This is a genomic window from Flavobacterium azooxidireducens, from assembly GCF_023195775.1.
Classification (GTDB): Bacteria; Bacteroidota; Bacteroidia; order Flavobacteriales; family Flavobacteriaceae; genus Flavobacterium; species Flavobacterium azooxidireducens.
The window spans coordinates 3,245,001-3,302,671 of the sequence record NZ_CP096205.1 but is presented as its reverse complement, the minus strand read 5'-3'; the positions used below and the strand labels follow the sequence as shown (position 1 = coordinate 3,302,671).

Below are 57,671 nucleotides of genomic sequence, written 5' to 3'. Positions count from 1 at the left end.
GATTTTATTACAGGAATGACAGATAGTTATGCAATTAACCTATACCAAGAACTAAAGGGAATCAAATTGTAAAAAGTATGTATCAAGAACATTTTGACATAAAAAAAGAATTTTATAATCATTTTCATCATCAGATGACGAACGAAAATATTATGCCTTTTTTTTATGAAATATTTGTTTATGGTACAGCATATATTGTTGGGGGCTACTTCAGAGATTTTATTAATAAAAAAAAATCAAGAGATATTGATATAATTGTTGATTTAGAAAGCGAATTGCTAATTGAAACTATTAAGAATTACAACTTTAATTACCAAATTAATAGACATGGCGGTATTAAATTAATCCATAATAATATAGAAATAGACATATGGAATTTAGACAATAATTGGGCTTTCAAGAATAACCTAGTAAAATTGAATGAAGAAGATAAATTAAATAGTATTGCAAAAGGATGTTTTTATAATTATGATGCACTTGTTATCAACTTACATAACTTTTCATATAGTTTGAGATTCTATAACGATTTTATTGAAAGTAAAAAATTAAATATTTTACAAGAACGCTCAATATATAAAAATTTGAATCCAACAACAGAAGCAAACATTCTTAGAGCATTTTTCTTAAAAGATAATTTTGAAATTTCGTTCTCTGACAATACATTTTATTATTTGTCAAAAAAAATAGGAGCATTACAAGATAAATTTGGTGATGATTATTTTAATAGACTGGTTGAAATAAAAAGAAATTATCCAAAATATAATAGCCTAACTATCGAAAAATTAAAAATGTATATTATTGAATTAAAAACAAATGATTTGCCAAATAATCAAATGATTTTAAATCTATAAATTACCCACGCTCCACAAACGTCTCTGACTTTGCGGTTTTTCATAAATCAAACGACTGGAGAAGCTGGAAAACGACATCGATAATTTAGAAGAAATTGTCAAACCACCTATTACCGGCCGCTTTTATTTTTTACTTTAAACTTTTCAAACTTATCTCCATTTTGTTTGTAAACGCCATCATTATCTGTTCCTAACCAAAGAATACCGTTTTTGTCTTGGTAGATTGAAACTAATAAAATATCTTCTATTTCACTAATGATTTCAAACTTTGAAAGTGTTTTTCCATCATATTTCGAGACACCACCACTATAGGTTGCCATCCATAAATTTCCTTTATTATCTGATAATCCGGAATTGAAATAGTGAGGATGGTCTTTTTCAATTCCTTTTAATTTTTCATACGCTGATCCGCTTGCTTCGATTTTATATTTGCTTTTAAAATTGCTCAACCAAAAATACCCATCTTTGTCTTGAATTATTGAGCGAACTGCTGGAACTCTTCCATCTGGAAGTGTGGAAAGTTCTTTTTCATCAAACCACAAAAACGATTTTCCATCGTATCGAAAAGCACCAGCTACAAACGTTCCAAACCAAATATTTCCGTCTTTGTCTTTATTTACGCCATAAACTGAATAAGGATTATTACGATTAAAAGGGCTGATTAGCGTGTCAATTCCAAACGCTTTTTTTAAATCTTGTCGTGGTAATTTTAATTCATAAAGTGAATCACCATCATAACGATATAAATCGTTTGCATTGTAGAAACCAAACCACAAGTCATTCGGTTCGAGTTTCCATTGATTATGAGACGATCTTATTACTTTTAAAGTGGTAAATTTCCTTCCGTCAAACTTGCTTATTCCTTTGTGTGTTTCGATGTATATATTTCCGTCAATATCCTCTTGAATACCACGTATTGAATCGTTCACTAATCCGTCTACTGTTGTAAATTGTTTCAGTTCGTTTCCGTCAAAATGATAGATACCTTTTCCATCACTTCCAAACCAGTACTTTCCTTTTGAGTCTTGAAATATTCTCCAAATTTTAGTATGAAGTTCAGAAGCTGATTTACCGATTTCTAACGTTTCTGTTTTAGTCTGTTTTTGTTCAGATTTCTTTTGCCCATTGCAAGAATGGAAGTTACTTGATACAAAAATTAGTAAAACGATTGTTATTGAGTTAATTTTCATTTCTGTTTTTCTGATTTTGTTTTAAAGCTACCCAAGGCTCCCCTAAGTATTCTTTGATAGCACACTGCTCTGCGAATATCTCTGACTTCGCAGCAAATAATCTTTTCAAATTTATATAAATGTATTTTCGTTACACAACTTTCGCTGAGATTCTTCCTTCATAAGGCACGAGAGCTTTGCTCGAACTGGCGAAGCAATGACAAAACTGTGTAAAAACTGCGATTAAAAACCGACAACAGTTAACCGACAACAGATAACAGACAACAGACAACTTAACACCCATCCATCCTTACACTTAACTTCCCATCCACATTCGAAAGAATAAAAAACACTTTCTCCATCGTGCAACGCGGTTCAATCGTAAATTGAATATGTGCAGGCACTTCAAAATTTTCTTTAGAAAGCACTTTCAACGTTTGTTTGTAGTTCGTGTTTTGGCGAACAAAATTAACCAAACCTTCTCGCTTGTCATTTTCTTCTTTAGATAAAGGCAATTCACTAATTGTTCCTTTGGCTATCAATTTTTCAGGTTCGGTGAGTACAATCGTAAATTTTCCTGAAAAATCTCTTTTCGCATTAGGTGAAATAAAATACGAATCCTTTTTCAAAATCATTTGAATAGATAAGACATATTCATCGTCACTTTGTTTATCTACTCGAATGATGGAGGTGTAAAGTGCATCTTCTCGCACCACATCATCGCTAAAATGAGTTTGTCCGACATATACGCTGTCAACAGCTTTGGTGTTTTGAGCCATGTCTTGTGAGTTTACTTCCGCACAATTGTAATTGAACGAAAGAAGTACTAATCCAAATAATAACTTGTTGTTCATGATTGATGATTTTAATGATTTATAATAAAATAATAGATGTTCTATTTTTTAATTTGTTATGTATCAAATTACCACGGTCCATTTCTAGTAACATTTACAAATGCATTGTTTTCAAAACGATAAGCTCCTTTAAAACCAACAAACCAAAGTCGCTCTTGTTGGTCTTGGTAAATTTGAAAAGGAAAAGGCCTAAAATCACCTTCCTTAATTTGTATTTTATTGAATGTTTCACCTTTATAACTGTAGATATCACGCTTATTCGCAGTAAACCAAATCGTACCGGTTTTGTCTTCAAAAATGCAGCCTACTCCTTCATCCTTACCCAATAACTTTTCAGTGATACTTTTAAACGTAGTTCCATCATAGAGAAAAAGTCCGTTTACGGTGGAAATCCAATACGTTCCATCTGCTCTTTCAATAATTTGATTCACAAAATTGGAAAGCAATTGTTCTTTTGCTGAAATATTTGTTAATGTCTTTCCGTCAAAACTATACGCTCCACCGTTGGTGGCAAACCACATATTGCCTTTGCTGTCTTCGGTGATGGAATGAATCATTTTAGTAGTGCTAACTCCAAAGTTTGGATTTACTTTTCCTTCCGGAATTTCAAACGGAGTAAATACTTTGCCATCAAAAGTAAAGACACCTTGTGTAGTTCCAATCCAAAGCGTTCCTTTTGAGTCCATTAGCATGCTCCAAAGTCCGCCGGTTGTCAGGATATCTTTTTCATGATAATTGGTAAAATACGTTCCGTCATATTTAGCAATTCCACCGCCATAACCAATCCAAATCGCACCTGTTTTGTCTTCAAGGATCACATGAACAGTTACTCCTTGCCCGATACGATTTTTAAGATCAAAGTAAACAAGTCCATTTTTGTCTTTTCGACAGAGTCCGCTTTGTGTGCCGAACCAAAAGTTTCCTTTTCTATCTTGAAAAACTGTTCGAACAACACCACTGATTTGGTTTCCCTGGTAGTCTTGGTCATGTACGTCAACTCTAAATTCGGGTAAAGTTTCTGCTTTTAAACTTATACTATCAGCATGTATTTTCGTTTGTTCAGGTATAAATTTTAATGATGTAGCGTTTTTTTCAATTTGCCCGGCACAAGAAGTTATAAACAATAAACATATTGATAAAAAAAATGATTTTAAAATAAGATAATGTAATTGCTTGTTTCTCATAATTGATTTCATATTAGTATAAAGTTTATGTTAATAATGTTTCTTCATCCGAACAAACTTGATGTAAAACTACCCCAATCAATTCATTGAAATGCAAAAAAAATGTAAAAGAAGTGTCAACAGTTTTAAAAAATCACAAAATTGTATGTTATTTGCAGAACTTATGAATCAACGAAAAATTTATTTTTACGGTAGTCTTTTGATTGCCATTTTATCAGCTCTACTTCTTCTCACTTCTCAAAATAATAAGGAAGCATTTACAGCATTGACAAAAATTGCCTTGCGAGATGTGGGCAATAAATTGTTGTTAGCCAATGGTGATAGTACTTCGCTCATTTTACCGGTAAAGAAAATAGAACAGTCAAAGTACCAACTTACATTTGAAAAAGAACTAATCATTCATCCGGACAGTTTAGTCTCCATTGTAGAAAAAAGTTTCAAAAAAGCTAATCTCTCACCACTTTATCAAATTGAAGTGAAACAATGTCAAGATTCTGAAGTGTCCTATAGTTATCAAAAAAGTAATGCGTTAATTCAAGATATTATCCCGTGTAGCGGAAGGATAATACCAAAAAAATGCTATTCAATTGAAGTACAATTTTTAAACGTAAAAACCAATACAACACAATACTATTGGATAGGTTTACTTATTGTTAGCCTAATTTCATCTTTTGTTTTCTTCCCCAAAAAGAAAAAAACGAAACAACTTGATTCCACTAACGAACGTTTTATTCCGTTGGGCAAATTTCAGTTTTATCCTGAAGAAAGCAAATTACTATTGTCCTCAAATGAAATCAGTCTTTCTAAAAAAGAAGTGGAATTATTGACGCTTTTTGTAGAAAATCCAAATAAAATCATCAAACGTGAAGAACTTTCCAAAAAAGTTTGGGAAGATCACGGTGTTTTTGTGGGGAGAAGTTTGGATACGTACATTTCCAAATTACGAAAAAAATTGAATGGTGATGAAAGTATTAAGTTGACGAATGTGCATGGGATTGGGTATGTTTTGGAAGTTAAGGAAACTTAGCTTTTCTATTCAGTGAACATCTATACTGAGATTCTTCCTTCGTCAGGCACGAGAGCTATGCTCGAACTGGCGAAGCAATGACAAAATTGAGTAAAAACTAAAACTTAAAAATAGAACACGGATTTGACGGATTTGCTTTGCAAAACGCAAATTTTCACAGATTTTGATAGCTTCGCTATAATAGATAAAAAACGGATTCGTTTGGTGAAACAATTTCTTCTTTAGCACGAATCAACCTGAAACCTGAAACAAACCTACCTCGTAAACACCAACCTATCCCCCTTACTCAAATTCCCATCAAACGCATACCCTTCATAATTAAAACCTTTTAAATCATCAATCGTTTCTGCATTCGTATCGATGATGTATCGCACCATCATGCCTCTCGCCTTTTTGGCAAAAAAGCTAATCATTTTTAATTTTCCGTCTTTATAATCTTTGAATTCGGGTGTGATCACGGGGACTTTCAAAGCTTTCACATCCACCGCGTCAAAATATTCATTACTGGCTAAGTTGATAAAAAGTTCACCTTTTATCAGTTCTTTATTCAGTTCTTTAGTTATTTTTGATTTCCAAAATTCATATAAGTTCTTGCTTTTACCAATCGGAAATTTAGTTCCCATTTCCAATCGATACGGCTGCATCAAATCCAACGGTTTCAACAAACCATACAATCCGGAAAGAATACGGAGTTTGTCTTGCAAAACGTCTAATTTTTCAGTTGGTAAGGTTTTAATATCCAAACCAATATAAACATCGCCATTAAAAGCATAAATCGCTTGTCGAGAATTTTCAGCAGTAAAATTATCCAAATCACGTTCTTGGTTGCGTTGCCAATTCAAATCGGCCAATTTATCTGAAATGTCCATTAATTCCATCAATTGCTTTGGTTTTTGCTTTTTTAATTGACGGTTAATCATCGCTGCTTCTTTCAGAAAGCATAAAGTAGTGGATTGATTGGTTGGCAGCGGACTTTCGTAATCCAATGATTTGGCTGGAGATATAACGATTTTCATAATTGTTTGATTTGTTTTCTCGCAAAGACGCAAAGTCGCCAAGTAAAGTCTCGCTTTTTTGCGTCTTTGCGTCTTTGCGAGAAAATGATGCGTTCAAAAATACAAATTGATTCCCGAAAATCATATACGAAAAAATGGAAAGTATTGATTGTAGCATCAACGAAAATTATATCGTTGATTCCTGCATTTAAACGAAAAAAATAGGTGTTACCAATATCATTTTCTAACTTTGAGTGTAAATCGCTTCTAAATGAGAAACTTATCCTTCAAAATACTACTTTTTCTTTTGCCAATTTTTGCAATTGGACAGACGCATTTTGATGATGTTTCCGCAGTTTCAATGCAGAGCAACGAATTAAAAGGGAATTCCATCCTATTTAACAGTCAAAAAATTCGTGAAGCAAAAAATGCCGGAATGGCTTTTCTTTCGTTTGAAGTAAAAAAAATTGAACTCGATTATACGGAAGAACTCATTCCTACCTCCATCGAAAAAATTCAATTAAAAGAAAATCATTGTCTTATTACGTTTAGTGCTCCAAGCAATTGCGGTTATTCTTTTTTAGGCGAAATTGAAATTGTGAACGATACCCTAAACCTCATCTATCAAGGTTACGGAAATAATTGTTTCGGAAATTGCTTGTTTTCTTTTCAATATGAAATTCAAAAAGATATTTCGAATGAAAACATCCTGAACTTAAAGTATTTTATGATAAATGGTAACCTTTCTACCAAAACAGAATTAAGCAAAAAACTTGTGGATTAAATCCAAAACCAAATCAAATTGTTCTTTTTTGGTCAACGTTGAATTATCAATTTCAATCGCATCATGGGCTTTCACCAAGGGAGAATCATCACGGTGCGTATCAATATAATCTCTTTCCTGAACGTTTTGCAAAACATCTTCGTAGGAAACATTCTGACCTTTTTCTTCCAATTCATCAAAACGGCGTTTGGCTCGCGTGTGAGCACTGGCGGTCATGAATAACTTCAATTCCGCATCCGGAAAAACAACTGTTCCAATGTCACGGCCATCCATCACAATGCCTTTATTTTTACCCATGGCTTGTTGTTGCTCGACTAATTTGGCTCTCACTTCCGAAATTTCGGCAACTTTGCTAACCAAACGAGAAACTTCTATGGTGCGGATTTCATTTTCCACATTCACATCATTCAAAAACATTTCGGCAAAACCCATAGAAGCATTAAACTGAAAACGAAGTTTTATTTCCGGCAATTTTTTAATCAAACTTTCTTTGTCTAAAAAATCTTCTGCAACCAACTTATTTTGCATGGCAAAAAACGCAACAGCACGATACATCGCACCCGTATCCACATAAACATACCCTAAATGATTGGCTAATTGTTTGGCTAACGTGCTTTTTCCTGTAGATGAAAATCCGTCGATGGCAATGGTAATGTTATTCATTTTTTTCTGAGTTGCTGAGTCGTGAGTTACTGAATTGCGAAGATACGTTTTTTCAAAAATCAATGGCAATTTCAACTTCAAAAATCAATAACAATTTCAAAATTCAAGGTTTTTCAACCTTTTAAACTTTAAACCATAAACTTTTAAACTAATTTTTAAGTGGGCGTTACCCTCCGCAAGCTACGGGTCGGGCTATCCGTTCCCGCTTTTTTTGGGCTGTTTTAAAAAAAACAGCCCAAAAAAGAGCTCCACTACTATCCCTAACGCAAATGAGTGCTAGGAAGAGATTTATTTTTAAAATTGAATTTGATTCTGTAATTTAGTTTTAATTTATTAACCTAATAATTAGTAAATGCCAACAATAACTACCAAACTAATTCGATACAAAGGAGAAAAAAGAATCGCTATTTATTTCGAAAAAAATGCTGAATTAATTCAACGAGTAAAAAAATTAGAAGGAATTCGCTGGAGTTCAACACTAAAAGCTTGGCATTTACCTGACAATGAAGCAAATCGAATTCGATTTAAAATCGTTGAAAATCTGCCATCTGCTGAAGGTCTTCAACAAATTGAATTGTTTAAAAAATACCTTCTTTCCAAAAGGTATAGTGAAAACACTATTAAAACCTATTCCGAAGCATTAAAATCATTCCTAACGTTTTTTAGAGATAAAAAAGTATCAGAAATAGATAATCAAGATGTTATAACCTACAACAATGAATTCGTTTTAAAAAACAACCTTTCCTCCTCTTATCAAAACCAAATAGTAAATGCGATTAAACTCTATTTTAGTTCGATACAAGATAGAAAAATTGAAATAGAAAAAATTCACAGACCAAAATCAGAAAAAAAACTGCCCAATGTTCTGAGTAAAGAAGAAGTCAAATTAATCTTAGAAGTACATAGCAATTTAAAACATAAAACGATGCTAAGTTTAATCTATAGTTGCGGATTGCGTTGTGGCGAATTGGTAGCATTAAAGCCAATTCACATCGATTCTAAAAGAAACATCGTATTGATTAAAAATGCAAAAGGAAGAAAAGACAGAATAGTTCCTTTAAGTCCTAAAATTTTAGAGATGTTACGAGAGTATTACAAACTCTACAAACCTATTACCTATTTATTCGAAGGTCAAAATGCAGGAACTCCTTATGATGAACGGAGTTTACCGCAAGTATTAAAACAAGCTTTAAAAAAAGTTGGTATTACAAAACCAGTTACTTTGCATTGGTTGCGACATAGTTATGCTACACATCTTTTGGAAAGCGGTACTGACTTACGTTATATTCAAGAATTACTGGGACACAACAGTAGCAAAACAACGGAAATTTATACGCACGTTAGCACCAAAAGTATTCAGCAAATAAAAAGTCCATTTGACGATTTGTAAGAATATAAATAAATTGTATATTTGAATAAAATACGCTACAAAGTAGCGGGTATACAACTAGTTTTGGGTGTATAACCGCTACTTTGTAGCGGGTATAAACAAGTTGTGCGTCATTTTAGCTGAACGAAAACGAAATAGAAATTATAGATATGATATATACTGTTGAAAAAGCAAATTTAATCACTAAACAACTAAATAAATTTAAAAACAACTATGCTTTTATGGTAGCTGGACAATTTGCTAACATAGAATTCTGGATTAATGAAGTAGAAACGGCAATAACGGCAATCGACGAACATAATATTCGATTTACGAAAATGTATGATGCACAAGAAAAATGGATAGATGAAAAAAACGTAAGAATTCCTGACTATTGTTATATTTGTAATGGCATATGTGAATTAAGTAACGAACATTACAAAAAGCCAGAACTTCCAAAGCAAAAATCAACGAATGATAAAAACGATTCTCGAAAAGATTTGATAAATGCTATGTATTATTTTTTAGTTCGTTGTCTAAAATTAGAATTATTGAATGAAGAACTATTTAAAGAATATTGTAATCGAATTGGAACGAGTATTGACCCAAATGATTTGAAATAAAAAAACGAACGCACAATCGAGTAGACTGCCCCACTAGAAACTAGCAGGGAGAGCCTCTCACACCACCGAGCATACGGGTCACGTACTCGGCGGTTCGCAAAGAGATGGGTTGAGTTGAATGTAGACTTCCGTTAAGGATTCGTATCCCTTTTGTTTCAAGCGTTTCAAAGTAATAGTTGTTCCTAAAATCGGACTTTGAGCAATCGCCCAACCACCTTTTCGAGTTCTGCTCCACATGTAGGCATGGTCTTGGTCAACCCCCAATCGAATCAGGTTTTTCCTTTTCCTTTCGGGTTTCTTCCAATCGTGCCAGATGCAATACCGCAGTCGGTTGCGTAGCCAACCGTCAATGTCTCGTACTTTTCCCATGATATTGGTTCCTCGAAAATAGTTTAACCATCCTCGTTGGATTTCCTTTATCTTGGTGATACGTTCTTCTAGTTTGGCTGGGGTAGTTTTGCGGGTGATGCTTTTGAGTCGTATCTTTAGGTTTATCCATGCCTTTTCGGCTACTACGAGTTGGTATTGATTCTTACTTCCTTTATTGTAAACGGGCACAAACCCAAAGCCAAGTAACGTAAAGTGAGAGGGTTTTCTAATGCCACTCTTTTCTTTGTTAATGGTTAGTTTGAGCTTGTTCTTGAGGAACTTTTCAATCACTACTCTGGTAGCTTTCGCTTGATTGTGGCTCTTGCAGTAGATACTAAAATCATCAGCGTATCGAACGAATTTATGTCCTCGTCGGGTCATTTCTTTATCCAATTGATGGAGTAAAATGTTCGACAGTAGCGGACTTAAAGGAGAGCCTTGTGGTACACCTTTTCTACGTTTTCGTAGCTTTCCATTGATTTTAATCGGTGCTCGAAGCCATTTGCGAATGAGTTGCATCATGGTTTTGCATTTCACTTTTTGAAATACCAAATTCAATACTAAACAATGGTCAACTTCATCAAAGAAGTTTTTCAGGTCAATATCCACAATGTGGTTCAATCCTGAATGAATGTAGTCCCGTGCTTGTCCAACGGCTTGTCGGGCATTTTTGTTGGGTCTAAATCCAAAACTGTTAGGTTTGAATTCGGGTTCAAATAAAGGTGCGATGCTTTGTGATACCGCTTGTTGCAGTACTCGTTCGCTTGTTGTGGGAACGCCCAGTAAACGGGTTTTTCCGTTTCCCTTTGGAATTTCGATTCCTAGAATGGGTTGAATTTGATAGCTTCCTTGTTTGATTTCCGTTATTAGCTGGTCTTTCTTTTCTGCGAATACCTTGCGGAGTTCTTTTGTGGAAATACCATCAACACCTGCACTACCTTTGTTGGCAATGACGTGTTCCAACGCTTTTTGGAGATTGTAAGGATGTACTACTTTTTCAATCATTTTAGTTTAATCTGTCCCGAATAATTCGGGATTAACCTGTTTTCGTTGAATAAGGCTACTATGTGTTCCTTTAATCATTGAAAACCTCTCTACGTTCAGTCCTTCCTTGTTTGTGAGTCCTATGCGGTGTCTATTCGCACCTCGTTGCTTTCAAGTACTATGACCTCTGCTGACTTCTCTTTGTGACTAACTCGTAATCTAAGAGACCTCCCCTGGTAACCGCTTTTTCCTTCCTCCAATGCCTGCGTCATCTACAAATTAAAGTTTTGGTAACCTTTGGACGTTGCGTTGCTGTGGACGCTTATCCGCTTTAACTTGCCTCTTATGACGTTTCTGTTTGTCAGTACCGGATTTTGTAGTCCTGCTTCCTTCAGTGCATACCTCACGATAAACCACCTTGCAGCTTACTATACCTTCGAAACGTTACTCTCGCGGTTAAGGGACTCACACCCTCTGGAAAAATAACACCCCGAGAATTAGTTTTTGTAATCCAAATTTGTATTTTTGAACTATTTGAAAAGCTTTCGGGGTGTGTCCTGCGGATGCTGGGCACACACAACGGTTTGCTTCAATGGCTACTTCCGGATTTTCCGTAGGAAAATCCGCTGCTGAATGGAATGTTTTGTTATATTTGTAATGGCTTGGTGTTGGCTCAACGCCACTGAGAGCAAGCCGCGAAACGTTATAGCCAATTGTAGAACGAGACCGCAAAACAAACAGACAAATTGAACTGGATAGACAAAATAAAAGAGTTGACAACTAAGCAGGACAAATCACCCGAACTGAAAAAAGGAGAGATAAAACAAATTCTCATTCAGGCGGCAAGTGAAGTTTTGCCTGACTTTGAATTTTTAGAATATAAAAATAGTTGCTACTCATTTCAACGACTAAGACAGGTAAACAATTTGACAGTTTACGAAATACTTCACATAATTTTTACACTTAAAGACAAGAACTTTGCTTGCTCAATTGCCTCAAGATTAAACCCTGAATATGTTTTTTCTAACCAATACAACATTGGACTTATAAATCCGCATAAAGACCTGAAAGTATTGCGACATAATTCAGGTGCATTAAATATTGAAGACGCTTATTATTTTCACAACGGACAAGTTGATACGACAATAAAAACTGTGAAGGAAATTTTTGGCGACTTTAAAAACTGCGGACTTCCATTTCTTGACAAACAAGCTGAAAGACTAAAATCTAATTCAATAGTCAAACGTGGCTTTAACTTCATAGAAGATTTAAAAACTGACAAGCAACGTCTGAAAACGGAAATCACAGATGAACTAAATAAAGGTGGACTTTTGCTTTCGAGTCTCAAACACCCAATATATGTTGACCTTAAAGAAAATTTGCAATCAGTTAGCGGACAAACTAAGGAAGACAGACAAAGTATACCGAAAACAGCCCACGAATTATTAGAAATATATTGGACGAGATGAAAATAACAACTGGCTATAATCGAGTAGACTGCCCTGCCAGAAACTGACAGGGAGAGCCTCTCACACCACCGTACGTACGGGTCTCGTATACGGCGGTTCACAAAGAGATGGGTTAAGCTGAATGTAGAGTTCTGTTAAGGATTGGTATCCTTTCATTTTCAAGCGTTTTAGCGTGATGGTTGTTCCCAAAACAGGACTTTGAGCAATTGCCCAACCGCCTTTTCTCGTCCTGCTCCATGCGTAGGCTTGGTCTTGGTCAACACCTAGTCGTAGGAGGTTTTTCCTCTTCCTTTCGGGTTTCTTCCAGTGGTGCCAGATGCAATATCGCAGTCGATTTCTTAGCCATCCATCTAAATCCCGTAGTTTGCCCATGATACTTGTGCCTTGAAAATAGTTTAACCATCCTCTTTGCACTTCTTTTATCTTTGCAATACGTTCTTCAAATGTGGCTGGTGTGGTTTTTCGGGTAATACTTTTTAGTGTTTCTTTGAGTTTTTTCCATCCTTTTTCTGCTACGATGAGTTGATATTTGTTATTGGTTCCCTTTTCGTATGTAGGTACAAACCCAAATCCTAAAATCGTAAAGTTAACAGGTTTTCTAATCCCGCTTTTCTCTTGATTGATGGTGAGTTTGAGTTTGTTTTTCAGGAACTTTTCAATTACAACTTTTGTAGCTTTCGCTTGATTTTCGCTCTTGCAGTAGATGCTAAAATCATCGGCATAACGAACGAATTTGTGTCCTCGTCTTGTCATTTCTTTGTCCAATTCATGGAGTAAGATGTTTGATAGTAAAGGACTCAATGGACTTCCTTGTGGAACTCCTTTTCTTCGTTTTTGTAGTTTTCCCTTGATTTTAATAGGTGCTTTGAGCCATTTCCGAATGAGTTTTAGCGTCATTTTGCATTTCACTTTCTTGTAGATCAGATTCAATAACAGACAGTGGTCAACTTCATCGAAAAAGGTTTTCAAATCGGTATCTACAATGTAGTTGAGTCCTTGATGGATATATTCCAAGGCTTGTGCAACGGCTTGTCGGGCATTTTTGTTGGGTCTAAATCCAAAACTACTGCTCTTAAATTCGGGTTCAAACAACATAGCGATGCTTTGACTTACTGCTTGTTGCAGTACTCGTTCGGTGGTGGTGGGAATACCCAATAATCGGGTTTTTCCGTTTCCTTTTGGAATTTCGATTCCTAAAATGGGTTGAGTTTGGTAGTTTCCTTGTTTAATTTCTTCAATAAGTTGTAGTTTCTTTTCTGTAAAAACATTGCGGATTTCACGTGTTGAAACACCATCGACTCCTGCACTACCTTTGTTGGTAATGACTTGCTTCAATGCTTTTTGAAGATTGTAAGGATGTACTACTTTTTCAATCATTTTAGTTTTGTTTTAACCTGTTTTCGTTAAATAGGGCTATTCGCCGTGGCGAATTCCTTTACTTATTGAAAACCTCTTTGTGTTCAGTCCTTCCTTGGTTGTGAGACCTATGCGGTATCTATTCGCACCTCGTTGCTTTCAAGTACTATGACCTCTGCTGACTTCTCTTTGTGATTAACCCGTAATCTAAGAGACCTCCCCCGGTAACCGCTTTTTCCTTCCGCCTATCGCTGGTACATCTACATAACAATAATCTGATTTGCTGGCATGTTCAGAACACTGTTTTGGGCTTTATATTGCTGTGGATACTCACCCTTATTGCAATGTCTCTTATGTACTTTCTATTCGTCAGTACAGACTTTTGCCGGTTGGCTTCCTTCAGTGTATACCTCGCGGTAAACCACCTTGCCACGTGCTAATGGTTCAGATTGTTAGTCCGCCCATAAGGGACTCTCACCCTCTGGAAAAATAACACCCCGAAAATTAGTTTTTGTAATCCAAATTTGTATTTTTGAACTATTTGAAAAGCTTTCGGGGTGTGTCCTGCGGATGCAGGGCACACACAGCCGTTTTGCAAAAGCGGGGGTTTCGTGCTTCCATGAAAGTTAAGTGCTAAATTCAAACCTTGTGCATCTAATGAAGTTTAGTGCTGAAAATCCCCGCCTACACAAAGCCGCAAACACGTTGTGTGTGATCCAAAAATAACCCGAAAACTAATAAGAGTATGACAAAAGAACTTTATTGCTTATGCTGACATTTGAATACATTTTACTTGGACTAACCTATACAACACTTTTTATTTCAATTTTTTTACAATGGGTTTGCTATAAGCGTAACATTGAGAATATAGAAACGATTGCTTTTACAGTTTCGTTGTTGCTATTAATTGTTTCCATTAGTTTATCACCATTGTTCCCTGTGGGTGAAACCTCCAACATTTCTACTTTAATAGCTATGGTGTTGGTATCGATTACTACTTTCTTAAACACTTGGAGCGAAAGAAAACATTCGTTCAAAATTGTCTATAAAAGAGCTTATTTAACTTTTGCTACCTTATTACTAATCGTCATTTTTGTTACATATTTTTTAGACCATTTGATTGTCGCTCAAAATGCAGTAGTTGCTTTTTTAATTGGTTCTGTTTTGGGGGCATTAGGTTTGGCTCAATCTACTAAACCTATAAAAAGGTACTTACATCTTGAAAAGGTCAATAAAATATTCGGTTTGATATTTTTAATATTAGTACCAACTTACCTGATTTTCCACTATGGTTTTGAAAAAGAATACCAACAATTCCCGATTGGATTCTTGTTATATATCGCCTTTACACTATTGGCATTACATAAAATTTATGACGACTTACAACGCTTATCGCTTGTAAACAAAAAGGTTGAACCACAAAAACAACATTTTAAAAACTATTGTTTAACGGGAAGAGAAGAAGAAATCGCAAGACTATTGGTGCAAGGAATTACCTATCAAAACATTTCAGAACAATTATTTATATCGCTTCCTACCGTAAAAACCCACGCAAGCAACATTTACAAAAAGTGTAATGTAAAGACACGCCACGAACTTGTGTTTGTTTTAACTGCTTGATTATCAACACTCATACTTTGGTATGATATTTTGGTTTACAGCCAAAATCCACCTATTGCCCGATTGTGAGCATTACGCACCACCCGTAATTTTGCTTCAAAAAATAAAAAAATGAAGTACAAATTATTAGTCATCACATTCGTAGGAATTTATGCCATTCGGGCAAACGCTCAAAATTTGGCACTAAACTTAACAAGTACAGAAAGTCTGTTTTTTAACAAAGACTATTCTTCAGTAGTCAATTATACACAAAGGGATTCGGTCAAAAGTAAAAGCACTAAGTTCTTTATCGCTTACGATTTTGGGGAAGCTGCTTTTAACCAATTCAAATCGCTAGGTGGCGAGGTTGGCGTTCGCTTTATAAACAACCATCTTTTAAGACTTACTCACACCAATCTTCATTTGACGGAAAAGCATCTTTCATCAAGTTTTGCAAAGGCTGTTGACGGTAAAAACGTAAAAGGAAAGCAATTTGGCTTTGAACTATTCTATGACTTTCAAGTTTTTGTAAAAGGACTTTACATAGCTCCTTCTGTAGGGTATTATGAAAATGAGTACACACACACAATCCTTAATGAAAAACTTGAAAAATCTTCATTTACAGCAGGAACTGCAATCAGTTTTACTGAAAAGGATTTGTTCAATGTACAAGGCTTGTATTACAGAGTTTCAGTTCCTTTCAGGTTAAATTTTGACCCCATCAAGGAAACAAAACTGGGAGACACCACCATCAAAAACAATCTTTTTGATAACAACATTTGGCTTTTCGTAGGTTTTCAATTTTAATGAAATGAAAAAGAAAATAGCAATCATCGTATTAGGTTGCTTGTATGCTTTGAACATGCAGGCACAAGACACTACGGCACGAAAATATAGACTGGATTTTGCAAAAATGTATTTTGATGGTGGCGGAACTTATCTACCCTCTTTTACTGGACAACAGTTATTAAATGGACAATTAAGTGCATTTGAACATTCAGCAACACTTAACCCTTATCTAACTTGGGGTGCCTTTCACTTTTGGGGACATACCGAATTTTATGTAACCTTTCCTTTAAACCAATTGATGTTGCAAAAAAATGACCAAGCGAGTCATCAACTATTACACTCGGTGGCAACTGGTGCAAGACTATATCCTTGGGCAATGAAAGAAGGTAAAATACGCCCTTATATTGGTGCTAATTGGGGTGCCTTACAATTTAAACAAGAATTGAAACCTGATGAAAATCAACCTACACTTTCCAAAGATATAATGCTCAACTATGACGCTGGTGTAATGTACAATTACAAAAAAATTGCAGTTAGACTCGGCATCAATTATTTTTCAGACAACAAATGGAATTACCCTGTAAGTAAAATTCAAATGGCAGAAATTGAAACTCCACGAATGTCTTTTCAGATGGGTTTGCTTTACACATTTGATGTATCAAAAGATAACACTAAAGAAAATATTGATAAATGGAACAGTTACCCAAGGGTTTCAAAACTTTCGTACGATGCTAAAAAGTTTGGCGATTTCTTTGTTGGTATTGGTCCATCTATTTCGTTTTCACTTTCAAAATCAGATTATAATGCAGCCCATTTTCCGTACTTACAACAAAAACTTACTTCCAAAAGCTATTTTGACATTGCAGTAGGTTATCATTTTAATAAAGCAAACCTGTTTACAACAATGTCGTACCGAAACCCAAGCTATAAAACAGAAGGGCTTGGTTCTAGTCAATCCATTAAAAAAACTTCTTTAGCCATCGAAGTGAATAAATTTTTGACAGACTACTCTGGTTTTGCACCATACATAGGTATCAATGTAGCTTATGACAAGTTAGACTATGAACAAAATGTTGACGGTGTTAAAAAAATACAGACATTTACCGACCCCATAGAACCAGGTATTACTTTTGGCTGGGATATTGTGCCAGGAAAGACAAATGAAGCTCTTATACTAAGAACAAATTTGAGGTGGAATCCGTTTTCAAAGTTTGAATTGGAGGGAAAAAAATTTAATTTTAGCCAATTAGAATACAATTTAATTCAAGTGATTTTTTATCCTGAAAGATTTAGATGGCGAAAGAAATAGAAGAGTGGACTACATATCACGGATAACCTTTGCACAACCACTTCAAAAAACAAAATTTTCATAATAATCATAAAACAACAACCTCGTTTAATCCATTTTAAGCAAGCACAAAGGATATAAGTAATTGCTTGTTCTCGCCTACTTCTCAAAATCCTCACGAATTTTCAGTTTGGAGAATACTTGCAAAGTTAATTGCTTAACCACGCAACTACTCCTAGCCGAGATCGTTAAGAAATCATTTATCTCTACTTCCAAACCTTCTTCAAAACCCCTTTTATCAACCCATTAATATCTTCCGAAATCTTCAATTTAAAATTCAAAAGCCAATAAAACAAGGCAATTAAAACCGATTTCAATACAATATTCAGAATTGGGTGAAAGGAAAAATTCCAAAAATAAAAGACAACAAAAGTTACGGCGATAATTCCCAATGACACAATTGTTTTTTGGGTAAACGGAAACAAATCCATTTTAAAAACCACAAATAAAAATTTGGCTAAACTGTATAATCCAATGGAAATTAAAGTGGCAATGGCTGCTCCTTCAATTCCAAAATTCGGAATAAAATACATATTCAAACTTACAGTCAGAACCACCAAACACAATCCTAAAAACAAGACCGTTCGATAGTATTTTGAATTAAAAATGATAGAATTGTTATTTCCCAACATCAAATCAAAGAATTTAGAAAAGGAAATCAAAAACACCACCGCTACTCCACCGCTGTATTTTTCGGGTAATAATGCATAGACTTGGTGAATGTTTGTCAAAATTCCCAGCATAATAAATCCACCAATCACTTGCAAAGTGATAGCTGTTTTCTTGTATAAATCATTCAGTTCATCGTGCTTTTTTCTCGCCATCAAATCGGTCGTAATTGGATGCGTAATTTGGTGCATCGCCCGCATCGGAACAGAAATCGTCAACGCAATAAAAATCGCCACCGAATAATAAGCCGCTTCATTAATCGGAATGTATTGCCCAATCATAAACTTATCAATATCCAACAAAAGCACTGCAATACTGGAGGAGAAAATTATAAAAGACGAATAAACAATGACTTCTTTCTTTTCCTTTGGAAATTTCAAATGAAATTGTGGTTTTCTTACATTGAATGCAACCAATGCCATTAGAAACATCATCGTAAAATAAATAAAGACTAAGCTGTACACAAATTGCACATTGGATATCCAATCAAAATAAACCGCAAACAGAAAAATGCTGATGAAGATTCGAAGTAAAACTTCCTTCACAAAATTACCAAAAACGGATTTCAAATGGACTTTCACCCACGCATAAAAAATCTCAAAATAACCCATAAACAATCCAATGACCGGAATCATCCAAACGTAATCATGAATAATTGGATTTTTTTGTGAAAGCAACGTCGCAGTTTCTCCATAAAACAGAAACAAAATCAAGAAAATTGGAATGACTATCACGAAAGGCAAAACCAAAACTAAATTCAGAAATCGAGATTTTTCCTCTTCTGATTCATGCTCTGAATAAAATTTCACTAATGTATTTTGAATTCCAAACGCCATTAATGGCATCATAATATTGGCTGAAGAAAGTAAAAAAGCCGTTAATCCATAATAATCTTCTCCCAAAAAATGCGTGTACATAAACAATGCATTCGTAGCACCAATAGCAAAACCAATAAAGGTAATGATGGTGTTTTTGATGGATTGATTAACGACGATGCCCATTTTGGATTGTTGGATGGTTAGATTTTTGGATTATTCGATTGTTAGATTATTGGATTTTAGATTTTTTTGATTCTTTCATTCTAAACACGTCTTCACTAATTTTTCAGTTAAATTTTTTCTGCTGTAATATTGTAAGCCAATCGGATAAACCTTTAAATTATTTAGTTTATACAATTGATAATGAGCTAAAATTGTTTCTTTTACTTTTGATTTTTCGTCATACGTAAAAAACTGTCCGGTATTGGTTTCTTTCAAAATCTCCTCAAAATCGGATGCTTTTGGTCCAATCGCAATAATCGGACGATTGGAAACCATATATTCAAACAATTTTCCGGGAATAATGCAACGGGTTTCTTCTGAATCAATTTCAATTAACAACAACACTTGCGAGGTTCGTTGATGAACAACCGCTTCATCGTGAGAAACATATCCTAAATTAGTAACAAATTTAGTCAACTTAAATTCATCAATCGTTTCCAAAACATCCTGACTCACTTTTCCAATCAATTTCAATTGAAAATCAGTTGCAAATTCTTTGTTTTCTTTCACTAATTCTTTTAATGCTTTCCATAAAATTCTCGGGTTTCTGTCTGATAAAAACGAACCGATGTGAGCGATGGAAAATTTCTCATCTAATTCGGTTTTAGTCACTTTTTCTACATCATAACCATTAGTAATTACTTCAATTGGTTTTGAAGTTAGTTTTGCAAACTCATTTTTCGTAGTCTGACTGGTTACGATAATTTTATCGGCTGAATTGAGAACATTTTTTTCCAATTCTTTGTGTTTCTTTTCTGAATTTTCATTGAGCATCAATTCTTTGTGATAACCGATTGTTGTCCAAGGATCGCGAAAATCAGCAATCCATTTGACGTTACTTTGCTTTTTCAATTCCAAACCAATTAAATGCAAACTGTGTGGCGGTCCTGTTGTAATGATTGTTTCAATTTGATGTTTTTCGATATAATCTTTCAAAAAACTATTGAAGGTTTCACCCATAAAACGCGAGCATCGGGAATAAAAAAATTACCGCGAATCCAAAGCATTACTTTTTCAATCAACGATTGTTTCTTCTTGCTTGGAATGATTCCGGAACTGATTTTTTTAGTATTTTTTTGCGATAAAAAAGAAGCCCAGCGATACGGTTCTTTAATTTTTTGTTTGATGATGATTGCTTTGTCTGAAACTTGACCTAACAATTTTTCATCAACAATTGGATAAGTGGGATTTTCAGGAATATAAACGTGCGGTTCATACCCAAAATCCGGTAGATATTTCACGAATTTTAACCAACGTTGTACACCGGGACCACCGGCTGGCGGCCAGTAGTAGGTTATGATGAGGATTTTTTTAGTTTTTGGTTGCAAGATTTGGAAATGATTTATTAACTTCTTAAAAAAATATGACTTTATCGTGTCATTTCGACGAAGGAGAAATCACATAATATGAGTTTATCAAAAAGTTTTAATGTTTTTACGCAACTTTATGTGATTTCTCCTTCGTCGAAATGACACACATTAACTTAAATGATTTTTCTAACTATTTATTATTTCTTCAATCATTTTTTATTTGGATAAACTTTAGGTGCATTTTTTAAAGCATATGAGAGTTCCATTAATTTTAAGAAATTTTCAAGTTGTTGAGCATAAGAGAGTTTTTTTATTTCCTCAATTCTTTTTGCTTCTTTTTCTTTAGTATTTTCTTTATTTATATCGGATTCTTTCATTCTCTTTAATTATCTAAAAATCTATACTCTACTTTTTCTTTGTTTCAAAATAAATTCCACCAACCAAAAGCAACAACATTCCTATGGAACTGAATAATGCAATCGAACTTCCTTTTTTCACCACTTCCGGTTCAAATTTGAATTCAATCGTATGCTTTCCTGCCGGAATTTCTAATGCTCTTAAAACAAAATTGGCTCTAATTTGCTCCGTTTCTTTTCCATCAATCGTAATTTTCCATCCTTTTGGATAATAAATTTCAGAAAAAACGGCCAAACCTTTATTGCTGTTTTGAGAAGTATATTTTAGATAATTTGGTTTGTACTCTTCTAATGTGATGGTTGCTAAACTATCTTTTACAAACGATTTTGAACTTACAGATTTCATGAATTCTTTGTCTACAACCACATCATTTTTAGTGTCTAAACTATCCAAAGCACTGATTTCTTCATCAGCATTTTGAACTACTTTCACGTTACTCACAAACCAAGCATTGCCATTGACATTTGGATTTTGAAGAGGAATCGGCTGACCTTCTTCGGTGGTTTGAATGACATATTTCACATTCAACATATTCAACACCTGGATATTATTGTTGGCAATTTGATAATCGTATAATTGTTGAATACGTTGTGGTTTTACCGCACTATAACCGCCAATCGCTTTATGAAAATAGGATGTTCTTCCGCTAGCCATTCCTTGGCTTGGCTCAAAAACACGGAAATTTGGATCTTTATCTTCCAAAATTTGCAAATCGGCTTGAGTAGGCTGAAAAGGTTGATTTACTTGTCTTGCATTTACAAAATCATCAGCATTTACATAATTTTTATCAATCACACATAAATCTAAAACCATCAATGTTCCCACTAAAATAACCGCAAGAGTTTGTGACAATTTTTCTTTAATAAACAACCAAAAAAGAGCAAAAGCAACTAGTATTAACGCCATCGAACGAAGTAAATCGGAGGTGTACATAGCTCTTCTATCTTCCTTCAAAGCATCGATAAAAGGTTGACCAATTTCACCATACGCTTGTCTAAAATAACCATCACTTGCTGCAGAAAAATTAAACATTCCTTTACATACAAATAACAATGCTAAAACACCTAGTGCGATTGCCGATGATTTCCAAAGTGCTTTCCATTGTTCTTCTTTTTCATGTTTAAAAAATGAATACAATCCCAACACAGCTAAAACCGGAATACATAATTCTAAGATGACTTGTATGGAAGAAACCGCTCTAAATTTATTATACAACGGAAAATAATCAATAAAAAAGTCGGTTAATATCGGGAAATTTTTTCCCCAAGAAAGCATCAGTGAAAAAATAGCTCCTACTAAAAAAGCATATTTTAATTTTCTTTTTTCAGTGAACATTGCCAATACAAAAAGAAAAAACACAATGGCTCCAATATAAGCCGGAGCACCAACATAAGTTTGATCTCCCCAGTAGACACTTGCTCCATTTGCATAATCCAAGGCTTCACTTTCAGGAGCTCCTAAACCAACAAAAAACTCATACAAATTACTAGATCTGTCCAATTTTTCGTTACTAGCACCTCCAAATAATCGCGGTGCAATCAGATTAAAACTTTCGGCAATTCCGTAACTATATTCGGTGATGTATTCGTAGGTCATCCCCGATCTATTTTCTAATTTTTCGCCTTCTAAACCTATAGTCAATTCATTTTTACCTCTGGTACTAAATTCGGTATATTCGGCTGTAGCTAATAAATTGGTGGCATTAGCTCCTAATGCTAAAAGTCCCGCAATAGCAAAAACGCCAAAAGCAATTCCGATGTTTTTGAATTCTTTGGCTTTGATTAATTTATAAATATAATAAACGGAAATCACTATCAACAACAACAACAAATAATACGTCATTTGAAAGTGATTCGCTTGAATTTCAAGAGCTGCAGCAATCATGGTTAGCAATCCGCCAACAATAAATCGCTTTTGAAAAACCAATAAAACGCCTGCAATCACCATTGGCATATAGGCAATCGCATGAGCTTTGGCATTATGTCCAACACCCAATATAACAATAAGATACGTGGAAAATCCGAAAGCCAATGCTCCAAAAAAAGCTTTGAGCGGATCAACTTTTAAAACACATAAAAGAATATAAAATCCTAGGAAATATAAAAACAAATAATCCGCAGGGCGAGGAAGAAAACGTAAAAATCCATCGACAGATTTCACATAATTATGCGGGTATTTTGCTCCCAATTGATAGGTTGGCATTCCCCCAAAAGCGGAATTTGTCCAAAAAGGTTCTTCATTAAATTCAGCACGAAAATCGTTTTGTTCTTTCGCCATTCCGGTATATTGAACAATATCCGATTGCGAAATTTGTTTGCCTTGCAAAACCGGATAAAAATAAACTAGTGAAAGAATCACAAAACCAAAAAATGCTAAAAGATGCGGAAGAAATTTCTGAAAATACTTCATTCTGTTTTTTTATAAAATAAATATAAATTTAAGCGAAAGTAAACAAACTATTCCACTTCTTCATAATCGATGTACTCACCCACTTGCTTTTTAGGTTTCGGTTTTTCAAATGAAGCAGCTGAATTTTGTGATTGACTTGTATTTTGATTTGGATTATTCATTTGTTGCTTAAAATTTTGTTCGGCTTTTTGAACCATTTTTCTTAACAAGAAAGGCATTAATAAACGAGCTAAAATCTTAAAAGCATAGTAAATTCCAACAATAATTAAAATTGTTCTGATAAATCCAGGTACTGATGCTGTTTGCATAATTAATATTTTTGGTAAAAATAAGAAATACGTTAATCAAAATTAAACTAACAATCTTAAATAAATAATAAAAAGTCTTATTTTTGGTTTCTAATCAGTAATTCAACCTCATTACTACCATGAAAAAAATTCAAAATTTACTTCAATTTGCATTGGTCTTAAGCTTTTCAAGTTTACTGGCTCAGCACACAGATATGATAAATTCTAACCGACCCGGACTCTCGATGGCGGCATTTTCGGTTGGAAAAAATGTTTTTCAATTGGAAAGCGGTTTGTATGGAATTAGAGAAGATCACAACCTCTCTCGATACAATTCAAACGGATTTGGAGTTGATTTAGACGTTCGTTACGGATTCCTTTTTGAACAATTGGAAGTAATTGGAAATTTTAAATACCAATTCGACAAATACTATTCACCATTGGTTGAAACATCCAGAAGCGGATTCAGAAGTACAACTTTTGGAGCAAAATATTTGATTTATGATCCGTTTAAAAAAGGAGAAGACAAACCCAATTTATACAGTTGGAAAGCCAATCATAAATTCAAATGGAAACAATTTATCCCAGCCGTAGGGGTTTATGCCGGTATGAATTTGGGTTTTGCTAATGAAGATTATGCATATCCAAATGAACCAAGCATGAGTCCGAAAGTGATGATTATAGCTCAAAATCATTTTGGAACTCGATGGGTAATGGTGACCAATATTTTTTATGATAAATTTACAACCGATTATAAATCATTAGGTTATATTCTAACATTAACTCGTGGATTTAATCAAAAATGGTCAGGATTTATTGAAAATCAAGGAATTAAAGGCGACTATTATTCGGATAGTATTTTTAGAATTGGTTCTGCTTATTTAATTCAAGATAATTTGCAAGTAGATGCTTCCATCAGTAAAAACTTTAAAGATACTCCTGATATTTTATATGGCGGAGTTGGTGTTTCTTGGCGTTTTGATAAAAAACATCAACCTGTAAAAATGGAACGTGAAGAGGATGGCGGAAAAAGAGTGGATAAAAAGAAAAAAGATAAGAAAGAAAAGAAAAAACGTGTTGACGAAGTAGAAGGAGGAGAATAATATGATACAAATTATTGAAGCAAATTCAAAAAAACTGCTTACTGATTACGTTAAATTTCCTTTTTCGTTATACAAAAATCATCCGTATTGGGTTCCTCCTTTGATTTCGGATGAATTGGAAACATTTAATAAAGAAGAAAATCCTGCTTTTGACAATGCTGAAGCCTATTTTTATTTAGCCTATAAGGAAAATAAAATTGTGGGAAGAATAGCTGCCATTATCAATTGGGAAGAAGTAAACAATCAACAAAAAAGAAAAGTGCGTTTTGGTTGGTGGGATGTGATTGATGATATTGAAGTGACCAAAGCTTTGTTAGAGAAAGTATATGAATTAGGCAGGAAAAACAATTTAGAATATGTTGAAGGTCCAATGGGATTTTCAAACCTAGACAAAGTGGGCGTTTTAACCGAAGGTTTCGATCGTTTGGGTTCGATGATAACATGGTATAATTATCCTTATTATAAAGATCATTTGGAACAACTGGGCTATGTGAGAGAAAAGGAATATTTTGAAAGTGTATTTTCGTTTTCAAATGTAAATCCGGATACTTTTATGAAAGCCAGCGAATTGATTCAAAAGCGTTATGAATTAAAAGCACTCACTTTTACAAACACAAAAGACATTCTTCCTTATGTGGACAAAATGTTTGATTTGTTCAATTCAAGTTATGAAAAACTAGCTTCGTTTGTGGCTGTTTCCGAAAGGCAAAAGGAATATTTTAAAAAGAAATACATTCCGTTTGTTAATCCGGAATATATCCTGTTTATAGTGGATAAAAATGATAAAATGGTTGCTTTTAGTATTGTTATGCCCGGTTTTTCCGAAGCCTTACAAAAAGCAAACGGACGTTTATTTCCTTTTGGATTCTATCATCTTTTGAAAGCCAAAAAACATAGCAAAGAAGTGTTATTTTATCTAATTGGCATTGATCCTGAATACCAAAACAAAGGTGTTACAGCACTTGTTTTTAGAGAATATTATCGGGTTTTTAAAGAAAAAGGAATCACACAATGCAACAGAACTCCCGAATTAGAAGAAAATAACGCCATTCACAATTTATGGAAAAATTTCAACTCAGTAGTTGACCGAAAACGAAGAACGTACCGAATTGATTTATAAAACAAAACCACTCGTAAAAAGAGTGGTTTTGTTTTATAATCTAATTTTAATTTTTCTTTATTTTATAATGATCTTCTTCGTCAATTTTTGTTTGTCAGATTCAATATTCATCAAATACATGCCCGAAGCTAAATTTAATCTTAACTGAGTAAATCCGTTAATTTTAGTTTGATAAACCTGAACGCCTTCTAATGAAAAAATTGTCACATTTGCTTCATTATCAATTCCGCTAATATTGATTTCATTTTGGGTTGGAATTGGATACACCTTTACTTCACTAAAATTATTTTCAGCTACACTCAACGGAGCAAACCATTGATCACCAAAATTTTCTCCAAAAATATAATTGGCTAATTCCGGATAATCGATAAACGGATTTCGGTTCATTTGCCAAGTATAAATGTAATTATTTCGGTTCATTTCAAAATCATCCGAAGGATCGGTTGAATTCCAAGTTAACAACGAAGCCAAATCACCCATTTGACCATTAATATTATCAGGTGGATTTCCATTAACCAAGTTCAAGCCGTTGTAACGAACAGCCATGTAAAACAGAGAACGAGCTACATCACCTTTCCAAGTGCCTGTATTTCCAGCTGGACCATTATAATCGCTACCATAATCGCGGTTTCCTCTGGAACTATTTTCCTGACCATCTTCTGCTCTAATGTGATGTGCATCGGAATGTCCTGTTAAAATATCATCTGCATTCGTTGGTAACCAAATATCAATTCCGTCTGCAAAAGAAGAAGTTCCTCCAGAAAAACCACCTCTAGATTGAGGCCAAATGTGCTCACGATTCCAAAAACCTACAATACTTGAACCGGTTTGATAATCTATTTTTGTTTGCGGACGTTCAACATACATCAACCAAACTTGATTATTATTTGCAGGGTTTTGATCGGCATTGTTCAAAATTTCTACCACATCTCCATACGAATGAGCTCGTACAACAGAAGGATTAGCAATAATATCTTGAACAGCTTGTTTTAATGAAGCTCCCGAAAGGCCTTCCAACGAATCATAATAACCTGCCGGAGCTGTACTGTTTACATTTCCAAAAGTTGGAGTAAGTGGTGTTCCCCAATCGGCTACTTGAAAATTTATATCTAAAACACGAACCTTCACACTATTATTCAAAGTAATATAGCCTTCCGGTAATGAACCAACAACAATATTCATTTCTTCATCACCATCATTAATTCCGTCATTTGTAACTTGAATTTGTGTTGAAGCAGATGAACTTCCCATGGGAATTGTTACAGAAAGATTTCCTGTAAAATCAGCAGTTGTAAATGTTCCATTATTTAAATTTAAAGTGAAATTTAAAGTTTCTGCAACCGGAGTATCTGTTTCAAAAGAAATTGTTACACTTTCACCTTCGTTTAGTAATGATGTAGATGTTATTACTTCGATACCATTGTAAACAATTCCGCTTCCGTCGTTGTTTGTTCTTGGTGTTGGAGTTTTTACTTCGTAAGTTCCATCATTTTTTCTTTGTATCGATTGAGTTGTAATCTGACCGTTTACATTTTCATTCGTTTGCACAAAAATATTCAATGCCGTTTGAAGTGCTGTGGCTTGAGTGTTACTATTTCCGTAAATTAATGCATCAATTAAATTTGTGGTAGTAGCCGGTGTATCAATTGGAAATGTATCAATAATATCCTGATAAATTGCTATAGCATCAGGTCCGTTTTGAACTGTATTTTGAGGAAAAAGTCTTGAAGGTGCAGGATTAACTTGCGAATTTCCTAATAGAACAATTCCATTTCCATCCGTTACTAAACCTGCAAGATTTATGGTATAATAACTCAAAGTTCCTGTTCCGGTACTTCCTCCGTTAAAAAATACTAAAATATATCCGTCAAGTGAAAAATAGGGTGATTCTGATTTTAATTCTATAAATTCTTGAACGTCTAGTCCTGGAGTATCTGCATCTACTTCATTAATTACCACTTGCGAATAAAAACAAAACGGCAATAATAAGCAGACCCAAAGATGTAATCTTTTTGTCATGGGTATTTAGTTTTAGCAAATCTACTGAATTTAAGCTGAAGAGGTGTTTTTTTTAACAACTTAAACATTTTAATAACATTTTGATGCAAATAATTTAATATCTTTCAACCTAAAAAATTGCAGTTGAATTCTTTTATTAAAATTATCTTTTGCCTTTCTACTTTGCTGATTGGTAAGTGTTTATTTGCTCAAAACAGTAATTCACTTTATGTTGAATTGCTTCCTGAACAAAAGTCACTCACCGTTCAGCAGGAGATTATTTTTCAAAATACGGGAACTGACAGTCTTGGCAAAATCATTTTGAATGACTGGAACAATGCTTTTTCAGATAAAAACACTCCCTTAGCCAAACGATTTTCAGATGAATTTGTAAGGAGTTTTCATTTAGCAAAATCGTATGAAAGAGGAAGTACATCAGATATAACAATCATTGATGAAAACAAATCTTTTTTAAATTGGTGCCGACCCGAAAAACATCCGGATTTGATTGAAGTAACTTTAAATGAAAAATTGGGTCCAAATCAAAAAATTAAATTCAATCTCACTTATCGCGTTAAAATTCCGAGTAATAAATTCACAAAATACGGTTATACTAACGAAGGTGGATTTAACCTAAAGAATTGGTTTTTAACTGCTGCAAGATTTGAAAACAATGCTTTTTGTATGAATAGCAATTATAATGTAGATGATATTACAAATGCTCCTTCGGATTATACTATTACTTTCAAAACAACACAAAATCAAAAACTTTTTTCAGATTTGACGATCGTTTCATCTGAAAAAAATGGAAAACATACCATTTATACTTTAGAAGGAAAAGATAGAACCGATTTCAGCATTTATTCAGAAGAAATCATCACCTTCAATCGTTATAAAAATTCAATTGCAGATGTTTATACCAACCTAAAAGACAATCGCCTTGATGATATTCAAAAAGCGGTGATTATTGATAAAATTGTAAAATTTACTGATGAAAATATTGGTTCTACAAATAATTCAACCATAATAGTCTCACAAGCTGATTATGAAAGAAATCCTTTTTACGGATTAAATCAACTTCCGGCTTTTATCAGCCCATATCCTGATAGTTTTTTATATGAAATTAAGTTTCTAAAAACCTATGTAAACAGATATTTAAAAAATAATTTAAAACTAAATGCTCGCAACGACAATTGGATTTATGATGCCATTCAAGTGCACATCATGATGAAATATATTGATGAAAATTATCCCGACATGAAAATGATGGGAAATATTTCTAAACTAAAAATACTAAAAGGTTTTAACTTATTTAATTTAGATTTTAACGAGCAATACAGTTATTATTATATGCTGATGACAAGAAAAAATTTAGATCAACCCATCGGAAATCCGAAAAACACTTTACTAAAATTCAACGAACAAATTGCCGGAAAATACAGAGCCGGGTTAAGTTTAAAGTACCTCGATGATTACTGCGGAAACAATTTGGCTTCCAAAAGCATTCATTCGTTTTTTGAATTGAACAAACAACAACAAACTTCAGGAAAAGATTTTGAAAATATACTCCGGCAAAATTGCCCTAACAACATCGATTGGTTTTTTGAAACAATTATCAACTCCAGAGAAATTGTTGACTATAAATTTACCGATGTTTCTACAACAAACGACAGCATCACTTTTACTGTTCGAAATAAAACAGGAGTAGTCGTTCCAATCCCAATTTTCGGTTTAAAAAAGGACGAAATCGTATTTAAAGAATGGCTCGAAAACATTAAAAGCGACACTACTATCACGATGAGTCGAAACGATGCCAACCGAATTGTATTAAATTATGAAAACGAAGTTCCTGAATATAACTTACGAAACAACTGGAAATCGCTCAAAAATTATTCATTCAATGACCGTCCGATAAAGTTCAATTTCCTGAAAGATTTGGAAGATCCTTATCACAACCAAATTTTATATGTACCGACCTTAGAATATAATTTGTATAACGGTTTGATGCCCGGAATGCGTTTTCACAACAAAACCTTTTTAGACAAACCTATCATTTTTGATGTTAATCCGGCCTACTCCACCTTAACACAAAAAATGATTGGAAACTTCAGAGTTACCGGAAATCAGTATAGACGACACAGTAATATATATCTTATTCGATACGGATTTTCAGGACAATTTTTCGATTATGCTCAAGATGCAAGCTACATCCGTTTTAATCCAACAATTCAATTCTTTAAACGTCCAGATAATTATCGCGATAATCGAAAAGAATCATTAATGCTGCGACAAATAATTATTGAAAGAGAACAATCGCCGTTTGTTGCATTGGAAGAAGAAAATGAAAATTACTCCATTTTTAATATGCGGTACTACAACGTTAAAACAGAAGTAAAAAATCATTTCGGTTTTAAATCCGATCTTCAAATAGCCAATTCTTTCGGAAAAGCAGTAGTTGAAATGGAATACCGAAAATTATTTGAAAACAACAGACAAATCAACCTTCGTTTTTATGCCGGGACTTTTTTGTATAGAAAAACAGATTCCGATTTCTTTAGTTTTGCACTCAACAGACCAACCGATTATATGTTTGATTATGGTTTGTATGGCCGTTCTGAAACATCCGGTCTATTCAGTCAGCAGTACATTGTTGCTGAAGGTGCATTTAAATCTCAACTCGACACACCCTATGCCAATCAATGGATAACTACTTTTAACACAAGCGTTAATATTTGGAATTGGATTGAAGTATATGGCGACATTGGTGCTTTAAAAAATGAAAACGAATCCGCCAAATTTGTTTACGATAGTGGAATCAGACTCAATTTAGTAACCGATTATTTTGAACTTTATTTCCCAATTTACTCTTCCAACGGCTGGGAAGTTGATAATAAAAACTATGGAGAACGTATCCGATTTATGGTAACATTAAGTCCAAATGTGTTAGTCAGTTTATTTACTCGAAAATGGTTTTAATTGATTAAAAAATCTTTAATAAATTACATTTTATTCATTAATATGAATATTTTTCAATTAAAAATACAAACATATATCCCATATCAACATTTTTTTTATCAATAGTATAAATTTATTTTTATACACAATGTATTGTTTTTCCAAGTTTTTACTTAAATTTGTTCATTACAAGAATTTTTTTGACTTATGACAGCACCAGAAACCAAACAAGCCATGACGTTTGAAGATTTCCGAACAGAAGTTTTAAACGACTATAAAATTGCAACTACCAGCAGAGAATGTTCCCTCTTAGGGCGACGTGAAGTGCTAACCGGAAAAGCCAAATTTGGTATTTTTGGTGATGGTAAAGAAGTACCGCAATTAGCCATGGCAAAAGCGTTTAAAAATGGTGATTTCCGTTCAGGATATTACCGTGATCAAACGTTTATGATGGCCATTGGTCAATTAAACATTCAACAGTTTTTTGCCGGCTTATACGGTCATACCGATTTGGAACACGATCCAATGAGTGCCGGTCGTCAAATGGGCGGACACTTTGCTACGCATTCGCTTGACGAAAACGGAAACTGGAACGATTTAACCAAACAAAAAAATTCAAGTGCCGACATCTCTCCTACTGCCGGACAAATGCCGCGTTTGTTAGGATTGGCTCAAGCTTCTAAAATTTACAGAAACGTTTCGGTTTTACCGAAAAAAAATAAATTCTCCGATAACGGAAACGAAATTGCTTGGGGAACGATTGGAAATGCAAGTACTTCCGAAGGTCTTTTCTTTGAAACCATCAACGCCGCCGGAGTTCTTCAAGTGCCAATGGTCATGAGCGTTTGGGATGACGAATACGGAATTTCCGTTCATGCTCGCTACCAAACTACCAAAGAAAATATCTCTGAAATCCTAAAAGGTTTTCAACGGGATCAAGACAATAAGGGTTACGAAATCATGAATGTGTTAGGTTGGGATTATGCCGCTTTGGTAGGAACCTATCAACGTGCCGCTCAAATTGCTCGCGAAGAACACGTTCCGGTTTTAATTCACGTAAGCGAATTAACGCAACCGCAAGGTCACTCCACTTCCGGAAGTCATGAACGCTACAAAAATGCAGAACGATTAGCTTGGGAAGCCGAATTTGATTGTTTGGCTCAAATGCGTTTGTGGATGATTGCCAACAACATTGCCACTGCCGAAGAAATTGAAGAAATTGACAATGTAACTAAAAAAGAAGTTTTAGAAGGCAAAAAAGCAGCTTGGACTGCCTTTGTAGAACCTTTCAAAAAAGAGCAAAACGAATTAGTTGCTTTGTTGGAAAGCATTGCTTCAACGAGTGTAAACCGCGTTTTTATCCAAAAATTCGCCAACGATTTAAAAGATATTAAAGAACCGATTCGCAAAGATATTATTACCGCTGCCCGAAAAGTTTTACGCATGATTGTGGGCGAAAAAGCACAACCACAATTAGCAACGTGGATTAAAAACTACATGTCAAAAATCCAACCGAAATTCAGTTCGCATTTGTTTTCTGAATCGGCTCAACAAGTAACTTCGGTCAAAGAAGTGTTGCCAACCTATGATGCATCTGCCGAAGAAGTAGATGCTCGTTTAGTACTTCGTGATAACTTTGATGCCATTTTCAACAAACATCCAGAAGTATTGATTTTTGGAGAAGATTCCGGAAACATTGGCGACGTAAACCAAGGTTTAGAAGGCATGCAAGAAAAATTCGGCGAAATGCGTGTAGCCGATGCCGGTATTCGTGAAGCCACCATTTTAGGCCAAGGAATCGGAATGGCCATGCGAGGCCTCCGCCCTATTGCCGAAATTCAATATTTAGATTATCTACTGTATGCCATTCAAATCATGAGTGATGATTTGGCTACGTTACAATACCGTACCAAAGGCCGTCAAAAAGCACCGTTGATTATTCGTACTCGCGGACACCGTTTAGAAGGCGTTTGGCACTCCGGTTCACCCATGGGAATGATTATTAATGCCGTTCGTGGCATTCACGTGTTGGTGCCCAGAAACATGACCAAAGCAGCAGGATTTTATAACACCTTATTAGAAACCGACGAACCTGCTTTGCTTATCGAATGTTTGAACGGATATCGTTTAAAAGAAAAAATGCCTACCAATTTAGGAACGTTTAAAACTCCAATTGGTGTGGTAGAAACCATCAAAAAAGGAATAGATGTTACCATCGTTTCTTATGGTTCTACACTTCGATTAGTTGAGCAAGCAGCCAAAGAATTATTAGAAGTTGGAATTGATTGCGAAATCATTGACATTCAATCACTTTTACCATTCGACATCAACCATGATATTAAGAAAAGTTTAGCCCAAACCAATCGTTTATTGGTAGTAGATGAAGACGTTCCCGGCGGAGCTTCTGCTTTTATCTTGCAACAAGTATTAGATGTTCAAAATGGCTACGATTACTTAGATAGTAAACCGCAAACACTAGCAGCTCAACCGCATCGTCCGGCGTATGGTACTGATGGCGATTATTTCTGTAAACCCTCTGCGGAAGATATTTATGAAAAAGTGTATGCGATGATGCATGAAGTGAATCCAAAAGAATTCCCGGAATTATATTAAAAAACCAACTATATTTAAACCGCTTTTTAGCGGTTTTTTTATGACTTTTTTTGGGCGTTCCCCTCCGCAAGCTACGGGTCGGGCTATCCGCTGCATCCCGATAGATTCTGTGTTGATTTCCAAAATAAAATCTAAATTTTTATTAGTTTTGTTTTTCAAGACAGTCTCTGAACTAGTCTCTATAGCGTGTTTAAACCATTTGTGTTTGCACGCTATTTTTTGTTATATATTCTTTATCGTAAACTGTTTCATTTTTGAATAAAATATAGATTAGTTCGAGTAACTTTCTTTGAACTGCTACCAAAGCTTTCATTTTAATACCGTGTTTAGACACTAATCTTGCGTAAACACTTTTAAAATTTTCATCCCATTTTACAGCACTTAATGCTGGTAAATGCAATGATTTTCTTAAAAACCTATTTCCTTTCTTGGATATTCTTGGCTTCCCCTTTACTGAGGTTCCTGATTGCTTTTCTTTTACATCCAGTCCTGCATAACTAGTTAGCTGAGATTTGTTTCTTATTAATTCAAAACCGTTTGTTTCCGCTAAAACTGTCACTGCGGTTAATTCACCAACACCAGGTATTGATGTAACTCTTTTGATGATATTGGACACTTGAAGATCAGCTTTTGTAATTTCGTTGATTTCTTTTTTTATTTCTTTTTCTTGTAAATTCAATAATACTATTCTCTTTTTCATCCTATCAAGACTTCGTTCATTTGGCATAGCTTCTACACTTTCAGCATGTATTTGGTTTTTAATATTACTCCTCTCTTGAACAATTTGCTCTCTTTCACGGGTAAGCTGTTGTAGCTCCCTGTAAATGCTTTTAGGCTTTGTCCATCGATCTAATTTTCGCTCTAATCCAAATTGTGCAATTGCTTGCGAACAACTCTTATCGGTTACTGTTTTTTGTTCTAAGGTTCGTATGTAATTACTAATCTTATTGGGTAATACAATACTTACCTCACAACCGTTATCGACTAAATGATATGCAAACTTTTGATGATAAACTCCGGTTGCTTCCATAACGTAACGTATGGGAAGCTCTTTATCTATTTGCTTATTTACCCATTCAACCAATGATTTAATTCCAGAATCACTGTTTTTAAAAACTTTGTAACTAAATAACTCAATGTTGAAATCTTCATATATACGGCCTAAAGTAATGACTAATTCCTTTTGAGCAACATCAATTCCTGCGACTTGTTTTAATAATTTTTTAATCATTTTTTTAATATTAGTAATTGATAAAGTGATGTATCTTCCTTCGTCTTTTCTCCTAGTTGGATATTCAAGATATTAAGCAATACTCAATTCTTTACATTCTGTTCAAACTCTAAAAGATAAAAAAGAAAGAGGTAATATCTATCGAACAATATACTTCAAGAGTTATTTAGCCATCGGTATACTCTCTTTCTTTTCACTTTATTTCTTCAAATTTATAATATCAACTTTATTTTGCAAACATAGGAGCTATCGGGATCGTTCGTCGTGCCTCCTCTCTGCGGGCTTTTCGCTACTATCCCTAACGCAATTCAGTGCAACTATAAATTTCAAAAGAAATAATCTACACAAAACTTAAAAATGAAACGCAGACCTGCCTGCCGGCAGGTTGAAATGATTTGCTTCGCAAAAAGCAGATTTTCACAGATTTTGATTGCTTAGCTGTACTAGATATAAACGGATTTGCTACTAAAAAATTTGCATATATTTATGAATTTTGGTCTTCCATCTTCCATCTTACTGCAAATTAATCATCAACCCAAACAAACTCGTGTTTGCTGCCACTGTATATCGCGAATAAGAATAATCAAAACGCACTTTATTAAATCGCAAGCTAAAACCAGCGGAAATACCTGAAAAATGGCGTTGGTCTACAATTCGCAATTCTTCACCACGTCTAAAATTATAACCAACTCGAAGATTAAATGCCTTTCCGGGAAACAATTCGGCTCCCAAAATCACATGACGAAGTGCATTATTGAAAAAAGAAACTTTTTCTTCTTGTTGACCTCCGTCTAAATTACCTTCCGCTCGGGCAGGATTGGAAAAAGCAATATTCCATTGTTGTAAATTTTCTAACGTAATATGCCATCGAATTGGAACATTTTCTACTTCTTGCGAAATTCCGGCTAAGATTTCAAGTGGTAACTTTTCTTGTGTTCCTGCATAAGTCGTAAACTGAGTACCAATGTTTCGGATTACTAAAGCAAAATTAATGTCGTTGCGTTCATCAATATATAATGCACCAATATCCAAAGCTCCACCAAATGAATTATAACTTTCTAAGGTAGAAGTAATTAATTTAGCATTAGCTCCAATATAAAAATCGGTAAAAGGCAAATTATAAGAATATCCGAAGGATAGTGCGGCTTCACTTCCTGTAAAATCGGCAGTTTGTTGACCGTTTTCATCATAACCTTCAAAAGTTCCGTAGTTAACATAACTTACACCGGCGTGAAAAGTTTGCACATGACGATCGTAGGTGTAAGCATAAGCAGCTGTTCCGTAGGTGATTTCACCAAAATAATTTCCGTAATTCACCGAAAGGTGATTATCCATTTGGTTGTTTATACTGGCGGGATTGAATATTCCTGCATTCACATCATAATCATAATGGGTAATTATTTTACCACCCAAAGCGGCTTGTCTGGGCGAAGTTACCAAGTTTAAAAACTGATATACTGATTGTCCACCAATTTGGCTGTAGCTCACAGCACAAAAAAGAAGAAATGAAAGACATAAAAAGTTTTTAAACATTATAAACGGAACTCAGTTAGCTAAATGATAACGGTAATGCGAAGATATTATTTTTTGCTCAGTAAATTTATCTTAAAATAAAAATAAGCCAATAAAAAAGTTGGTGCTTTTTATAACACCAACTTTCTAAAATTTGTTTTATTTCTTAAAGCTCTTTAGCGTTTTTAGCTTTCTGATTAGTGATTGCTAAAGTAACTACTTCACTCATTTCTTTCACATAATGAAAGGTCAAACCTGCTAAATATTCGGATTTAATTTCATCAATATCATGCTTATTGTCTGCACACAAAATGATTTCTTTGATATTGGCTCTTTTAGCTGCCAAGATTTTTTCTTTGATTCCGCCCACAGGAAGCACTTTTCCGCGAAGCGTGATTTCTCCGGTCATCGCCAAACTCTTTTTCACTCTTTTTTGAGTTAATACAGAAACTAACGAAGTTAACATGGCAATTCCGGCACTTGGTCCGTCTTTTGGTGTTGCTCCTTCCGGAACGTGAATATGAATGTTATAGTTTTGAAGCACTTCTTGATTAACCCCTAACAATTCAGCATTCGACTTAATGTATTCCATGGCAATGGTAGCCGATTCTTTCATCACCGTACCTAAATTTCCGGTTAAGGTAAGTGTTCCTTTTCCTTTGGAAATCAAGGACTCAATAAATAAAATATCTCCACCAACACTCGTCCAAGCTAAACCAGTAACAACACCGGCCACTTCATTTCCTTCTGATTTATCTCTTTCTAAACGAGGTGCTCCTAATGTTTTGATGATGTCTTCATCAGTCACTTTCATATTATATTCTTCCTCCATGGCGACCGATTTGGCTGCATGACGAATCACTTGTGCTAATTTCTGTTCTAATGCTCTAACACCGGATTCTCTTGTATACCCTTCAATAACTTTTTCTAACTGACGTTTTCCAATAGTTAAGTGTTTGGTGGTTAAACCATGTTCCTTCAACTGTTTTGGAAATAAATGTTGACGAGCGATTTCTACTTTTTCTTCAATTGTATAACCGGTCATTTTAATTACTTCCATTCTGTCTTTCAAAGCAGGTTGAATGGTTGTCATCGTGTTGGAAGTAGCAATAAACATCACTTTAGACAAATCAAATCCCATTTCAAGGAAATTATCGTAAAACTCCTTGTTTTGTTCAGGATCCAACACTTCTAATAATGCAGAAGAAGGATCTCCCGAATGACTAACCGATAATTTATCAATTTCATCTAATACAAAAACCGGATTGGAAGTTCCTGCTTTTTTCAAACTTTGCAAAATTCTTCCGGGCATTGCTCCAATATAGGTTTTACGATGACCTCTGATTTCAGCTTCATCACGTAATCCACCTAATGACATGCGAACATATTCTCTACCTAGTGCTTTTGCAATAGATTTCCCAATGGATGTTTTTCCAACTCCCGGAGGACCTGTTAAACAGATAATTGGCGATTTCATATCATTTCGCAATTTCAAAACTGCTAAATGTTCGATGATTCGTTTTTTTACATCTTCAAGACCAAAATGATCTTTGTCTAATATTTTTTGAGCTCTTTTTAAATCAAAATTATCTTTAGAAAAATTATTCCAAGGCAATTCAAGAAAAAGTTCTAAATAGTTGCGAAGTATTCCAAAATCTGGCGATTGCGGATTAGTTCGTTGTAATTTGGAAATTTCTTTTTCAAAATGTTTTTCAACTTTTTCATCCCATTTTTTTCCTTTTGCCTTCACACGCATTTCATCAATTTCTTGATCGTACGAAACACCACCCAATTCTTCTTGAATGGTTTTCATTTGTTGATGAAGGAAATATTCTCTTTGCTGTTGGTCTAAATCAATACGTACTTTGGACTGAATATCGTTTTTTAACTCCAACTTTTGCAATTCAGTATTCATGTATCGCAAGGTAGAAAGAGCTCTTTCTTTTAAAATATTCATCGATAATAAATCTTGTTTTTCTTTCACATCTAAATTCATGTTGGAAGAAACAAAATTGATTAAGAACGATTGACTTTCAATATTTTTGATAGCAAAAGTAGCTTCGGTTGGAATATTCGGGCTCTCTTTGATGATTTTAATGGCTATTTCTTTAACAGAATCGATGATAGCACCAAACTCTGTGTCGGCAACGCTTGGTCTTTTTTCAGGAACTTCTTTAATCAACGCATTGATATAGGGTTCTTCTGAAATGACTTTACTAATTTGAAAACGTTTTTTTCCTTGAAGAATAACGGTTACGTTTCCATCAGGCATTTTCAATACACGAAGAATTTGAGCCACCGTTCCAATTTGATGAATATCATCTCGGGTAGGGTCTTCAATATCTTCATCTTTTTGAGCAACAACACCAATTACTTTTCCTGCAGCATTGGCATCGTTAATCAATTTTATAGATTTATCTCTTCCTGCTGTTATGGGAATAACAACACCGGGAAAAAGCACTGTGTTTCTAAGTGGTAAAATAGCAATCGAATTCGGCAATTCTTCATTAGCCATTTCTTCTTCATCTTCGGGTGTAAGAAGCGGAATTAAATCGGCTTCGGTATCGAAATCATGAAGTGACATTTTGTCAAGAGTTTTTATATTGTGGTTTGACATATACTAAATAGGGTCAATTTGTCATTAATAATTTTCTGATAATGGATATCAAATATAATTCATCTTGTTGATAATGAGTTACAAAAACTTACAAAAACGATGAAATGCATTTTCTATACTTTAAATAGTCAAAATACATGCCATAAAAAAATCCCGACAGGCGGGATTTCATATTTTTATGTAAATCTTTTAATCGTCGTATTGAACATCAAAAGCACCTTCAGTGATTGAATATGCAGTTTCTCCATCAGTTACAATTCCGCTAAAAGTACATTTTAATTGAGTTGCAGTTCGTTCTACTACAGTTACAGTTCCATTTAAACATCTTTCCCAAAAATCGGTAGATTCTTTATCATAATACATTTGAACTAAATCTGAATTACTACCCGTAATTTGATAAGTTCCGGGACTAATATTACTTCTTACACTAACAGTAATGCTATTATCATCGGCATCATGCCCTGCAACTGAAATCAACTCAACATCACCAGCAGATGAAATGGCAGTAAAAATATCAACATCTACGAAATCTTGACCATCAACTTTGGCAAAAAAAGTATCTTCAGTATAGTTTTCACTAGTGAATGGAATATTATTAAAAACACCATTTGTAAAAGCAATTGGTAAAACACCTTCTTCATCAATATCAGACCAATAGCCTGTAAAATTGAATGTTCCTGAAATAGTATTGTTGGTTGTGTTGATAGATGTTATAACAATTGAACCCGTATTTGAATCCGGATTAGAATAGTTTATGCCTAAATAGCCATATTCTGTACCGGCTGGTTGATAAATTATAATATTATCTTTCGCTGGATATGAACCTGTTGTTGTTCCATCAACAATAAAAGAAACGCTATCGCCATTGGATGCTCTAATTCCCGAAACAACAATTGATCCACCTGTAATTACCGCTTGATAATTGCTTGCAACAAAGGTTTGTCCGTTAAAATCAACACTAAAAACAGCTGCTGTGTTTCCACCTCCTCCATTATCACCTGGAATTTGTATCGCCGGATCGATTGGCTCAAATTCTTCTGTACACGAAGTGAATAATGCTGTACAAAAAATAAATAAATAGGTCAGTAAATTATGCTTCTTCATTATATTAAATTTTTCCAAATATAAAAATTACTTTTCGCTTACAGGAAATTTTAATATTTTATTTTTACAAAACTGTAACATTTCAAAAAACAGTCAGTCATTATATCAAATCAAAGTCAACCGATTGAGTTTAGCAAACGAAAATATTGAGCAACTGATATCGCTCTGCAAGCAAAATAACCAAAAAGCACAATTAGAGGTGTATAATCGCTATTGCAAAGCGATGTATAACGTGGCTCTTCGAATTGTGAAAGATGAACATTTTGCCGAAGATGTGATGCAAGAAGCTTTTTTGAAAGCTTTTCAAAAACTTGAAACATTCAAAGGTGAATTCGCTTTTGGAGCTTGGTTAAAACGAATTGTAATTAATTACAGTATCGATTTTTATAAAAAAAACAGTTTTTTTAATCATGATGATTATGAAGCAAAAGCATACAAAATTGAAGATGTACAAGAAGACGAGCCAATCGATCATACAAATCTGAAAGTTCAGGAAATTATGAACGCTATGCAAAAACTAAAAGAAAGTTATCGGATGATTTTGACTTTGGTTTTAATTGAAGGCTATGATTTAGAAGAAGTTTGCGAAATTATCAATATCAGTTATGCCAACTGCCGCACGACTTTGAGCAGAGCAAAAGAAAGTTTACGAATGCAATTAGCATCAAAATAAAAGAGTATGAAAGAGAAAAAAGATTCAATCGAAACATTGTTTAGTCAATTAGAAAATCAGTGGGATACCGAAACACCACGGTTAGGTCATTCCGATCGATTTTTGAAAAAACTAAATGTAGAACCCGTGCAAACAAAAAAGAAAAACTGGATGCCGCTTTCTTTAGCAGCTTCACTCCTATTGATTGCGGGAATCATAGGTTTTTATCAACTAAAAGCTGACAATCAGCCAACTAATCAATGGCAGAATGCATCGGCACAGACCAAAGAAACCCACGATTACTTTGCTTCTGTGGTTGAAAAAGAATTGACCGATTTAAAATCAAAACAAACTCCTGAAACGGAACAAATTATCAATGATGCCCTTAATCAAATGAAAGTTTTTGAGCAAGATTATCAAAAAATCATCAACGAATTACAAAAAAACGGTGACACCAAACAATTGCTTCATGCCATGATTCTGAATTTTCAAACTCGAATTTCATTTCTGGAAGAAGTAATCAAAAAAATTGAAATCATTAATCATCAAAAAAACATCGAAAATGAAAAATCTATATAGTTTATTACTAATTTGTTTTGTTGCAGTATCAAGTTTTGCAACTGATCACAACGGAAAATATACCAAACAAAAAACGGTTAAAAAAGTGGTTGCTGTTAACGCAGACGCAACAGTTGACATTGACAACAAATACGGAAATGTGTTTGTCACGACTTGGGGTGAAAATACAATTGACATTGAAGTAGTGGTAACTATCAGTGGCGACGACGAAAGTTGGGTAGATAAAAAATTAGCTTCGATTTCCATTGAATTTGGAGGTTCAAAAAGTCTTTATTCTGCTAAAACTATCTTTGATAAAGTAAGTAGTTCAGGAAGAAGAACCAGTATGGAAGTGAATTATACCGTGAAAATTCCGAAAAACGGAAACGTGAAAATTGAAAATCAATACGGTAATATTGTGACACACGATTTAAATGGAAGCACTGATATTTTATGTAAATACGGAAAAATTTCAATGGGAAAATTAAACAATTCTTCCAATAACATCAAAATTGATTATTGTTCAAAATCAACCATTGAAAGCTTGAAAAATGCAGTTGTTAATGCTAAATATTCGAGTTTAAATGTTGGCTCTTTTAACAATTTAGATTTGAATTCCAGTTATACGGATGTGGTTGTTCTTAACGGAAGTAACTTAAAATACGACAGTAATTACGGAAAAATTGCCATGGGAAAAGTGAACAATGTGGAAGGAAGCGGAAATTACTTAACCATTAAAATTGATGAAATTGAAAACAATTTGAAACTAACCACTAATTATAGTAATTTTTCACTAAATGGCGTTTCGGCAAAAGCCAGTAACATATCAATTTCATCGGGTTACACTAACATAAAAGTAAATCACAGTGTCAATTATCATTTTGATTTTGATGTTTCAACTAAATATGCCAATTTTAAAAGTGAAGCACCTTTGGAATATAGTGCACGAGTAGAAACGCAATCAAGCAAATCTTACAAAGGTTACTACAAAAAAAGTGGAGCCAATAAAATGACTATTTCATCCAGTTATGGAAATGTAAATTTAAATTTATCTAATTAATCAATCAAAAATCAAACAAAATGCAAAAATTAATCACATTAGTAGCTGTTTTTACCGTTTCAATTGTTTCTGCACAATGGGGACAAGAAAAAATTAAAGGAAACGGAACCGTAGTTTCCAAAGAAATTACAACTTCCGATTATGAATCGATAAGTGTCGCAGGATTTTTCAATGTGACTTTGGTGGAAGGAAAAGAAGGTAAAATATCTATTAAAGGAGAAGAAAATTTATTAGAATTTATAGTCGTTGAAAACGAAGGAAGCGATTTGAAAATTCGTACAGAAAAAGGGTATAATCTAAATCCATCTAAAGGAAATAAAATTGAAATTACTGTTCCGGTTCAAGAAATTTCAAAAGTAAGTTTAGCTGGTTCTGGTGGAATTGTATCTAATTTCACATTGAAATCATCTGATTTTAAAGCTACTTTGGCCGGTTCGGGAGATATTAAATTAACTGTAGATTCACAAAATGTAGAAGCAAAAGTAGCCGGTTCAGGTGATATTGAATTGAAAGGAAAAACTAAAAATTTAGAATTAACTGTATCCGGTTCAGGAGATATCGAAGCGTTTGGTTTGCAATCTGAGAACAGCAAGGCAACTCTTTCCGGTTCAGGGAATATATCCACAACTTGTTCAGAATTAATCGAAGCCCGTGTAGCCGGTTCAGGCGATATTGAATACAAAGGAAATCCTAAAAAAATCGATACTAAAGTGGTTGGTTCAGGGAAAATTAAAATGATTTAAGATTTTTTTGCCACGAATTTCACAAATTACACGAATTAGTATGAATTAATTCGTGGAATTTGTGGAATTCGTGGCCTTTTATTTGAAATAAGAAATTACTATTTGCGACCTATTTTATTTAAAAATTATTCCACTTCTGAAGTTTCATTTTTGGTAACTCGTAACAACAATAATAATCCTGCTACGAAGAAAACCATCAGAAAAACAATGGCATTTCGCATACTTCCTGTGATTTGATCAATCGTTCCATAAATTGCCATACCAATCACAATTCCGATTTTTTCGGCAACGTCATAAAAACTAAAAAAGGAAGCGGTATCATCCGTTTTAGGTAAAAATTTAGAATAAGTTGAGCGAGAAAGTGCTTGAATTCCGCCCATCACTAATCCAACAAATCCGGCTGTAACATAAAAATGAATGGGTTCGGTAACAAAATAAGCAAACACACAAATGATTGCCCAAATAGCATTAATCACAATCAACGTTGAAATATTTCCGAATTTTTCTGAAGCTTTGGATGTTAATGTTGCTCCAAGTACTGCAACCAATTGAATCACCAAAATACTTATGATTAAACCGGTTGTTTTTTCGCTATCGGTTGACCAATTAATTTCCTGTTCACCAAAATAAGTCGCAACTAACATCACCGTTTGAACCGCCATACTATACACAAAAAAAGCAACTAAATAACGATAAAGTCTTAGGTTTTGGTATAATTGGCTTTGTACTTTTTTCAGTTCTCGAAATCCATTTAAGACAACATCTTTCGTAATTTTATCAGCATTTTTATTTCCTTTCGGAAGATACCAAAATGCATATTGAGCAAAAAGAATCCACCAAATTCCAGTCATAGCAAAAGCCATTCGCATTGCGTGAAGAGCTTCTTCTCCTTCTTTTCCTAATATCATTATTAAATTAATGACTAACAAAATCACACTTCCGATATATCCAAACGAATACCCTTTTGCACTCAAACTGTCTTGTTGTTCTTTGTATGCGATGTCGGGCAAATACGAATTATAAAATACCAAACTTCCCCAAAATCCTATCAATCCAAAAAAGAAACAGACAATTCCGAAATAAATATTGTCTTTCGTAAACCAATACATTCCAATACAAGAAATGGCTCCCAAATAGCAGAAAAACTGCATAAATCGTTTTTTATTACCTGCAAAATCGGCAATTCCTGATAAAATTGGTGAAATAAAAGCAACGCATAAAAATGCAAAAGCAGTGACAAAACTGATGAGTGCCGTACTTTTAAATTCGTATCCTAAAAAAAGAATATTGGGATTTTCTTTCGGAAATAAAAACCCATAATACAACGGAAAAATAGAGGATGAAATGACTAATGGATAAACCGAATTCGCCCAATCATAAAAAGCCCAAGCGTTGGTTAATTTCTTACTTCCTTTTGCAAGTGTTGCCATAGTTGAAATTTTTGGTCATAAAAAAAGCTGCTCTTTTCAGAACAGCTTCGAAGATACTAATTTTTTACTTGAATACGACTCCGTATTTTGCAGCTTCCGCTTTCGCTTCCGGAATCCATTTTCTAAGATTAGAAACCCTTGTGTTATGCGAAGGGTGCGTACTCATAAATTCAGCCGGTGCTGAACCTCCGGACGCTGCTCCCATTCTTTCCCAAAAAGGAACTGATGCTTCGGGATTATAACCTGCAATCGCCATTAAAATCAAACCAATTTTATCGGCTTCACTTTCGTGACTTCGGCTAAAAGGTAACATTCCAAACATTTGAGAACCTGCTCCATACGCTGTCATCGCTATGGCTTGTGTTTGCTCATTTTTTTCTCCTACTGCCAAGCCAACTCCAACAGCTCCGGCTTGTTGTAACATTCCGGCACTCATTCGTTGTTGACCATGGTTTAAAAGTGCGTGAGCAACTTCGTGACCCATTACTGTAGCTAAACCTGCTTCATCTTTGGTAACAGGCAAAATTCCTGTGTAAACTACAATTTTTCCGCCCGGCATACACCAAGCATTCACAGCATCATCTTGAACCAATTTGTATTCCCATTGATAATCTTTCAGATAATTAGATTGACCAACGGCTGTTAACCATTTTTCAGCTGCTTGTCTGATTTTTATTCCTACAGCTTCTACTCTTTTTGCATCAGCGGTTCCGGTTACAACTTTGTTTTCTTTTAAAAACGTGTCATACTGTTGGAATGCTGAAGGAAAAATTGAACTGTTGCCCACTAAAGCCAACGTGCTTTTTCCTGTTAACGGATTGGTAGCACACCCCATCGTAAGTACTAATGCACTAAACGAACTAAACGCAATAATTCTTTTCATTTTATTTAAAATTAGGCTAATATTTTTACAAAATTAGTAATCTATTTGCCAACAATATGTAATTCCGTAAAGAATTTATCAACCAACAACGAATTTTTTCCGTCAAAAAAAGCAGATTCTAATGAAACCTTCTCATTATCAATTTCGATCGAAGAAATTTTAAACGGTAAACCAATTATATTAATTCTAAATTTTGAATAATTAGTCAAAAATTCTCCCACCTGATGCAACTGAATAATCAATTCTTTCTCTTTTCCGGTAAGGTTGAACGTTCGTAACGAAAATCTACCTTTATTATAATCGTAACCATCTTGAGCATCTTCATATAAAACGGATTTTTCTTTTCCGAATTTATAGTAAACATCCAATGTGATTTCTTCAAAATCTTTTTCTCCTACATATTGTTGAACAGGATATTTTGGAATAATGGCTCCTTCTTTGATGAAAATCGGAATTTGATCATAATCCGTTGCCACCCATAATTCCCTTTTACCTTCAACTACTTCATTAGTCCAAAAATTATACCAATTTCCTTTCGGAAGATACATTCGTCGTCCTACTGCATTTGGTTCTAAAATCGGACAAACCAAAATTTGATTTCCAAAAATAAATTCGTCTGTTCGATATAACGTTTGAACATCTTCCTGATCAAAGTAAACTAAAGGTTTCAACATCGCTTCACCTTCATTCACATATTTCCAAAACATCGTATATAAGTAAGGAAGTAATTGGTAACGAAGGTTAACGAATTTTCTGGTAATATCTACTACTTCTTCTCCAAACGACCAAGGTTCTTGTTCGCCGTGATCTCCGGAAGAATGCGTTCTGCAAAACGGATGAAAAACGCCTAACTGAATCCAACGAGCATATAATTCGCCCGAAGGTTGTTCGGCAAAACCGCCAATATCAGAACCAGTAAAGCCCATTCCGCTAATCGACATACGTTGCATTTGAATGTTAGCAATCCATAAATGTTCCCAAGTCGCAACATTATCTCCCGTCCAAGACGAAGTGTAACGTTGAGCACCGGAATATGCGGAACGAGTGATGATGAACGGTCGTTTTGGATAGGCAAATCGCTTCACCCCTTCATAGGTTGCTCTTGCCATTTGCGTTCCGTAAATATTATGAGCTTTTCGGTGACTACACGGATTTCCATCATAATCGTGACGAACATCCATTGGGAAGGTTTTTCCGGGAACATCCATTACTGCCGGTTCGTTCATATCGTTCCAAACACCTTTTACGCCAATATCTGAAATTAATTCTTTGAATAATCCTGCCCACCATTCACGGACTTCGGGATTTGTATAATCAGGAAAATTACATTCGCCTGGCCAAACTTTTCCTTTCATATAAGGTCCGTCGGCACGTTTGCAGAAATAATCTTTTTCTAACGCTTCGGTATAAACAGAATATTCTTTGTCAATTTTAATTCCCGGATCAATAATTACAACGGTTTTAAAACCATCTTTGGCCAATTCAGCAACCATTCGCTTTGGATCGGGAAAATATTCTTTGCTCCAAGTGAAACATCGGAATCCTTCCATATAATCGATGTCCAAATAAATAGCATCACACGGAATTTTAAGTTTTCTGAAAGTAGAAGTAATTTCTTTTACTTTACTCTCAGGATAATAACTCCATTTACATTGATGATAACCTAGCGTCCACATCGGCGGAAGCTCCGGTTTTCCGGTTAAATGCGTATAATTTGTAACCACATCTTTCATTTTCGGGCCGTAAATGAAATAGTAATTCATCTCACCACCTTCTGCCCAAAAACTGGTTACATTTCTACGTTCGTGACAAAAATCGAAAAATGTTCTGAACGTATTGTCAAAAAATATTCCGTACGCATTATTATGATGTAAGCCGATATAAAACGGCACCACTTTGTACAATGGCTCTTGTTCACGATGAAAAGCATATTGATCGGTTGCCCAATTTTCAACTCGTTTTCCTTTTAAATTAAGATGCGTGGCTTTGTCGCCCATTCCATAATAACATTCGCCGTCATTGGCTTTCTTGCTCATTTTGACGATGTTTCCACCAAATTCGTAGCTTTCTTCCCAATGAAAACCAATTTCATCATCCAAAATTTGAAAACCTTCTAAATCAAAAATCGAAACTTTCGCATTCTGTTTATTGATTTTGCAAACTATTTTGCTGGTTGTAATCGTATAAAAAGCTTTGTGCTCTTCAACCGTCAATTCGTTATAGCCGTGTGATTGACCTTTATCAATGGCATACGAAAAGTCTTTATTGAAATAACCTTTGGTTGTGTAGCGAAAACGAATCATACTATCACGAAGAATGGTGATTTTGAGCACCACATTATTTTCTGTGTAGAAAAAAACATTGTCAACATCTTGATTGAATGACACTATTTTGGAAGGAAACTGATCGCCTTTGTGTTCTAATTCAGTATTTGTAATCATAGTAATTGGATTATAATTGTCAAATTTACAAAGTTGAAACTTTTAATCACTTTTTAATTTGAGGTTTTATTAACTCAAACGTTTGCGTTTATGGATAAAATGGAAATCCCTCTGTTTGAGAGGGATTTAAACCTGACAGGTTTTAAAAACCTGTCAGGTTTCAGAATATTACTTAATAAACCTTAATACCTTAATGGTTTAAAAATAAAATTTACATTACTTCACAGAAACCTTAAAAACCGAAACTCCCAATGGTGGCAAAGTCAATTCTGCCGAAAAATCTCTTCCGTTCCAAGGTTCTTTTTCAATTTTGATGGCCTTTTTATTATTGATACCACTTCCGCCGTATTCCACTTTATCAGAATTAAAAATTTCAGTCAACTTTCCTTTGGAAGGCAATCCGATTCGATAATTCTCCCGAACAACCGGTGTAAAATTACAGACCACCACTAAATTTTCTTTTTCATTTTTTCCTTTACGGATGTAACTCAGCACCGCATTTTGATGATCGGAATAATTAATCCATTCAAAACCTTCGGGGCTAAATTGATTTTCAAATAAAGCGGGATTGGTTTTATAGAGTTCATTCAAGTCTGAAATACATTTTCGTGTACCTTCGTGATAACCATAGTTCAACAAATGCCAGTCTAAACTTCCGTCAAATTTCCACTCGGCTCGTTGACCGAATTCGGATCCCATAAAGAGTAAATTCGTTCCCGGATGCGTAAACATATAACCGTAAAGCAAACGTAAATTGGCAAATTGCTGCCACTCATCGCCTGTCATTCTTCCTAAAATGGATTTTTTTCCATAAACAACTTCATCGTGCGAAAGTGGTAACATAAAGTTTTCGGAAAACGCATACGTCATCGAAAAAGTCAAATCATTTTGATGGTATTTTCGGTAAATCGATTCACGTTTAAAATATTGCAATGTGTCGTGCATCCATCCCATCATCCATTTCATTCCAAATCCTAATCCGCCTACCGAAGTTGGTCTGGAAACCATTGGAAACGACGTACTTTCTTCGGCAATTGTCTGTACTCCTTCATAATTGGAATAAACTGCTTCATTAAAATCTTTTAAGAAACTAATCGTATCTAAATTTTCTCTTCCGCCAAAAATATTCGGTTCCCACTCTCCTTCTTTTCTGGAATAATCCAAATACAACATCGAAGCAACGGCATCAACACGAAGACCATCCGCGTGATAATAATCCAACCAAAATAAGGCATTGGAAATCAAAAACGAACGCACTTCATTTCTGCCGTAATTGAAAACTAAACTTTTCCAATCGGGATGATAGCCTTTTCTGCGATCGGGATGTTCATACAAATTAGAACCGTCAAAAAATCCTAAACCGTGAGCATCGTCGGGAAAATGCGACGGAACCCAGTCTAAAATCACGCCAATTCCGGCTTGATGCAATTTATCTACCAAAAACATAAAATCCTGTGGTTTTCCAAATCGGGAAGTTGGGGCAAAATAACCAATCAACTGATACCCCCACGAAGGATCGTAGGGATATTCCATAATTGGCATAAATTCCACGTGCGTGAAACCGGTTTCTTTGACATAATTCACCAAATCTTCCGCTAATTCTAAATACGTCAGCGAACGGTCTTGCTCTAAATTGCGTTTCCACGAACCCAAATGCACTTCATACACCGAATACGGTTTGTCTAAACCATTTTTTTCTTTTCGGGAATCCATCCATTTTTTGTCTTTCCATTTGTATTCCAAATCCCAAATGACTGACGCCGTTTCCGGTGGTTTTTGACAATACAACGCAAACGGATCGGCTTTTTCAGTGATAATTCCGTTGTTATTGGACTGAATTTTATATTTGTATTTTGTTCCTTTATCGATGTTTGGAATAAATCCTTCCCAAATTCCGGACGCATCCCAACGCACATTCAATGGATGTTCGCCTTGAATCCAGTAATTAAAATCGCCCACGACAGAAACCGAACGTGCAGACGGTGCCCAAACAGCAAAATAAACGCCTTTTACGCCGTTGACCTCCGTAAGATGAGCTCCTAATTTTTCGTATAATCTAAAATGTTTTCCGGCTTTGAATAAGGCGATGTCAAAATCGGTGAATAAGGAATGTGGTTGTACTTGGTTCATATATTTTTAACCTTAAAGAAGTTATATTTTAATTTTAGTTTATGCAAAATGCAAGTTTAATTATTTTTTCAGTTGCATTACTTTCTCTAATAAAGGTGCTAATCCATTTTCTGTAATTGTGTCATTATTCCAAAAACTCATACAACAACTTACATAATTTTCTCTCACTTTACTTGCAACATAATAAATTGTCAAAGTTTTTCCTCCTGACATTCCTGCAAGTAATGATTTTGCACCTGTAAAATCATAGATTACTTTTTTAGCTTTCGTTTCTGTTCCTTCAAATATAACGTGAACGTCTTCCTCTGAAAGAACTTTTCCGCCTTTTTTATTTTTTGTAACAGTAAATTGATTGTCAATTGAGCTCTCAGCACTTTCGAGTGTTTTGTGAACCGACCAATTCATTTCACCATAATATGGACATTGCACATTATTTATGTTTGTCCAATAACAACTATTTCCAAGTTTGATTTTTCGTCCTGCAAAATCTATACTATCAATAGTCATTGGCTCAAAAACTTCTTTTGGTATTTCACCGTTCAAAATTAGATTTATATATTTTCTTTCAAATACTTGATTTTGTTTTCCATAATAACCAAACCAAAAAACTGAAACGGTTTTGTTTTTATTCTCAACAAAATAATATGAACTGATCTGATTAATATTTTCCGCAATATTTTCAAATTTAGTAATGAATAAATTGTTGTTTTTTAATGTTTCGTCTTTTGTTTTAATGTCACTTTCTTTAATGGAATATTTTCTATATAATTTTTTTAACCCTTTTTCAGAAAATTCATTACTAAATGTTTGACTTGAAAAATCAACTCCATCAACATTATAGAAAATAATTGTTTGGTTATTAATGGCTTTAAGTCGTTTTACAAAATCATCATTTTCTTGACTAAATGAAAATGTTGAAATAAATGTAAAAACTAAAAAAAATATTAACTTCATATTTTTTATTTTATAATATTAAAAGTATGTAATGATTTTCCATAATTTCTGATCGAAACTTTACTTACCAAAGCATTGTCAGTAGGTTTTACAGAAATACTTTGATTTATGTCATATGGATCATTTTGGGAAAATTTCATACTAATAGTTTATTTAATGTCTTTTTAAATAGAATGCCTTTACATAACTTCCATAACTAATTAGTTAAAGTAAAAGAAACGATATTATTTTTTCATTATTGCCATTTTGGGATTATATCTGTAAACAAAGTCAATTCTGAATTCTATGCTTTTTATTCTATATTTTATATTCTTTAATCTAATAATTCATAATACTCTGAATCCCCCTCAACGGAATCACCGCCCATCGTGGTCTGGAATTCAATTCGTAACCCAATTCATAAACCGCTTTTTCAAGCAAACAATACTTCAATAAAAAGTCGATTTCGTGGTTGTAACCAATGTTTAAATTACCGGATTGGGCTTTTTCGATGTAGGTTTCCAAAAAGACACCCACAAAATATTTATACAAAATTTCCCCAGCTTTAAACAATTCTTCCTGCTCAAACGGATATTTTTCTTTGTTGTTAAAAATCGTCGCATAAATGGCATAATGAAACGAACGGAACATTCCCGCGACATCTTTCAACGGTGGTTGCTTTACTTTTCTGTCGCGAATAGTGCTTTCCGGTTCGCCTTCAAAATCCAAAATATAGAAATCATCGCCATTCACTAACACTTGTCCCAAATGATAATCGCCGTGAATTCTGATGCGTTCCGATTTCATCTTCGTCCAATCGAAATCGACAAAATGTTTTCGGACTAACTTCTTATTTTCCATAAATTGATGAGCCAATTCTAACGCCAATCCGTCCAATTTATGCAAACTGTTTTCAATGATATTCAATCGGTTTTGAAACTGATACAACATTCTGTTTTTCAACCAAACGGTATAATCGCCGTTGTAAGTGGTTGGTGTAAAAGCCGTTTCGTGAATATCACTTCCCAACGCAATGTGCATTTCTGCCGTTCGTAACGCCAAGGTTTGAATGCGTAAAAACAAACTCAATCCCACCCAGTCAATAATTTCGGGCGGAATTTCATTAATCCGCAACCGTTTAAACATTGCAATATCGGGTAATTTATCGATTTTTATTTTCTTGCGTTTCAAATTATCAAAAACACCGTCAATTTGTTCGAGCATAAATTTCCACGCATCGCCTTGATTCGAAACCAATTCTTGCATCAAACCGAGCGTAATATTTCCTTCGGCCAAAGCCAAATTAATACTTCCGGTATAGCGTGGTGTATTTTCAAAATGCATCCGTTCAGTCAAAAAACGACTGATTTCATAATCGGGATTGGTGCTGACATAAATGCGTCTGAAAATTTTCAAAACAAACGAATCATTGTAAATAATTGATGTATTGCTTTGCTCCAATCCCATAAAACGAGACGATTGATATTCGTCTTTTTCAATGGTTGAACCTTTGTGAAAAACCAATTTCAATCCGGGTGTTTCTTTTGATTTTATAATGTTGTCAAACAACAACTTACGAAAATCTTCTTGATGTAATGCATCAACTAAATAACCGGTTTGTTTTCCCATCACAACGGGAGCGATAACGGTACTTGTATCCAATTCTTCTTTGGACATAAAAGCCAACGGCATAAAATAATGTTGGTAAAAAGCTTCTTTAAAATTCACTTCCAACAACACACCATAATAGGTGTTTTTCTTTGAAGTTATCTTAAACTGATCAACCACCTCGATGTACTTTAACGTACTCGCCTTTCCGCCATACCATCGTTTGTTGATGATATAATTTTCTAAAATATCCGAAGAAAAAACCTTGACAAAATCATCATCTTCAAAACAAGTTTCCCACGTTGTTTTAAATTCAAATGTACTGGTAAAAGTATCTTGGTTGGTTGTATTCATTATCGTTCAATTTTAAATAAATGAAAAGGTAAAGCAGGATGTAATTCTACAAAATTCCACTCTCTATCCCAAAAATAACTGTTTCCGGTAATTAAATCGGTTACTTTAACCGGTTGATTACCAAGTTCTTCCAAAGGTAAACGAACCACGGCTTGCAACGGATTTTGTGCATTCAAACTACAAACCATCAATGTATGATCGGTTTTGGCATCATTAAATTTATAATACGCGATCAACTGTTCGTTATCCGTTTTACAAAAAACAATATTATTCGTTTGTTGCAACGATTCTTGCTGTTTTCTGATGTGATTGATACGAGTAATTAACGTAGTCAATTTGTTCTTCGCTTCCCAATCCCAATGATATACTTCGTATTTCTCCGAATTCAAATATTCCTCTTTGCCTTTAGCCATCGGTTGATGAACTAAAAATTCGTAAGCCGGACCATAGATTCCAACACTAGAACTCAATGTGGCGGCTAAAAAATATTTCTGTAAATAAACCGATTCATTTCCTGTTTGCAACGCAAATGGCAGAATATCAGGCGTATTCGGCCAGAAATTCGGTCTGAAAAATTCCTTTTGTTCGGTTTGCGTTAATTCGGTGACATATTCAATCAATTCGGCTTTCGTATTTCGCCAAGTAAAATAGGTATAAGATTGCGAAAAACCTTGTTTCGCTAATTCATTCATAATTTTCGGTCGTGTAAAAGCTTCCGACAAAAACAACACATCCGGATGTTTTTTCTTAATCTCACCAATCAACCATCCCCAAAAATAAAAGGGTTTGGTATGCGGATTATCCACGCGATAGACTTTAATTCCACATTCTTCAATCCAAAATAAAGCGACATCTAACAATTCCTTCCACAAGTTTTTCCAATCGCCGCTTTCAAAATAAATCGGTTGGATATCTTGGTATTTTTTTGGTGGATTTTCAGCATATTGCACCGTTCCGTCCGGACGCCATTTGAACCATTGCGGAAAATCTTTCACATACGGATGATCAGGAGCCGCTTGCAACGCATAATCCATCGCAATTTCAATTCCCATCGATTGGGCTTTTTTAACCAATGCCTTAAATTCATCAATTGTTCCCAATTCCGGATGAGTCGATTTATGTCCGCCAAACTTCGAACCAATTCCCCACGGCGAACCCACATCTCCTTTTTCAGCCGTAGTGGCGTTATTTTTTCCTTTGCGATTTACTTCTCCAATCGGATGAATCGGCGGAAAATACAACGTATCAAAACCCATTTCCACCACTCGTGGCAACAATCGTTCGCAATCTTTAAACGTTCCGTGTTTGCCGGGAGTTTCTGAAGCCGAACGTGGAAAAAATTCATACCAAGTGCTAAACAACGCTTTTTTTCTATCCACATAAACCTTCAATTCAGCAGAAGAATTCGCTAAAGTTCGCTTTGGGTATTTTTTAAAAATCTGATGCAATTCATCCGACAACGCAATGGCAATCGCTGAATCATATAATTTGGCATCTTGAAACGCTTTGATGGCAGAATTCAAATACGCTTTTTCATCTTTTGTAACTTCTTTCAAAATCGCTTGACAGTACTCTGCTCCTTCCAACAACTCCGATTTAACGTGTTGATTATCATTGATTTTTCGTTCGGTGCCGTGTTGCCAATTCAAGGCATAATCTACCCAACCTTCAATAAAATAGGAATAAAATCCTTGCTTTGTAACTGTAAATTCAGCTTCCCATTCATCGTTTTCAGTCGGAGACATTCGCACTTCACTCCACTTTTTATCTTTTTCGTGTTTAAATTTCACACAACATTCCACCACATCGTGACCGTCGGAAAAAACGTGAGCAGATACGTTAACTGTTTGGTTGATAATTCGCTTTATAAAAAAAGAACCTCCATCCAACTGAGGCTTCACACTTTCAATAATGATACGCGTCTGATTTTGCATTTTAAGTAATTTTTATGAACTCTAAATTTATAAAAAATAATTTTAAATCATACCTTGCGTTAAAATTTATTGAAATGTCAAAAAAAACCAAATCTGACAATCAATCCTTGCAGATTCCGAAGCCAATTCTCATAACCGCTAAATTTTTGCAAGCAATTTCACCAAAATTAGCCACTCAATTTGCTGCAAAACTTTTTACAACGCCTATAAAACACAAGATTCCGAAACGGGAATTTCAAATGGATAAACAAAGTATCCAACACGATGTTTTAATTCCGTCCATCGATAAAACCATTAAAACTTACCAATACGGTAACAGCCCGAAAAAGATTTTGCTCGTTCACGGTTGGTCGGGTCGCGGAACACAATTAGTCAAAATTGCCGACGAACTCATCGAAAATGGCTTTTCTATCATCAGTTTCGATGCTCCGGCACACGGCAAAAGCAAAGGAAATTCGTCGATTATGACCGAATTTATCGCCAGCATTCTCGTCCTCGAAAAACAATACGGTCCGTTTGAATTTGCCGTTGGTCACTCGTTAGGCGGAATGGCCATTATCAACGCCATCAAACAAAACCTGAATGTCAAAAAAGCCGTAATTATAGGGAGTGGCGATTTAATTCAGGATATTATCTCCGATTTTATTCGAAATTTAGGTCTAAAACCACAAATTGGCGACAGAATGCGAGAACATTTTGAAAAGAAATTCGGCGAACCAATGAACAATTATTCTACATCGGTTGTGTCCAAAAACATCGAAACGCCGGTTTTCATCATCCACGACAACGACGATCACGATGTAAATGTAAAATGTGCTCACAACATTCACAGCCATTTAAAAAATAGCAAATTAATGATAACCAATAATTTAGGACATAGAAAAATACTAGGAAACGAAAAAGTAATCAATGAAATTAGTAATTTTATCAGAAGCTAATCCAGCTATCCGCTGCAACTCCTCGGCCTTCAATCCATTTTTCTAATGCTTTTTCGTGGCTTCTTTGGTCGCCCCAAAAAGCGAAGAAAAATTGGCTTTCAGTCCTGCGGGGTTTCCGCTACTATCTGGGCTAGGATGAGTGCTATTAAGGAAATATTTTTAATAATTTTGTTTTGCCACGAATTATACGAATTACCACGAATTTCACAAATTTTATTCGTTTTAAATTCGTGGTAATTCGTATAATTCGTGGCTAAAAAATTTAAAATATTATTGGCTTTTAAAACAAACAAATGAAAAAAATCATCACATCAATACTGTTTACTTTTCTAGCAACATTAAGCTATGGACAAACTATTTATACCAAAACCTTTGGAAACAGTAAAGACAAACCTATTATTTTTCTCCACGGTGGTCCGGGTTTTAATAGTGCAAACTTTGAAGCAACAACTGCACAACAACTTGCAGACAAAGGTTTCTTTGTGATCGTGTATGACCGACGCGGCGAAGGACGAAGTTCTGACACTAACGCAAAATTTACTTTTAACGAAACGATTGAAGATTTAAATTCCATCTATCAAAAATTTAACTTAAAAAAATCTACGTTAATCGGACACAGCTTTGGTGGAATTGTAGCCACTTTATTCGCCGAAGCGAATCCTAAAAAAGTACAATCAATTGTTCTGGTCGGAGCTCCTGTTTCTTTGCAAACTACTTTTAAACATATTCTTTCACAATCCAAAAGTATTTATGAAACAAAAAAAGACAGTGTAAACCTAAAATACATTGCAATGCTTGAAAAAATGGACACAACAAGTATTGAATACAGTTCTTATTGTTTTATACACGCGATGCAAAATGGTTTTTATTCACCTAAAAATCCAACGACAGAAGCAAAAAACATCTATTCGAAATTTAAAACAGATACGCTTTTAACTAAATATGCTTCTCAAATGTCGTACGAAGCTCCCAGAGGTTTTTGGAAAAATGAAAAATATACAACCATCGACTTAACTACAAATTTAAAAGAACTGAAAAAAAAGAATATCCAAATTTATGGTCTGTATGGTAAAGACGATGGACTTTATTCTACTGAACAAATTGCTGATTTACAGAACCTCATTGGTTCAACTAACTTACAATACTTTGAAAACTGTTCACATAATGTTTTTATTGATCAACAAACACCATTTATTGAGGCGATAAAAACGTGGATAAAATAAAAATTAAATTAAAACCGCTATGAAGAAAATAATGTTAATCCTCACCCTTTTCACACTAACAGCGTGTCAAGGGCAAAAAAAAGAAACTAAAAAGCCCTTAAAAGTCGTCAAAACCGAAGCTGAATGGAAAGCAGAACTCACCCCCGAACAATACGAAGTATTGCGTAAAAAAGGCACAGAACGAGCTTTCACCGGAGCCTATTGGGATCACTTTGAAAAAGGACAATACGTTTGTGCCGCTTGTGAAAACCCGTTATTTACTTCGCAAACCAAATTTGATTCAGATTGTGGTTGGCCATCATTCGACCAAGCCATCAAAGGTTCTGTGATTTATGAAAATGATTATAGTTTTAATATGTCACGCGTTGAAGTAATGTGTGCCAACTGTGGTGGTCACCTCGGTCACGTTTTTGATGACGGCCCCAAAGAAACCACCGGAAAACGTTTTTGCACCAACTCAATTTCTGTCAAATTTATACCTGAAAAGTAATGGCCTACAAAATTCAAAAAACAGAAGAAGAATGGAAAGCCCAATTAGGGCTAGAAAAATATAAAATCCTTCGTCAAAAAGGAACAGAATTTCCGCACACCGGACAATACAACCTTCATTTCGAAAAAGGAAAGTATTGTTGTGCTGCTTGTGCCGAAGTTTTATTTGAAAGCGATGCCAAATTTGATGCTCATTGCGGTTGGCCATCCTTCGATCAATCCATCCCAGGAAAAGTTGAATACATCAAGGATGCAACTCACGGTATGATTCGTACCGAAATTCTTTGTGCCAGCTGCGGAAGTCATTTAGGACACGTTTTCGATGATGGTCCAACAGAAACCGGAATTCGTTATTGTGTGAATTCGCTATCAATTGATTTTAGGGAGTAAAAAATGAATTTATTTGAAGAAACATCTAATTGGAAAAAAAAATTAACTCCTTTAATTAATCAATACAAAGGAAAAAAACATCCATTG

The 57,671-nt window shown here is 34.6% G+C and carries 47 protein-coding genes and 1 pseudogene (2 of these 48 cut by a window edge); 23 read left to right on the top strand and 25 right to left on the bottom strand.

Going from position 1 to position 57,671, the window contains the following annotated elements; genetic code table 11:
• Both dgt and M0M57_RS14245 read left to right on the top strand, forming a co-directional pair.
• On the top strand, window positions 1-72 hold the end of the coding sequence (gene dgt, locus M0M57_RS14250; RefSeq protein WP_248433724.1) for a dGTP triphosphohydrolase. Its footprint begins 1,311 nt before the window's first position; 72 of the gene's 1,383 nt are visible here — the last part of the coding sequence; its start codon lies off the left edge, out of view; it ends in the stop codon at window positions 70-72.
• Window positions 73-77: 5 nt separating this feature from the next.
• Window positions 78-851: a nucleotidyltransferase family protein gene (locus M0M57_RS14245; protein ID WP_248433722.1), complete on the top strand. Its 774-nt coding sequence runs from the start codon at window positions 78-80 to the stop codon at window positions 849-851.
• Window positions 852-961: 110 nt separating this feature from the next.
• On the opposite strand, the gene M0M57_RS14240 is transcribed toward M0M57_RS14245, so the two are convergent.
• From M0M57_RS14240 to M0M57_RS14230, 3 genes are all read right to left on the bottom strand, one after another.
• A complete protein-coding gene (locus tag M0M57_RS14240; protein WP_248433721.1) occupies window positions 962-2,041 on the bottom strand; it encodes a ligand-binding sensor domain-containing protein in 1,080 nt (359 codons plus the stop codon).
• 272 nt (window positions 2,042-2,313) lie between these two features.
• Window positions 2,314-2,874, bottom strand: a complete 561-nt coding sequence (locus M0M57_RS14235; protein ID WP_248433720.1) for a hypothetical protein — start codon at window positions 2,872-2,874, stop codon at window positions 2,314-2,316.
• A 68-nt stretch (window positions 2,875-2,942) separates the two neighbouring features.
• A complete protein-coding gene (locus tag M0M57_RS14230; RefSeq protein ID WP_248433719.1) occupies window positions 2,943-4,070 on the bottom strand; it encodes a ligand-binding sensor domain-containing protein in 1,128 nt (375 codons plus the stop codon).
• A 151-nt stretch (window positions 4,071-4,221) separates the two neighbouring features.
• Here M0M57_RS14230 and M0M57_RS14225 point away from each other — a divergent pair, with 151 nt between their 5' ends.
• On the top strand, window positions 4,222-5,085 hold the full coding sequence (locus tag M0M57_RS14225; RefSeq protein ID WP_248433718.1) for a winged helix-turn-helix domain-containing protein: 864 nt from the start codon (window positions 4,222-4,224) through the stop codon (window positions 5,083-5,085).
• A gap of 254 nt (window positions 5,086-5,339) precedes the next feature.
• On the opposite strand, the gene yaaA is transcribed toward M0M57_RS14225, so the two are convergent.
• Window positions 5,340-6,101, bottom strand: a complete 762-nt coding sequence (gene yaaA, locus M0M57_RS14220; RefSeq protein WP_248433716.1) for a peroxide stress protein YaaA — start codon at window positions 6,099-6,101, stop codon at window positions 5,340-5,342.
• Between the two features lie 250 nt (window positions 6,102-6,351).
• On the opposite strand from yaaA, the gene M0M57_RS14215 reads away from it, so the two are divergent.
• Window positions 6,352-6,864, top strand: coding sequence for a hypothetical protein (locus M0M57_RS14215; protein WP_248433715.1), 513 nt, complete (start codon window positions 6,352-6,354; stop codon window positions 6,862-6,864).
• Here M0M57_RS14215 and cmk read toward each other — a convergent pair.
• Window positions 6,841-7,527 carry a (d)CMP kinase gene (gene cmk / locus M0M57_RS14210; RefSeq protein ID WP_248433714.1) on the bottom strand — a complete coding sequence of 229 codons (687 nt, stop codon included), beginning with the start codon at window positions 7,525-7,527 and terminating at the stop codon, window positions 6,841-6,843. The genes M0M57_RS14215 and cmk overlap by 24 nt on opposite strands.
• A 352-nt stretch (window positions 7,528-7,879) precedes the next feature.
• On the opposite strand from cmk, the gene xerA reads away from it, so the two are divergent.
• The gene (gene xerA, locus M0M57_RS14205) at window positions 7,880-8,917 is read left to right on the top strand and encodes a site-specific tyrosine recombinase/integron integrase (RefSeq protein WP_248433713.1); all 1,038 of its coding nucleotides are present in this window, start codon (window positions 7,880-7,882) and stop codon (window positions 8,915-8,917) included.
• A gap of 149 nt (window positions 8,918-9,066) precedes the next feature.
• Window positions 9,067-9,519 carry a hypothetical protein gene (locus M0M57_RS14200; RefSeq protein ID WP_248433712.1) on the top strand — a complete coding sequence of 151 codons (453 nt, stop codon included), beginning with the start codon at window positions 9,067-9,069 and terminating at the stop codon, window positions 9,517-9,519.
• Between the two features lie 78 nt (window positions 9,520-9,597).
• Here the strand turns inward: M0M57_RS14200 and ltrA (M0M57_RS14195) are convergent, their stop codons facing one another.
• Window positions 9,598-10,893 carry a group II intron reverse transcriptase/maturase gene (gene ltrA / locus M0M57_RS14195; RefSeq protein WP_248433711.1) on the bottom strand — a complete coding sequence of 432 codons (1,296 nt, stop codon included), beginning with the start codon at window positions 10,891-10,893 and terminating at the stop codon, window positions 9,598-9,600.
• A gap of 725 nt (window positions 10,894-11,618) precedes the next feature.
• Between ltrA (M0M57_RS14195) and M0M57_RS14190 the strand changes: the two genes are divergently transcribed.
• Complete coding sequence (locus M0M57_RS14190; RefSeq protein ID WP_248433710.1) at window positions 11,619-12,341, top strand: hypothetical protein; 723 nt, start codon at window positions 11,619-11,621, stop codon at window positions 12,339-12,341.
• A gap of 60 nt (window positions 12,342-12,401) precedes the next feature.
• On the opposite strand, the gene ltrA (M0M57_RS14185) is transcribed toward M0M57_RS14190, so the two are convergent.
• On the bottom strand, window positions 12,402-13,718 hold the full coding sequence (ltrA, locus tag M0M57_RS14185) for a group II intron reverse transcriptase/maturase (RefSeq protein ID WP_248433709.1): 1,317 nt from the start codon (window positions 13,716-13,718) through the stop codon (window positions 12,402-12,404).
• Window positions 13,719-14,465: 747 nt separating this feature from the next.
• On the opposite strand from ltrA (M0M57_RS14185), the gene M0M57_RS14180 reads away from it, so the two are divergent.
• From M0M57_RS14180 to M0M57_RS14170, 3 genes are all read left to right on the top strand, one after another.
• Window positions 14,466-15,317 carry a response regulator transcription factor gene (locus tag M0M57_RS14180; protein ID WP_248433708.1) on the top strand — a complete coding sequence of 284 codons (852 nt, stop codon included), beginning with the start codon at window positions 14,466-14,468 and terminating at the stop codon, window positions 15,315-15,317.
• Window positions 15,318-15,428: 111 nt separating this feature from the next.
• Window positions 15,429-16,103, top strand: coding sequence for a hypothetical protein (locus M0M57_RS14175; protein WP_248433707.1), 675 nt, complete (start codon window positions 15,429-15,431; stop codon window positions 16,101-16,103).
• A gap of 4 nt (window positions 16,104-16,107) precedes the next feature.
• Entirely contained in the window at window positions 16,108-17,394 is a 1,287-nt protein-coding gene (locus M0M57_RS14170; RefSeq protein ID WP_248433705.1) for a hypothetical protein, read from the top strand.
• Between the two features lie 245 nt (window positions 17,395-17,639).
• Here M0M57_RS14170 and M0M57_RS14165 read toward each other — a convergent pair whose 3' ends face one another.
• The 5 genes and pseudogenes from M0M57_RS14165 to M0M57_RS14145 all read right to left on the bottom strand — a co-directional run bounded on the left by M0M57_RS14165 (window position 17,640) and on the right by M0M57_RS14145 (window position 23,586).
• Complete coding sequence (locus M0M57_RS14165; RefSeq protein ID WP_248433704.1) at window positions 17,640-19,103, bottom strand: lipopolysaccharide biosynthesis protein; 1,464 nt, start codon at window positions 19,101-19,103, stop codon at window positions 17,640-17,642.
• 75 nt (window positions 19,104-19,178) lie between these two features.
• Window positions 19,179-20,470 (bottom strand): annotated as a pseudogene (locus tag M0M57_RS14160) (glycosyltransferase family 4 protein).
• Between the two features lie 191 nt (window positions 20,471-20,661).
• Window positions 20,662-20,829: a hypothetical protein gene (locus tag M0M57_RS14155; protein WP_248433703.1), complete on the bottom strand. Its 168-nt coding sequence runs from the start codon at window positions 20,827-20,829 to the stop codon at window positions 20,662-20,664.
• 28 nt (window positions 20,830-20,857) lie between these two features.
• On the bottom strand, window positions 20,858-23,278 hold the full coding sequence (locus tag M0M57_RS14150) for a YfhO family protein (protein WP_248433702.1): 2,421 nt from the start codon (window positions 23,276-23,278) through the stop codon (window positions 20,858-20,860).
• Window positions 23,279-23,325: 47 nt separating this feature from the next.
• Complete coding sequence (locus M0M57_RS14145) at window positions 23,326-23,586, bottom strand: DUF4834 family protein (protein ID WP_248433701.1); 261 nt, start codon at window positions 23,584-23,586, stop codon at window positions 23,326-23,328.
• 119 nt (window positions 23,587-23,705) lie between these two features.
• Here M0M57_RS14145 and M0M57_RS14140 point away from each other — a divergent pair, with 119 nt between their 5' ends.
• Both M0M57_RS14140 and M0M57_RS14135 read left to right on the top strand, forming a co-directional pair.
• Window positions 23,706-24,668 (top strand): transporter, encoded by a 963-nt coding sequence (locus tag M0M57_RS14140; RefSeq protein WP_248433699.1) that lies wholly within the window; start codon window positions 23,706-23,708, stop codon window positions 24,666-24,668.
• A gap of 1 nt (window position 24,669) precedes the next feature.
• Window positions 24,670-25,788, top strand: a complete 1,119-nt coding sequence (locus M0M57_RS14135; protein ID WP_248433698.1) for a GNAT family N-acetyltransferase — start codon at window positions 24,670-24,672, stop codon at window positions 25,786-25,788.
• 57 nt (window positions 25,789-25,845) lie between these two features.
• Here the strand turns inward: M0M57_RS14135 and M0M57_RS14130 are convergent, their stop codons facing one another.
• Window positions 25,846-27,807, bottom strand: a complete 1,962-nt coding sequence (locus tag M0M57_RS14130; protein ID WP_248433696.1) for an endonuclease — start codon at window positions 27,805-27,807, stop codon at window positions 25,846-25,848.
• Window positions 27,808-27,930: 123 nt separating this feature from the next.
• On the opposite strand from M0M57_RS14130, the gene M0M57_RS14125 reads away from it, so the two are divergent.
• Together M0M57_RS14125 and M0M57_RS14120 are read left to right on the top strand one after the other, a co-directional pair.
• A complete protein-coding gene (locus tag M0M57_RS14125) occupies window positions 27,931-30,762 on the top strand; it encodes an aminopeptidase (protein ID WP_248433695.1) in 2,832 nt (943 codons plus the stop codon).
• Window positions 30,763-30,948: 186 nt separating this feature from the next.
• Complete coding sequence (locus M0M57_RS14120; RefSeq protein ID WP_248433694.1) at window positions 30,949-33,354, top strand: alpha-ketoacid dehydrogenase subunit alpha/beta; 2,406 nt, start codon at window positions 30,949-30,951, stop codon at window positions 33,352-33,354.
• Window positions 33,355-33,544: 190 nt separating this feature from the next.
• Here the strand turns inward: M0M57_RS14120 and M0M57_RS14115 are convergent, their stop codons facing one another.
• From M0M57_RS14115 to M0M57_RS14100, 4 genes are all read right to left on the bottom strand, one after another.
• Complete coding sequence (locus tag M0M57_RS14115; RefSeq protein WP_248432818.1) at window positions 33,545-34,585, bottom strand: IS110 family RNA-guided transposase; 1,041 nt, start codon at window positions 34,583-34,585, stop codon at window positions 33,545-33,547.
• A gap of 513 nt (window positions 34,586-35,098) precedes the next feature.
• Window positions 35,099-36,118 (bottom strand): type IX secretion system protein PorQ, encoded by a 1,020-nt coding sequence (porQ, locus tag M0M57_RS14110; protein WP_248433692.1) that lies wholly within the window; start codon window positions 36,116-36,118, stop codon window positions 35,099-35,101.
• A gap of 145 nt (window positions 36,119-36,263) precedes the next feature.
• On the bottom strand, window positions 36,264-38,714 hold the full coding sequence (gene lon / locus M0M57_RS14105; RefSeq protein ID WP_248433691.1) for an endopeptidase La: 2,451 nt from the start codon (window positions 38,712-38,714) through the stop codon (window positions 36,264-36,266).
• Window positions 38,715-38,903: 189 nt separating this feature from the next.
• On the bottom strand, window positions 38,904-39,818 hold the full coding sequence (locus M0M57_RS14100) for a DUF6252 family protein (protein WP_248433690.1): 915 nt from the start codon (window positions 39,816-39,818) through the stop codon (window positions 38,904-38,906).
• 124 nt (window positions 39,819-39,942) lie between these two features.
• Between M0M57_RS14100 and M0M57_RS14095 the strand changes: the two genes are divergently transcribed.
• The 4 genes from M0M57_RS14095 to M0M57_RS14080 are packed head-to-tail and all read left to right on the top strand — an operon-like array spanning window position 39,943 to window position 42,831.
• Window positions 39,943-40,491, top strand: a complete 549-nt coding sequence (locus M0M57_RS14095; RefSeq protein WP_248433689.1) for an RNA polymerase sigma factor — start codon at window positions 39,943-39,945, stop codon at window positions 40,489-40,491.
• Between the two features lie 6 nt (window positions 40,492-40,497).
• On the top strand, window positions 40,498-41,049 hold the full coding sequence (locus tag M0M57_RS14090; protein ID WP_248433688.1) for an anti-sigma factor: 552 nt from the start codon (window positions 40,498-40,500) through the stop codon (window positions 41,047-41,049).
• Window positions 41,033-42,088 carry a hypothetical protein gene (locus M0M57_RS14085; protein ID WP_248433687.1) on the top strand — a complete coding sequence of 352 codons (1,056 nt, stop codon included), beginning with the start codon at window positions 41,033-41,035 and terminating at the stop codon, window positions 42,086-42,088. Before M0M57_RS14090 ends, M0M57_RS14085 begins: the two co-directional genes overlap by 17 nt.
• A 20-nt stretch (window positions 42,089-42,108) precedes the next feature.
• On the top strand, window positions 42,109-42,831 hold the full coding sequence (locus M0M57_RS14080) for a head GIN domain-containing protein (RefSeq protein ID WP_248433686.1): 723 nt from the start codon (window positions 42,109-42,111) through the stop codon (window positions 42,829-42,831).
• A gap of 125 nt (window positions 42,832-42,956) precedes the next feature.
• Here M0M57_RS14080 and M0M57_RS14075 read toward each other — a convergent pair whose 3' ends face one another.
• From M0M57_RS14075 to M0M57_RS14045, 8 genes are all read right to left on the bottom strand, one after another.
• Window positions 42,957-44,261 (bottom strand): MFS transporter, encoded by a 1,305-nt coding sequence (locus tag M0M57_RS14075; protein ID WP_248433685.1) that lies wholly within the window; start codon window positions 44,259-44,261, stop codon window positions 42,957-42,959.
• Window positions 44,262-44,325: 64 nt separating this feature from the next.
• A complete protein-coding gene (locus M0M57_RS14070) occupies window positions 44,326-45,144 on the bottom strand; it encodes a M48 family metallopeptidase (protein ID WP_248433684.1) in 819 nt (272 codons plus the stop codon).
• Between the two features lie 41 nt (window positions 45,145-45,185).
• Window positions 45,186-47,585, bottom strand: coding sequence for a glycoside hydrolase family 31 protein (locus M0M57_RS14065; RefSeq protein WP_248433683.1), 2,400 nt, complete (start codon window positions 47,583-47,585; stop codon window positions 45,186-45,188).
• Window positions 47,586-47,801: 216 nt separating this feature from the next.
• The gene (gene glgB / locus M0M57_RS14060) at window positions 47,802-49,715 is read right to left on the bottom strand and encodes a 1,4-alpha-glucan branching protein GlgB (RefSeq protein ID WP_248433682.1); all 1,914 of its coding nucleotides are present in this window, start codon (window positions 49,713-49,715) and stop codon (window positions 47,802-47,804) included.
• 60 nt (window positions 49,716-49,775) lie between these two features.
• Window positions 49,776-50,669 (bottom strand): hypothetical protein, encoded by an 894-nt coding sequence (locus M0M57_RS14055; RefSeq protein ID WP_248433681.1) that lies wholly within the window; start codon window positions 50,667-50,669, stop codon window positions 49,776-49,778.
• 5 nt (window positions 50,670-50,674) lie between these two features.
• Window positions 50,675-50,809 carry a hypothetical protein gene (locus M0M57_RS16715; RefSeq protein ID WP_256466608.1) on the bottom strand — a complete coding sequence of 45 codons (135 nt, stop codon included), beginning with the start codon at window positions 50,807-50,809 and terminating at the stop codon, window positions 50,675-50,677.
• Between the two features lie 178 nt (window positions 50,810-50,987).
• Window positions 50,988-52,610 carry a maltokinase N-terminal cap-like domain-containing protein gene (locus tag M0M57_RS14050; RefSeq protein ID WP_248433680.1) on the bottom strand — a complete coding sequence of 541 codons (1,623 nt, stop codon included), beginning with the start codon at window positions 52,608-52,610 and terminating at the stop codon, window positions 50,988-50,990.
• A complete protein-coding gene (locus tag M0M57_RS14045) occupies window positions 52,610-54,544 on the bottom strand; it encodes an alpha-1,4-glucan--maltose-1-phosphate maltosyltransferase (RefSeq protein ID WP_248433679.1) in 1,935 nt (644 codons plus the stop codon). The genes M0M57_RS14050 and M0M57_RS14045 overlap by 1 nt, the downstream gene beginning before the upstream one ends.
• A gap of 74 nt (window positions 54,545-54,618) precedes the next feature.
• Between M0M57_RS14045 and M0M57_RS14040 the strand changes: the two genes are divergently transcribed.
• The 5 genes from M0M57_RS14040 to M0M57_RS14020 form a co-directional block, all read left to right on the top strand.
• Window positions 54,619-55,482, top strand: coding sequence for an alpha/beta fold hydrolase (locus M0M57_RS14040; protein WP_248433678.1), 864 nt, complete (start codon window positions 54,619-54,621; stop codon window positions 55,480-55,482).
• 293 nt (window positions 55,483-55,775) lie between these two features.
• Entirely contained in the window at window positions 55,776-56,705 is a 930-nt protein-coding gene (locus tag M0M57_RS14035) for an alpha/beta fold hydrolase (RefSeq protein WP_248433676.1), read from the top strand.
• 19 nt (window positions 56,706-56,724) lie between these two features.
• Window positions 56,725-57,195: a peptide-methionine (R)-S-oxide reductase MsrB gene (msrB, locus tag M0M57_RS14030; protein WP_248433675.1), complete on the top strand. Its 471-nt coding sequence runs from the start codon at window positions 56,725-56,727 to the stop codon at window positions 57,193-57,195.
• Entirely contained in the window at window positions 57,195-57,584 is a 390-nt protein-coding gene (gene msrB / locus M0M57_RS14025; protein ID WP_248433674.1) for a peptide-methionine (R)-S-oxide reductase MsrB, read from the top strand. Before msrB (M0M57_RS14030) ends, msrB (M0M57_RS14025) begins: the two co-directional genes overlap by 1 nt.
• 3 nt (window positions 57,585-57,587) lie before the next feature.
• Window positions 57,588-57,671 carry the 5' end (the start) of an endonuclease III domain-containing protein gene (locus M0M57_RS14020; protein WP_248433673.1) on the top strand. 561 nt of this gene lie beyond the right edge of the window, so 84 of the gene's 645 nt are visible here — the first part of the coding sequence; it begins with the start codon at window positions 57,588-57,590; its stop codon lies off the right edge, out of view.

Excerpts from the sequence above, each read along its gene's own strand:
- M0M57_RS14245 (WP_248433722.1), top strand. The coding sequence starts at position 78 with ATGTATCAAGAACATTTTGACATAAAAAAAGAATTTTATAATCATTTT.
- M0M57_RS14240 (WP_248433721.1), bottom strand. The coding sequence starts at position 2,041 with ATGAAAATTAACTCAATAACAATCGTTTTACTAATTTTTGTATCAAGT.
- M0M57_RS14235 (WP_248433720.1), bottom strand. The coding sequence starts at position 2,874 with ATGAACAACAAGTTATTATTTGGATTAGTACTTCTTTCGTTCAATTAC.
- M0M57_RS14230 (WP_248433719.1), bottom strand. The coding sequence starts at position 4,070 with ATGAAATCAATTATGAGAAACAAGCAATTACATTATCTTATTTTAAAA.
- M0M57_RS14225 (WP_248433718.1), top strand. The coding sequence starts at position 4,222 with ATGAATCAACGAAAAATTTATTTTTACGGTAGTCTTTTGATTGCCATT.
- yaaA (WP_248433716.1), bottom strand. The coding sequence starts at position 6,101 with ATGAAAATCGTTATATCTCCAGCCAAATCATTGGATTACGAAAGTCCG.
- M0M57_RS14215 (WP_248433715.1), top strand. The coding sequence starts at position 6,352 with ATGAGAAACTTATCCTTCAAAATACTACTTTTTCTTTTGCCAATTTTT.
- cmk (WP_248433714.1), bottom strand. The coding sequence starts at position 7,527 with ATGAATAACATTACCATTGCCATCGACGGATTTTCATCTACAGGAAAA.
- xerA (WP_248433713.1), top strand. The coding sequence starts at position 7,880 with ATGCCAACAATAACTACCAAACTAATTCGATACAAAGGAGAAAAAAGA.
- M0M57_RS14200 (WP_248433712.1), top strand. The coding sequence starts at position 9,067 with ATGATATATACTGTTGAAAAAGCAAATTTAATCACTAAACAACTAAAT.
- ltrA (WP_248433711.1), bottom strand. The coding sequence starts at position 10,893 with ATGATTGAAAAAGTAGTACATCCTTACAATCTCCAAAAAGCGTTGGAA.
- ltrA (WP_248433709.1), bottom strand. The coding sequence starts at position 13,718 with ATGATTGAAAAAGTAGTACATCCTTACAATCTTCAAAAAGCATTGAAG.
- M0M57_RS14180 (WP_248433708.1), top strand. The coding sequence starts at position 14,466 with ATGCTGACATTTGAATACATTTTACTTGGACTAACCTATACAACACTT.
- M0M57_RS14175 (WP_248433707.1), top strand. The coding sequence starts at position 15,429 with ATGAAGTACAAATTATTAGTCATCACATTCGTAGGAATTTATGCCATT.
- M0M57_RS14170 (WP_248433705.1), top strand. The coding sequence starts at position 16,108 with ATGAAAAAGAAAATAGCAATCATCGTATTAGGTTGCTTGTATGCTTTG.
- M0M57_RS14165 (WP_248433704.1), bottom strand. The coding sequence starts at position 19,103 with ATGGGCATCGTCGTTAATCAATCCATCAAAAACACCATCATTACCTTT.
- M0M57_RS14155 (WP_248433703.1), bottom strand. The coding sequence starts at position 20,829 with ATGAAAGAATCCGATATAAATAAAGAAAATACTAAAGAAAAAGAAGCA.
- M0M57_RS14150 (WP_248433702.1), bottom strand. The coding sequence starts at position 23,278 with ATGAAGTATTTTCAGAAATTTCTTCCGCATCTTTTAGCATTTTTTGGT.
- M0M57_RS14145 (WP_248433701.1), bottom strand. The coding sequence starts at position 23,586 with ATGCAAACAGCATCAGTACCTGGATTTATCAGAACAATTTTAATTATT.
- M0M57_RS14140 (WP_248433699.1), top strand. The coding sequence starts at position 23,706 with ATGAAAAAAATTCAAAATTTACTTCAATTTGCATTGGTCTTAAGCTTT.
- M0M57_RS14135 (WP_248433698.1), top strand. The coding sequence starts at position 24,670 with ATGATACAAATTATTGAAGCAAATTCAAAAAAACTGCTTACTGATTAC.
- M0M57_RS14130 (WP_248433696.1), bottom strand. The coding sequence starts at position 27,807 with ATGACAAAAAGATTACATCTTTGGGTCTGCTTATTATTGCCGTTTTGT.
- M0M57_RS14120 (WP_248433694.1), top strand. The coding sequence starts at position 30,949 with ATGACAGCACCAGAAACCAAACAAGCCATGACGTTTGAAGATTTCCGA.
- M0M57_RS14115 (WP_248432818.1), bottom strand. The coding sequence starts at position 34,585 with ATGATTAAAAAATTATTAAAACAAGTCGCAGGAATTGATGTTGCTCAA.
- porQ (WP_248433692.1), bottom strand. The coding sequence starts at position 36,118 with ATGTTTAAAAACTTTTTATGTCTTTCATTTCTTCTTTTTTGTGCTGTG.
- lon (WP_248433691.1), bottom strand. The coding sequence starts at position 38,714 with ATGTCAAACCACAATATAAAAACTCTTGACAAAATGTCACTTCATGAT.
- M0M57_RS14100 (WP_248433690.1), bottom strand. The coding sequence starts at position 39,818 with ATGAAGAAGCATAATTTACTGACCTATTTATTTATTTTTTGTACAGCA.
- M0M57_RS14090 (WP_248433688.1), top strand. The coding sequence starts at position 40,498 with ATGAAAGAGAAAAAAGATTCAATCGAAACATTGTTTAGTCAATTAGAA.
- M0M57_RS14085 (WP_248433687.1), top strand. The coding sequence starts at position 41,033 with ATGAAAAATCTATATAGTTTATTACTAATTTGTTTTGTTGCAGTATCA.
- M0M57_RS14080 (WP_248433686.1), top strand. The coding sequence starts at position 42,109 with ATGCAAAAATTAATCACATTAGTAGCTGTTTTTACCGTTTCAATTGTT.
- M0M57_RS14075 (WP_248433685.1), bottom strand. The coding sequence starts at position 44,261 with ATGGCAACACTTGCAAAAGGAAGTAAGAAATTAACCAACGCTTGGGCT.
- M0M57_RS14070 (WP_248433684.1), bottom strand. The coding sequence starts at position 45,144 with ATGAAAAGAATTATTGCGTTTAGTTCGTTTAGTGCATTAGTACTTACG.
- M0M57_RS14065 (WP_248433683.1), bottom strand. The coding sequence starts at position 47,585 with ATGATTACAAATACTGAATTAGAACACAAAGGCGATCAGTTTCCTTCC.
- glgB (WP_248433682.1), bottom strand. The coding sequence starts at position 49,715 with ATGAACCAAGTACAACCACATTCCTTATTCACCGATTTTGACATCGCC.
- M0M57_RS14055 (WP_248433681.1), bottom strand. The coding sequence starts at position 50,669 with ATGAAGTTAATATTTTTTTTAGTTTTTACATTTATTTCAACATTTTCA.
- M0M57_RS16715 (WP_256466608.1), bottom strand. The coding sequence starts at position 50,809 with ATGAAATTTTCCCAAAATGATCCATATGACATAAATCAAAGTATTTCT.
- M0M57_RS14050 (WP_248433680.1), bottom strand. The coding sequence starts at position 52,610 with ATGAATACAACCAACCAAGATACTTTTACCAGTACATTTGAATTTAAA.
- M0M57_RS14045 (WP_248433679.1), bottom strand. The coding sequence starts at position 54,544 with ATGCAAAATCAGACGCGTATCATTATTGAAAGTGTGAAGCCTCAGTTG.
- M0M57_RS14040 (WP_248433678.1), top strand. The coding sequence starts at position 54,619 with ATGTCAAAAAAAACCAAATCTGACAATCAATCCTTGCAGATTCCGAAG.
- M0M57_RS14035 (WP_248433676.1), top strand. The coding sequence starts at position 55,776 with ATGAAAAAAATCATCACATCAATACTGTTTACTTTTCTAGCAACATTA.
- msrB (WP_248433675.1), top strand. The coding sequence starts at position 56,725 with ATGAAGAAAATAATGTTAATCCTCACCCTTTTCACACTAACAGCGTGT.
- msrB (WP_248433674.1), top strand. The coding sequence starts at position 57,195 with ATGGCCTACAAAATTCAAAAAACAGAAGAAGAATGGAAAGCCCAATTA.